At 56.6% G+C, this 41,043-nt stretch carries 26 protein-coding genes and 1 riboswitch; of the genes, 16 read left to right on the forward strand and 10 right to left on the reverse strand.

Going from position 1 to position 41,043, the window contains the following annotated elements:
- The first annotated feature begins 901 nt into the window (after nt 1-901).
- Nucleotides 902-1,693, forward strand: coding sequence for an inositol monophosphatase family protein (locus tag ACR0AL_RS20580; protein ID WP_170352087.1), 792 nt, complete (start codon nt 902-904; stop codon nt 1,691-1,693).
- Between the two features lie 3 nt (nt 1,694-1,696).
- Here ACR0AL_RS20580 and ACR0AL_RS20585 read toward each other — a convergent pair whose 3' ends face one another.
- From ACR0AL_RS20585 to ACR0AL_RS20600, 4 genes are read right to left on the reverse strand one after another with little or no spacing between them, the layout of a single operon-like run.
- Entirely contained in the window at nt 1,697-2,263 is a 567-nt protein-coding gene (locus ACR0AL_RS20585) for a histidine phosphatase family protein (protein WP_480664483.1), read from the reverse strand.
- The gene (locus ACR0AL_RS20590) at nt 2,264-3,334 is read right to left on the reverse strand and encodes an ABC transporter ATP-binding protein (RefSeq protein ID WP_170362835.1); all 1,071 of its coding nucleotides are present in this window, start codon (nt 3,332-3,334) and stop codon (nt 2,264-2,266) included.
- A complete protein-coding gene (locus tag ACR0AL_RS20595; protein WP_480648290.1) occupies nt 3,331-5,547 on the reverse strand; it encodes an ABC transporter permease in 2,217 nt (738 codons plus the stop codon). The genes ACR0AL_RS20590 and ACR0AL_RS20595 overlap by 4 nt, the downstream gene beginning before the upstream one ends.
- Nucleotides 5,548-6,573, reverse strand: a complete 1,026-nt coding sequence (locus ACR0AL_RS20600) for an ABC transporter substrate-binding protein (RefSeq protein WP_170352083.1) — start codon at nt 6,571-6,573, stop codon at nt 5,548-5,550.
- 351 nt (nt 6,574-6,924) lie between these two features.
- On the opposite strand from ACR0AL_RS20600, the gene ACR0AL_RS20605 reads away from it, so the two are divergent.
- Genes ACR0AL_RS20605 through ACR0AL_RS20630 form a run of 6 tightly spaced genes read left to right on the forward strand, consistent with a single transcriptional unit; the run spans nt 6,925 to nt 12,152 of the window.
- Nucleotides 6,925-7,734 (forward strand): DeoR/GlpR family DNA-binding transcription regulator, encoded by an 810-nt coding sequence (locus tag ACR0AL_RS20605; protein ID WP_170415012.1) that lies wholly within the window; start codon nt 6,925-6,927, stop codon nt 7,732-7,734.
- Between the two features lie 59 nt (nt 7,735-7,793).
- Complete coding sequence (gene phnD, locus ACR0AL_RS20610) at nt 7,794-8,768, forward strand: phosphate/phosphite/phosphonate ABC transporter substrate-binding protein (RefSeq protein ID WP_170352081.1); 975 nt, start codon at nt 7,794-7,796, stop codon at nt 8,766-8,768.
- Between the two features lie 60 nt (nt 8,769-8,828).
- Nucleotides 8,829-9,623 carry a phosphonate ABC transporter ATP-binding protein gene (phnC, locus tag ACR0AL_RS20615; RefSeq protein WP_170352080.1) on the forward strand — a complete coding sequence of 265 codons (795 nt, stop codon included), beginning with the start codon at nt 8,829-8,831 and terminating at the stop codon, nt 9,621-9,623.
- On the forward strand, nt 9,620-10,435 hold the full coding sequence (gene phnE / locus ACR0AL_RS20620; protein ID WP_170352079.1) for a phosphonate ABC transporter, permease protein PhnE: 816 nt from the start codon (nt 9,620-9,622) through the stop codon (nt 10,433-10,435). Before phnC ends, phnE (ACR0AL_RS20620) begins: the two co-directional genes overlap by 4 nt.
- The gene (gene phnE, locus ACR0AL_RS20625; RefSeq protein WP_170352078.1) at nt 10,435-11,250 is read left to right on the forward strand and encodes a phosphonate ABC transporter, permease protein PhnE; all 816 of its coding nucleotides are present in this window, start codon (nt 10,435-10,437) and stop codon (nt 11,248-11,250) included. The genes phnE (ACR0AL_RS20620) and phnE (ACR0AL_RS20625) overlap by 1 nt, the downstream gene beginning before the upstream one ends.
- Nucleotides 11,214-12,152, forward strand: a complete 939-nt coding sequence (locus ACR0AL_RS20630) for an HAD-IIA family hydrolase (RefSeq protein ID WP_480664485.1) — start codon at nt 11,214-11,216, stop codon at nt 12,150-12,152. Before phnE (ACR0AL_RS20625) ends, ACR0AL_RS20630 begins: the two co-directional genes overlap by 37 nt.
- A 177-nt stretch (nt 12,153-12,329) precedes the next feature.
- On the opposite strand, the gene ACR0AL_RS20635 is transcribed toward ACR0AL_RS20630, so the two are convergent.
- Nucleotides 12,330-12,965 carry a glutathione S-transferase gene (locus ACR0AL_RS20635; RefSeq protein ID WP_480664487.1) on the reverse strand — a complete coding sequence of 212 codons (636 nt, stop codon included), beginning with the start codon at nt 12,963-12,965 and terminating at the stop codon, nt 12,330-12,332.
- Between the two features lie 413 nt (nt 12,966-13,378).
- On the opposite strand from ACR0AL_RS20635, the gene ACR0AL_RS20640 reads away from it, so the two are divergent.
- From ACR0AL_RS20640 to ACR0AL_RS20675, 8 genes are all read left to right on the forward strand, one after another.
- A complete protein-coding gene (locus tag ACR0AL_RS20640) occupies nt 13,379-14,335 on the forward strand; it encodes an isopenicillin N synthase family dioxygenase (protein WP_170352075.1) in 957 nt (318 codons plus the stop codon).
- Between the two features lie 372 nt (nt 14,336-14,707).
- On the forward strand, nt 14,708-15,829 hold the full coding sequence (locus tag ACR0AL_RS20645) for an aromatic ring-hydroxylating oxygenase subunit alpha (RefSeq protein WP_480664489.1): 1,122 nt from the start codon (nt 14,708-14,710) through the stop codon (nt 15,827-15,829).
- Entirely contained in the window at nt 15,826-17,361 is a 1,536-nt protein-coding gene (gene betC / locus ACR0AL_RS20650) for a choline-sulfatase (protein WP_480664491.1), read from the forward strand. Before ACR0AL_RS20645 ends, betC begins: the two co-directional genes overlap by 4 nt.
- Nucleotides 17,361-18,152: an SDR family NAD(P)-dependent oxidoreductase gene (locus ACR0AL_RS20655; RefSeq protein WP_480664509.1), complete on the forward strand. Its 792-nt coding sequence runs from the start codon at nt 17,361-17,363 to the stop codon at nt 18,150-18,152. Before betC ends, ACR0AL_RS20655 begins: the two co-directional genes overlap by 1 nt.
- Nucleotides 18,152-19,084, forward strand: a complete 933-nt coding sequence (gene kce, locus ACR0AL_RS20660; RefSeq protein ID WP_170393431.1) for a 3,5-dioxohexanoate:acetyl-CoA acetone transferase — start codon at nt 18,152-18,154, stop codon at nt 19,082-19,084. Before ACR0AL_RS20655 ends, kce begins: the two co-directional genes overlap by 1 nt.
- Nucleotides 19,085-19,094: 10 nt before the next feature.
- On the forward strand, nt 19,095-20,513 hold the full coding sequence (locus ACR0AL_RS20665) for an aminobutyraldehyde dehydrogenase (RefSeq protein ID WP_480664493.1): 1,419 nt from the start codon (nt 19,095-19,097) through the stop codon (nt 20,511-20,513).
- Nucleotides 20,513-21,247 (forward strand): SDR family NAD(P)-dependent oxidoreductase, encoded by a 735-nt coding sequence (locus ACR0AL_RS20670; RefSeq protein ID WP_480664495.1) that lies wholly within the window; start codon nt 20,513-20,515, stop codon nt 21,245-21,247. Before ACR0AL_RS20665 ends, ACR0AL_RS20670 begins: the two co-directional genes overlap by 1 nt.
- Nucleotides 21,247-22,179, forward strand: coding sequence for a 3-hydroxyacyl-CoA dehydrogenase NAD-binding domain-containing protein (locus ACR0AL_RS20675; protein WP_480664497.1), 933 nt, complete (start codon nt 21,247-21,249; stop codon nt 22,177-22,179). Before ACR0AL_RS20670 ends, ACR0AL_RS20675 begins: the two co-directional genes overlap by 1 nt.
- Here ACR0AL_RS20675 and ACR0AL_RS20680 read toward each other — a convergent pair.
- The gene (locus ACR0AL_RS20680; protein WP_480664499.1) at nt 22,157-23,005 is read right to left on the reverse strand and encodes a GlxA family transcriptional regulator; all 849 of its coding nucleotides are present in this window, start codon (nt 23,003-23,005) and stop codon (nt 22,157-22,159) included. The genes ACR0AL_RS20675 and ACR0AL_RS20680 overlap by 23 nt on opposite strands.
- Before the next feature lie 947 nt (nt 23,006-23,952).
- Nucleotides 23,953-24,072, forward strand: a riboswitch (TPP riboswitch).
- 108 nt (nt 24,073-24,180) lie between these two features.
- Between ACR0AL_RS20680 and thiC the strand changes: the two genes are divergently transcribed.
- Complete coding sequence (gene thiC, locus ACR0AL_RS20685; protein ID WP_480664501.1) at nt 24,181-25,971, forward strand: phosphomethylpyrimidine synthase ThiC; 1,791 nt, start codon at nt 24,181-24,183, stop codon at nt 25,969-25,971.
- 61 nt (nt 25,972-26,032) lie between these two features.
- Here the strand turns inward: thiC and ACR0AL_RS20690 are convergent, their stop codons facing one another.
- The 4 genes from ACR0AL_RS20690 to ACR0AL_RS20705 form a co-directional block, all read right to left on the reverse strand.
- A complete protein-coding gene (locus tag ACR0AL_RS20690) occupies nt 26,033-26,512 on the reverse strand; it encodes an invasion associated locus B family protein (protein WP_170352065.1) in 480 nt (159 codons plus the stop codon).
- Between the two features lie 18 nt (nt 26,513-26,530).
- Nucleotides 26,531-39,850, reverse strand: coding sequence for a hypothetical protein (locus tag ACR0AL_RS20695; protein WP_480664503.1), 13,320 nt, complete (start codon nt 39,848-39,850; stop codon nt 26,531-26,533).
- Nucleotides 39,851-40,111: 261 nt separating this feature from the next.
- A complete protein-coding gene (gene thpR / locus ACR0AL_RS20700; protein WP_480664505.1) occupies nt 40,112-40,624 on the reverse strand; it encodes an RNA 2',3'-cyclic phosphodiesterase in 513 nt (170 codons plus the stop codon).
- 123 nt (nt 40,625-40,747) lie between these two features.
- Complete coding sequence (locus ACR0AL_RS20705; RefSeq protein WP_480664507.1) at nt 40,748-40,879, reverse strand: helix-turn-helix transcriptional regulator; 132 nt, start codon at nt 40,877-40,879, stop codon at nt 40,748-40,750.
- Nucleotides 40,880-41,043: the final 164 nt, after the last annotated feature.

Raw genomic sequence — 41,043 nt, forward strand, 5'->3', positions numbered from 1 at the left:
CTCAAGTCGACTTGAAGTAGCAGGATAGCTCCTCACTGGCACATGAGACAAGAGAGTTTACGATGACTGATACGGTGCAGGCGCAATCTTCTATTCCCATCCTGATCACTCTCGCTGCAACGACATTGCGCGACAACCATAATGTGCAGATAGCCTGAAATGAGGTTATTTACTTGGAATTGGCACTTGAAAAGAGCTTGTAGGAGCGATCAAGTGCCGAGAACAAAAGCGAATTCCGAGACTTCACCATGGCGTTCGCCAATGTTCTGATGAGATCAATCCGGCTCGGCCGCGCGCCTATAGACCTCTTTTCTAGTGTCGCCTACCCGGCACAACCAAACCCTCGCAGCATCACCTCAATGGAACGGCCTTACCGCGCTTCTTCGATCGCCGTACGCCGAAAAACTCACGGTTTGATCGCAACCATTCTAAAACGCCGAACAAACCTGTTTTCTATCAAAGGCGTATACGAGAAGCGTTGGGGCAGGGCACCTTTGATGCAAGAACTAAGATCCGAGCTCGAGCCGGAGCAGAACAATGAACTTGATCGGCTATTACTGCGGTTCCCGGCAAAGTGGTTTTGAAAACACAGGGCGGAAAACGGACTTTCGCAGCGAGTGCGAACCAATGAGGGTGCTTTAAAGAAAGCCGACATTCAAATGGTGAACATTTCGGAATCTATGCTGCACCATCGTAAGTCGGCACTTAACCCAAATGCGCACTAAAACTAGCGAATAACTGACTTGCTGGTTGTTTGCAGAAGAGATCATCAACACTAAACCTTTTAGGTTTGCAGCATGGAATTGGCTCTCGAAAACAAACGAAATGACTCTTTGATTGCTAGGCATTCGATTAGCTTGCAATGTTGCGTGGCAGCTCTTTAATCGGAAAAGGACCTCTCATGTCTCGACTTTCAAAACGCAGAGATTTTGCCATCGAAGTTTGTGAGGAGGCTGGGGCAATTGCCGAAGAGTATTTCGCGGATCGGGGTAATCTTGTCGTTGATCAAAAAGGCGCTCAGGACTGGGTTAGCGAGGCGGATAAGAATGTTGAAACCTTTATTCGTCAGAGGATTGCAGAGGTGTTGCCCAATGATGGAATTTTCGGTGAAGAGCACGGCGCTACTGTTGGTAAGAGCGGTTTTGACTGGGTGATTGACCCAATTGATGGGACAACGAATTTCGTCAACGGCATACCTGCATGGACTATTGTTCTGGCTGGCGTCACGGAAGGGCATACTGAGATCGGTGTGATACGTGATCCAAATGTGGATGAGACCTTTGTAGCGATTCGCGGAGAAGGTGCGACGCTTAACGGATCACCAATGCGCGTCGCGTCAGGGGTGGCGCTGCGGGACGGAACAGTCGCCGTGGGATATTCGAACCGGATTGAGACCCGGCATATTTTACCTATTGTCGAGAACCTAATCGAGTACGGGGCTATGTTTCACAGAAACGCCAGCGGAGCGCTATCATTGGCCTATGTCGCTGCTGGGCGACTCTTGGGATACATGGAAGAACACATGAATGCCTGGGATTGTCTGGCTGGGCAATTGCTGGTCTCGGAAGCGGGTGGCATTGTTGAGGATCAGAACGCCGATGTGATGATCCGCGAAGGTGGGCGCGTAATCGTGGGTACACCAGATGTGTTCGAGACCTTGGTTGAAATCGCAGAGAACGCTTGGAACGACTAGGGTCTATGCCAACGAAACCCAGCCCGAATAGGGTTTGAGTGTCAATAGATCTGCCTGCCAGAAATGGCCTTGTGAGGGCTGATCGTACTTGCGGTCTATCGAACAATCCGAGAGTGCGCACCACAGCAATGTGCCGACCGCGCCGTGTGTCACGATTGCAATATCTCCGGCGCCATGCATCCGGACAATCTCGGTGACTGTCCGATAAATACGAATCTGCGCCTCGACAGCTGTTTCCCAACCGCGATAGCGCGTTTCCGGTTGAGCAAAGAAAGCATTAGCTGCTGCCTCAAATTCGTCCCGAGGCAAATAACCGGTGCCGCTGCGGTCGTTCTCACCAAGACCCAAGTGGTAATTTACAGGTAGCGTTCGGGATGCGGCAAGAATCTCGCCTGTTTCGCGGGCCTTTCGCTCGCCACTGGTCCAAATTTGCGTGACTTTCGATAAGACTTCATTGGATGCAAATTCAGCAGCGCGTTTGCGGCCCGTCGCACTCAAGCACCACTCTGTTATCGGAATGACCGGATCGATAGAGACCTCGGGGTGTGTGATGATCGTAAGATTCGGCATTTAGTCAGGCAAAAGCACGGGCCCTTTGTCAGCAAAACCCATCATGATTTCAGTGCCGGGTTCTAGCGGTGCATCGACATCATCTTGAACGGCAAAAACCTGGCCGAATGCACCTTTCAATGTGTATTCCATCCGAACGCCAACATAGGTCGCCTTGGCCACTGAGGCTGGAATACCTTGATCTGAACCGATCACCAAACGTGAGGGTCGCACGGCGATGGTTGCCGGTCCTTCGGACAGACCGCGGCGTGGCAGCGTGTGGCGGTAGCCTTCGACTTCGATGGTTGCCATATCGCCATCAATACTTACGATTTGGCAGCTCAGAAGGTTTGCCTCACCTATGAAATCGGCGACAAACCGGTCATTCGGCGCATCGTAAAGCTGGCGCGGAGTGCCTATTTGAGCGATCGCTGCGTTACGCATAACAACTATCTCATCCGAGACTGCCAGTGCCTCTTCCTGATCATGGGTAACGTAAACAACTGTTAAGCCAAGGTCTTGCTGAATTGCCCGAATATCTTCACGAACTTGACGGCGAAGCTTGGCGTCGAGGTTGGATAGCGGCTCGTCGAACAACAGCACTTGCGGCTCAAGAACCAGTGCGCGCGCCACGGCGACACGCTGCTGCTGGCCGCCCGATAACTCTGAGGGAAGGCGGTTGTCGAACCCCTGAAGGCCAACCAGCTCCAAACCATACAAGGCGCGACTGCGGGCCTCGTCCTTCGCAAAGCCCGAGAATGTGAGGCCATACTTCACATTCTCCAATACGCTCATATGAGGGAACAACGCGTATGACTGAAACACCATAGATACATCACGGTCGGTGGCTGGCAGTTTGGTCACGTCCCGATCACCGATCAGGATCTTGCCCGAACTTGCCATCTCCAACCCTGCAATCATGCGCAGTGTCGTTGTTTTTCCGCAGCCTGACGGGCCAAGCAGCGTAACGAGTTTTCCTGCGTCTACGTGAAGGTTGATGTTATCGACGGCGACCACATCCTTGCCGAACACTTTCGACACGTTCTCAAACCGTACCGGGGCGGCCTTGGAACCGATTTTGGTGTCGGTCATGGCGATGTCTCCGTTCCGTGCTGGGTGCGTCGACCAATCTGAACCCGGCCAACGAGAAGTTGCAATAAGCCGACCGTCGCGAGCATCACGAAGATCAGCGTCGTCGAATAGGCGATAGCAAGGCCATAGTCGTTATTCTCGACCCGACCGATGATATAGCTGGTTGCCATGTCATACTCTGCGCTGACCAGAAAGATGACGGCTGAGATTGCCGTCATGGCACGAACAAAACTGTAGACAAGTGCAGCAAGTATCGCAGGGCGCAACAGCGGCAGGATGACATTCCGGAACGTCTGCCACGAGTTTGCGCCAAGGGTCAGCGAGGATTCATCAAGGCTGCGGTCAAGCTGTGACATGCTCGCAATGCCAGCGCGAACACCAACTGGCATATTGCGGAAGATGAAGCTGACAACGAGGATGACACCTGTGCCGGTGATTTCGATTGGCGGAACGTTGAAGGCAAGGATGTAGCTAACGCCAATTACCGTGCCGGGGATGGCGAAGGACAACATTGTTCCAAACTCAAAGGCGTTCTTGCCTGCAAAGCTTTGCCTGGTCAGCAGATAGGCAGTTACTAGCCCAACAGCGGCAGTCAATGGCGCTGCTATGGCCGCGATGGTTATTGTGGTCCAGAAACTGTCCCAAGCGGCTCCGGTCCAGCGTATACCCTCTTCTTCGAAGCGGACTGAGAATGCAGTGATGTAGTGCTTGATCGTCAGCGAATTATCGACTCCCCACAGCTCAACCACACTGCCGTAGATGATCATTGCATAGACAATAATTGTGAATAGTGCCCAGCCCAGGGCGATGAGCAGTACAGGCACCGAAAGGCCGGTTGGCATTAGAGGATGCACCCCCGCATCACCCTTGCCGGTGACGGTAGTGTAGCTCTTCTTTCCCAGCCAGACACGCTGCGCGTAAAAGGCGGAAAGGGTAAAGAACAGCAGCACCATTGCCAGAACCGCAGCACGGCCTTGATCGTATTGAGCGCCGACAATTGCGAAGAAAATCTCAGTCGACAGCACGTCGAAATTTCCACCCAATACAAGCGGGTTCCCAAAGTCGGCCATGCTTTCGATGAAGCCCAGAAGAAATGCATTTGCAAGACCGGGCCGCATCAGGGGCAAGGAAACCGTCTTGAACGTCTGCCATCTGCTGGCCCGGAGGGTCTGGGCCGCTTCCTCCATCGAAGGTGAAACACCTTCCACCACGCCTATTAGTACGAGAAATGCAATGGGAGTGAACGCGAGTGTCTGCGCGATCAGAATGCCTGGCATTCCGTAAAGCCAGCGTGTCGGTTGTGTGCCAAATAGCTCGGCAAAGAACCGGGTTACAGAACCGGACAAGCCAAAAAGTAGGATAAGCGCCAAGCCGATCACGAATGGCGGGGTGATTATTGGAAGAACAGTCAATGCTCGCAGCGCCCGCTTATAGCGAAAGCCTGAGCGCGTCACGACCAACGCGAAGCACAGACCCAGACCCGTGGTGATGACGCCTACAAGGATGGCTAGGAACAGTGAATTCCACGCAGCACCGCATCGCGCACCTTGTAAACACCCCAATCCCCACAACCGGTCGTCGAAGAACTTCGAGAAGAAAACCGCAATGGAATAAGCGCCGTCTTCGGTGATGAAAGCAGCAAAAAGCATCTTGGCGATGGGGAAAAAGACAAAAGCGGTAACGATGGTAATCACACCGCCAATAGCGCTTACGACGAAGACATCACCATTAATAGCACCCCTCGCCGCGATACCTTGAGTGAGCAGGAACAGAAAGCTTGATGCGCAGATCATCGCGCCATAGCCCATTCCGAACTGACGGTCGCCAAGCTCACCAAACAACGCATCCAACCAATCGAAGTTGAAGCCTCTGATACCGATGCTGAACCCCTGAGCGATCAGCCAGCTGAACCCCAACGCGCCGGACAGTATCAGCATACGGGCGTAAAGCGGATCAGATTTGGTACGCTTCAACACCAAAAGCGGCAGGGCGAGGGCGATAAGGAGCGGAGCAAGCCACAGCTTCTCACCTTGTCCAATCAAAAACGCAGCGGGGGCATAATCCTCATCGAACGGGTAGCCGTCCACGAGCCACCCGAACGACCACAGGCCGCCGTCGACCATGTACCAGGGCAGCAGGCAGAATCCGACCCACCCGGCGATGATCCAGAAGATCAGGACCGGATGGGTCGTTTTTGATGTAGTGTCAGCCATTTACTGCGGCAGAACCGAAACCTCTTCATCCCATTTCTGCAACAGACGCTTCCGTTCGTCTGAGGAGCCATATTTTTTGAAGTCATAGTCGATCAGCTTGATCTGACTCATGTCAGGCGCGCTATCCGAAGTTTCCGCGCCCTTGTTCGATGGCACCTGAAACGCGTTAACCTGAAGAGCAAGGTTTTGAGCTTCGGGCGACAGGGCCCAGTCATAGAACTTCTTCGCTTCTTCTTCGTTACGAGCCCCGTCTATAATCGACATTGAGCCAATTTCGTAACCGGTGCCTTCGCATGGCGCGACGACTTTGATCGGGAACCCCGAAACGGCCTGCTTTACGGCGTCATGCATGAAGACGATACCAATCGTGTTCTCGCCACGACCGGCGGCCTTGATCGGCGCCGAGCCGGACTTGGTGTACTGGTTGATATTCGAGTGCAGGCCCTTCATGAACTCAAAGCCTTCATCCTCGCCGAAGATCTGCACCATTGAGGCCAGCGTCGTATAGGCCGTACCCGACGAGTTCGGGTTCGCCATCTGAACGTGTCCTTTGTATTCGGGCTTCAAAAGATCCTTCCAGCAGGCAGGTTCGGGCAGGTTGTTTGCAGCGACAAGGTCGGCATTGTAGCCATACCCAAGCGCGCCTGAATAGATGCCGATCGTCTTGTTGCCAGCACTTTCAGCCTGAGATATCGCCCAATCATGAAGCTGGTCGCGCATTGGGGACATGTACTCCATCGTCAGGCCTTCTTCAGCGGCCTGCAGATGCGGGTCGCCCGTACCACCCCACCAAACGTCACCTTTCGGGTTCGAGCTTTCGGCACGGATTTGCGCAAATGTCTCGCCCGAGGACTTTCGGGTCATGTTAACGTCGATGCCAGTTGCATCTTCGAAGCTACGTGCCATCAGTTGACACCAATCCTCTTGAGCTGAGCAATAGAAAGTCAGCTTATCGGCATGCGCTGCGGACAATGACGCGGTCAAGGCAATCAGTGATCCCACGGCAGTGGATGTCAATTTCTTCATTATTTTTCCTCCCTTAGGGTTTAATTCGTCCGGGTTTCCCGGATCTATTTTGCCCTTCCTCATGCAGCCTTACGAAATTTTTCTTAGAGTGTTTAGGCTTCCTAATTATCTGTCAAAACCTTTGGAAAATGCGTCCGGATACTTTTACAACCACCAACTTCACCAAGAGAAAACCAACGATGCGCCCAGCCTTTCTTTTTGAAATTGATCAGCCTGCGTATATTGCTCTGTCCCTTGAAATCTTTGATGTCATGTGAATTTTCACAACGGAATGAGGATTATGCAACAAAAAATATTGCAAAATGCCCGAAACCCCACAAAATTAAATTCTGAAAATATTCGAGTCGTTGAATGTCCAAAACCAAAACGCGCGGCAAGAAATCTGAAAAGAGTCCGGGTCGGGTAAAAAAATCCGACAGACGCCAGCAAATCCTGCTGGAATTGAAACTGCGCCCGCACGTTCGCATCAACGAGTTGGCACAGCGTTTCAACGTTTCGAATGAGACCGTGCGCCGGGATTTCGAAGCCCTGTCCAATGAAGGCCTGATCGCGCGTGCGCACGGTGGGGCATCAGCCCCAGTGCAAGGGCATTACCCAAGTCTGGAAGAACGGACCGGCGCACAGATCGAAGAGCGCGAGCGGATAGGTATCAGCGCGGCGGGGCTTGTTCAGGACGGCGAAACGGTCATGGTCGATTCCGGCTCGACGACTGTCGAGATGGCACGCGCGCTGGCATTTCTCGATATCCATTGCACAGTGATCACGAATTCAATACCCGTAGCGATGACCCTTGGCCATGGTACTGCCCAGGTCTTGCTGTGCCCCGGAGAATACCTGGCAGCTGAATCTGCAACGATCGGAACCGAGACACTGGAATTCCTGTCTCGTTTCAACGTTGACAGGTGCATGATCGGTTCTTCGGGTTTCTCAGTAGAAGGCCCGTCAGAGACGGTAAGGGGCTTTGCGGCGATCAAGAGGATGATGCTGACGCGTGCTGCAAAACGCCACCTTCTTATCGATTCCGGGAAATTTGGCCGCAAGGGTCTGGCTCAGGTAGGCGATCTTGCCGAGTTGGATTCCATAGTCACCGACACAAAACCAACCGGGGAACTGCTCAATGTAATAGATGGTGCCGAGGTCGATATTCTCGTCGCCGGTTAAGAACGAAAAGGAATGACTAACAGCGGCTGATAAATGCCGCACATAACTGGGAGGAAAACATGAAGATTGACATCAAATTATTGGTTGGGGCTTCCGCAATTGCGCTATTGTCGCTATCGGGGACAGCCTCGGCGCAGGATTGTCCACGCGGTGACCTAGACGAGCGCTTTTGTGACGCCGATGGGGATTTGATCGCGGATATTCCAACAGATGCCTCCGAGCAAATTGATCCAGACACCTTGATTTTTGCATATACACCAGTCGAAGACCCCGCCGTTTACAAAACCGCATGGTCAGACTTTCTTGAGCATTTGAAGGCGGAAACCGGCAAGGACGTCGTCTTTTTTCCGGTTCAGAACAACGCAGCTCAGATCGAAGCGATGCGTTCGGGGCGTCTGCATATTGCGGGCTTCAACACCGGTTCCAACCCACTGGCTGTAAACTGCGCCGGGTTCCGGCCATTCACGATCATGGCTTCGAAAGACGGTAATTTTGGCTATGAGATGGAGATTATTACCTTTCCTGGTTCGGGCATCGAAAAGGTTGAGGACATCAAAGGCAAGCAACTGGCCTTTACGTCCCCCACATCCAACTCGGGCTTCAAAGCGCCATCAGCAATTTTGAAGAGCGACTTTGATCTTCTGCCGGAACGCGATTTCGAACCTGTCTATTCGGGCAAGCATGACAACTCGATCTTGGGCGTGGCCAACAAGGATTACCTAGCGGCTTCGATTGCCAATTCGGTAAAATCACGGATGATCTTGCGTGATGTCATCAACGAAGACGACGTTGTTACGATCTATAAATCGCAGACTTTCCCGACCACAGGATTTGGCACCGTTTACAACCTGAAGCCCGAGCTGCAGGAGAAAATCCGCAATGCTTTCTTCAATTTTGACTGGGAGGGCACGACACTTGAAGCTGAATTCTCGAAGTCGAACGAAGGCCAGTTTCTTGAAATGACCTATCAGGAATTCTGGGATGTCATTCGTAAAATTGACGCAGCAAATGGCGTCTCCTACGCCTGCCAGTGACCCTTGGCCAATACTGCGGGCCCGAAAGGGCCCGTTATTCAACCTAATCTGGGGCATTTTATGCTGCGTCTTCAAAAGCTGACGAAAACATACAAGACCGGAGATCAGGCGCTAAAGGCCATCGATCTTGAGGTGCCCAAAGGACAGGTGCTTGCGTTGATCGGACCCTCGGGTGCAGGCAAGTCGACCATGATCCGCTGTATTAACCGCTTGGTCGAACCCACAAGCGGCGGCGTCCTTCTGGATGATGTGGACCTGACAAAACTCGGCTCGGGCGCTTTGCGGAAAGCGCGCCGCGAAATGGGTATGATCTTTCAGGAATATGCCCTGGTCGAACGCCTCACGGTGATGGAAAATGTTTTGTCCGGCAGGCTGGGATATGTGGGATTCTGGCGCAGTTTCCTACGGCGATATCCGCAGTCGGACGTTGACGAGGCTTTCCGCCTGCTTGATCGGGTGGGGTTGTTACACATGGCTGACAAACGCGCCGACGAGTTGTCAGGGGGGCAACGCCAAAGGGTTGGCATCTGCCGCGCCTTAATTCAAAACCCAAAATTGCTGCTGGTCGACGAGCCAACAGCATCGCTCGACCCGAAAACCAGCCGTCAGATCATGCGACTTATAACCGAGCTGTGTCAGGAGCGCGGATTGGCGGCGATCATCAATATCCATGACGTGGCACTTGCCCAGATGTTCGTTCCTCGCGTCGTGGGCCTCCGCTTTGGCGAAATCGTCTATGATGGTCTTCCAACAGGCCTTACCCCCGAAAAGCTGACCGAGATTTATGGGGAGGAAGACTGGGAAGCGACCATCGAAAAAGTGGACGAAGATGAAGATGTCGAGGCTGCAGAATGAGCCATCGAGAGTTAGACGACATGCTGGGAAAAGGCTGGCGTAAACCGGCCTTTGTAAAACACCCTTTGCTCCGCTGGGTATTGATCCTGGGCTTTTTCGCCTACCTGATCGCGGCTTTCATGACCATCGATGTTGATTGGGGCCGTGTCTATGAAGGGTTGGATCGGGGGTGGGCATTTGTACTTGCGTTTACCAGCCCGGACTTCGTTTCGCGGTGGTCAGACATTTGGAGCGGTCTTCTGGAGAGTATCATTATGACCGTGGCTGCGTCGGTCGTGGGTATCTTGATCTCGATCCCAATAGGGTTGGGCGCAGCACGCAATATCGCCCCTTTACCAGTCTACATGATTTGCCGGGGCATTGTTGCCATCAGTCGAGCCTTGCAAGAAATCATCGTGGCCATTTTGCTGGTGGCTATCTTCGGTTTTGGTCCGCTGGCCGGATTTCTGACCCTTTCCTTCGCCACTATCGGATTTCTCTCAAAACTTTTGGCCGAAGACATCGAAGCGATGGACAAGGTTCAGGCCGAGGCGATCAAGGCCTCTGGTGCGCGTTGGCCGCAATGGATCAACTATGGCGTTCAGCCACAGGTTATGCCGCGACTTGTGGGCCTTTCCATGTACAGGATCGACATCAATTTCCGAGAAAGTGCAATTCTTGGTCTGGTCGGTGCCGGCGGGATTGGCGCGACGTTGAACACTGCGTTCGATCGATATGAGTACGACACAGCGGCGGCCATTCTCATCCTGATCATCGGGATCGTCATGGCACTGGAATACCTTTCGGGAATTATCCGCGCGAGGGTTCAGTAGTGCCGGTTCTTGAACAAAATGATACGCAGATCTGGCGCAGACGGACGACGGGTCAAAGTCTTGTTCGCTGGTTTGGCTGGCTTTTGGGTGTGGCTGTCTTTGTTTATTGCTGGCAGTTCATCTCGGAATCGACGACCTGGTTTTTCGTTTGGGATGCCCCCCGCATTGCCAACGATATCTGGACCCGCGCAACTCCTCCCAAATGGGACTACATCACACAGCTGGGCCGCCCGATTTGGGATACGCTGAACATCGCCACCCTGGGTACAATCATCGCCTTGTGCATGGCCGTGCCGGTTGCCTTCTTGGCCGCGCGCAACACCACACCGTCGACATTGTTCATTCGACCCATAGCTTTGTTGATCATTGTCTCGACCCGCTCTATCAACTCGCTGATCTGGGCGCTTCTATTGATCGCAATTATTGGCCCAGGCGTCTTTGCAGGTGTTATTGCAATTGCCATCCGTTCAATCGGGTTCTGCGCAAAGCTTCTGTATGAAGCCATAGAGGAAATTGATCACACTCAGGTCGAAGCGATCACGGCGACCGGTGCGTCGCGCTGGCAGGTCATGGCTTACGGGATTGTTCCACAGATCCTGCCCGCTTTTGCAGGCATTGCCGTTTTTCGTTGGGACATAAATATCCGCGAGTCCACGGTTCTGGGCCTGGTTGGCGCCGGAGGTATTGGATTGCAACTGTCAGCTTCGCTCAACGTTCTGGCTTGGCCACAGGTCAGCCTGATCCTGATTGTAATTCTCGTCGCGGTTTTGATCAGCGAATGGGTCTCGGCAAAAGTTCGAGGGGCGATCATTTGACCGGGTTCTCTGTGCAGGAGGCTTTCGATGCCTATGAAGGTGTACGACATCGCCTTCCGGAAGCTAGACCTACTGAAGTGACATATCGTCAGGTTGAAACGCTTGGTGACATAGCTCATGAGTTCGATGTATTCCTCCTCGACGCCTTCGGGGTTCTTAATATAGGTGACACGGCAATCCCGGATACACCGGATCGGGTCAGGTCGCTGAAAGCCGCCGGCAAACGTGTTTTGGTCGTTTCAAATGCTGCTGGGTTTCCTCACACAACTCTGTTGGAAAAATATTCTAGGCTTGGTTATGATTTCGCGCCCCGAGACGTGATCACCAGCCGGGCCACGTTGCTATCAGAAATAAACGGTCAAAGTGGGTTGCATTGGGGCTTGATGGCGACCCCCAGCGCCGGTCTTCGCGATTTGGAAGGGCTGAAACTATCCTACCTCGAGGATGACCCGAAGCCCTACGAAACCGTTGACGGGTTTCTAATGATAGGATCAGCGGTTTGGACTGAATCGCGTCAAGCTATGCTAGAGACTGCCTTGCTTGAACGGCCTCGCCCGGTAATGGTCGGCAACCCTGATATCGTCGCGCCCCGCGAGTACGGGTTTTCAAAAGAGCCCGGTCTTTTCGCGCACCGGCTGGCAGACCGGACAGGTGTTGTTCCTCAGTTCTTTGGGAAGCCTTTCGCCAACATCTATGATCTTGCTTTCCAACGTCTCGGGCACATCGACAGGTCCCGGGTTCTGATGGTTGGCGACAGCCTGCACACCGACATTCTGGGCGCATCCAGCGCTGGCATAGATTCGGCACTCATTTCAGGATATGGATTCTTCGCAGGGCATGATGTTGAAGCAGCGATCAAGAAGGCGGGGATAGTGCCAAACTTTATAATAGGCCGGCCTTGAGTTTAGAGCATTCGTTTTCGATAAGTATCCCGTTCAAATCGAATGTCCTGCAAGCCCGCATTTCGAACATGCTGACCATGGAAATACTGCGCTGTGCACCAACGGCAGCTTTGCCCCCTCGCGGAAAAGCGACCCCCGGTCTAAAGTCTGGATTGGGCTGGATGCGACGTGTCGGGCTCAGCCGTTGAACCAAATCGGAGAATCGCCTTCTGACCAAGTTACGTATTTTCGCATCACCAGCAAAAATACTTCACTGTCCAGGAATTGATCCAGCCACGCCACTAAATTCGGCCACTCCTGTGCGTCAAACCACGCCCGGTCTATATGCGCAAACTGGCGAACAAATGGTAGAAGCGCCAAATCGGCGAGAGTGGGGCGATCTCCAAAAAGCCAGGCCCTCCCGACTAACCGCTCGTCGAGGTTGAGCAAGTAGCTCGCCGCTTTCCTGCGCTCCTTTTGGACGTCTAAATCCGGATACCGCACGACGTATTTTGTGTGATCTAATGCATCCTTGAATGGACCATCATTTGCCGCGATTAGGCCCCAACCTTCTTGAGGCATATCCAAAAGTCGCTGCGGATCATTTTGTTGAAGCGCCCAAATCATGATTTCCAGGCTTTCATCTATTACTTTGTCTGGAAGTCGAAGCGCGGGCACTGTTCCGGACGGGGATGTTTGTAAGAAAGCCTCTGGTTTGTCCTGCAAAAGAATCTCGCGCAGCTCGACTGTGACTCGTGAACTCGCCAATGCGAGACGGGCCCTTATGGCGTATGGGCAGCGACGGAACGACCATAAGATAGGGTATTGAGCCATACGAAGATATATCTCCAATCTACCAGCGTGGTTAAACCTCCCGTCGTTTTCCAACTGGTACTTCTGCTTGAACGCTGTCTGATACTATCGGAAGGGCCATTGCTTCACAAACATCGGCCTCAGTAGCCGTCTGGTTTGGAGATTCGGAACGAGAATATGCGGAATTGAGTTCAAGTGACTTGTCTTGTGAAGTTGTAACGCGAAAGTCCCCGAGATCTTAGAAATTGGCCCTGGGCCGGTCGCGGTGGTTATGGATTGATCGAAGAATTAGTCTGTCATAGCTTGCAGCATATGCCCAAGTTTCTCCATCTTGTCGTCTTAGAGCGCCACAGCGCTCATCGCCGAAAACGTTTTGCCGGATAGCTGGTCTTCCATTTGTGACCTAGCCAATAATACAATTTTGGAGACCTCAGATGACTGAATTCACTGAAATCCCGGTGCTTGATCTTGCACCGCTGATCAATGGAGAGGATACGTCCAACCTCGCTTTGGAATTCGCCGAAGCCTATGGAAAAACCGGATTTGGCTATGTTGTTAATCACGGCGTTGATCCTGACTTGCGCGCTGCCGTGTTTGCCGCCTCGACGGAATTTCATGCACTGCCGGAGATCGAAAAACAGGCAATTGCATTAAATAAATGTCATCGTGGCTACATCGCGATCAACACCTCCACGGACGTGAACTCTGACCTGGCCAAGGTGACTAAACCCAATCAGTCCGCATCGTTCATGATGATGCGCGAGGATGCCGAGGTCGACCCTGCCGTCTATCTGTCCGGACCAAATCAATGGCCCGCCCTGGAAGGTTTCCGAGAGGCCTGCGAGGCTTATGCCGACGCGATGACAAAACTGGGTTACAAACTCATGGGTCTTGCCCTTGACGCTGTTGGCGCCGCGGATCGTTCGATCCTCAGTGCATTCCAGACGCCAACGATTTGGCTGCGCCTACTCCACTATCCACCACAACCGCCACAGGCTTTGGGTGATCTTTACGGATCTGCACCCCACAAGGACTTTGGATGTCTTACATTGCTTGCACAGGACAATGTTGGTGGTTTGCAAGTCCAGACGCCTGAGGGTCATTGGGTGGATGCACCGCCTATCGACAATGCCTTCGTGGTCAATGTAGGCGATATGCTGCACAGACTCTCTAACGGAAAGTTGTTGTCCACCCCGCACCGGGTTATCAATGCGACCGGACAACAGCGCTATTCCGTACCGTTCTTCTTCGACCCACATGTCTCCGCTGAAATCGCGCCGCTCCCTGGGACAGGGACTGCGAGATTCGATCCCCTGAAGTTTGGACAGTTTTTGAGAGGAGAACTGGAAGCAAGCTACGACGCACATCAGGTTGGCCATTCGGATACCTAAAAGCACGCTGCGTTGGCAGTGACATTTCACTGACCGATATGAAACGAACGTCCGCATTGCAGTTGGTGCGACGCAGCTATGCGGCTTCAGATCAAAACCCTCAATGGGTCGTTTCGGTACATGTGAGTAACGTCTGCCGTCCGGATGCTGCGTTCGGTCCGATGTCCGTATTGAGCCCATACTCACCGATGCTGCGTTTTGAACAAATGACCGCTCCGTAGTCACCAGTGAAATCTGGATCCGCATGTGCAACCAATGTCTGGACTATGATTTCGGCGGTCCGGCTCAATCCAAAAACATCAAAATTCTGACCAATTATGCATATCTCAGATTCGTAAATGGAATACTCTATGCCAACCTTGGAGGAACCACATGACAGATTATGATACGATTTCTCTTGGCTATGATCCCGATCCATCGCGTTCCAGTTCACTGCGAGCGGAGGCCTACACGGAAGAAAAGTGGTTTGACGCTGATCTCAAGGCCATCATCTCCAAGACCTGGCAGTGGGTCTGTCATGTGGAAAAAACCCGCGAGCCAGGGTCCTACGTTACAATCGAGATTGCAGGGAAGCCTATTGCCGTTGTGCGCGACAAGGAGGGCACGTTGCGCGCTTTCTACAACGTCTGCAAGCACCGCGCCCACGAACTGCTTTCTGGCGAAGGAAACACAACTCGGATCATGTGCCCTTACCATGCTTGGGTTTACAAGTTGGACGGGCAGTTGGCCCGCGCGCCCCACACCGAGAACCTTGAAGATTTTCGCACCGATGAGATTTGCCTCGACGCGGTGCAAGTCGAAGAGTTTTGCGGATTTGTATTCGTCAATCTGGACCCAAAGGCACCCTCTTTGGCGCAGCAGTCAGGCAATCTGGAAACTGAAGTGCGCCACTGGGCACCGGACGTGGATCAACTGACCTTCGGGCACCGATTGACCTATGACATCAAATCAAACTGGAAGAACGTCGTTGATAACTTTCTTGAGTGTTATCACTGCCCGACGGCGCATAAGGATTTCTGTGATCTTGTTGACATGGATACTTACAAGGTCACAACCTATGGCTTTTATTCCAGTCACATGGCCGATGCGGGAAACAGTCCCAATGCCGCATATGACGTGTCGAACGCTACGGTCAAAACCCATGCGGTTTGGTGGCTTTATCCGACAACTTGTCTGATGCGGTATCCGGGTCGGTCCAGCATGATCGTGCTCAACATCATCCCTGTCGGGCCGGACCGGACGTTGGAGACCTATGACTTTTTCCTCGAAACGCCTGAGCCCGACGCGATGGAGCTGGATGCCATTCGCTATTTGGATGAGGTGCTGCAGGTTGAAGACATCAGTCTTGTCGAATCTGTGCAGCGCGGTATGAGCACACCTGCTTTCACCCAAGGCAGGATCGTCAATGACCCGGATGGGTCGGGCAAATCTGAGCATGCGGTGCATCACTTTCATGGGCTGGTTCTGGATGCCTACGCCAAGGGTGCAGCGTGACGCGGGCAAATATCCTTGTGATCATGGCGGATCAGTTGGCCCCACATTTCACGGGGGCTTACGGACATAAGGTTGCCAAGACCCCGCATCTTGATGCGCTCGCTGCGCGTGGGATGCGCTTTGATGCGGCCTATTGCAATTCGCCGCTTTGCGCGCCGTCGCGGTTCGCCTTTATGTCGGGCCAACACATCTCCCGTATCGCGGCCTATGACAATGCATCAGAATTCAAGGCGTCTGTTCCGACCTTCGCGCATTACCTAAAGTCGCTGGGCTATCGCACGTGCCTGTCAGGTAAGATGCACTTTGTCGGCCCTGATCAGATGCACGGGTTCGACGACCGCGTGACCACCGATATTTACCCGTCGGATTTTGCATGGACGCCCGACTGGGAAGCCCCCGATGAGCGGATCGATAAGTGGTATCATAACATGCAGACCGTCAAGGAAAGCGGCCTGGCGCATGCGACGTTCCAGATTGATTACGATGATGAGGTTGGCTTTGCCGCCAAACGGTGGCTTTTCGATGCGGCACGTGACAAAGCGCTAGGGCATGATGCGCCCTTTGCGATGGTTGCCAGCTTCATTCATCCGCATGATCCATATGTCACCCGTCCCGAATGGTGGAACCTCTATTCAGACGACGACATCGACATGCCGGCCTTTACGCCTGCTTTGGATGATCAGGACCCGTTCTCGCGCCGCCTGATGGATGGGATCGAAGCGTCCTATGTGCCGCTGACAGAGGAAGAGGTGCGCCGCGCGCGCCGCGCATATCTGGCGAATGTCAGCTACTTTGACAGCAAGATCGGCGAACTGGTTCAAACGCTCGAAGAGATTGGGGAGCTGGACAACACAATCGTGATCGTCACGGCAGATCACGGCGACATGCTGGGCGAACGTGGGCTGTGGTACAAGATGAATTTCTTTGAACATTCGGCCCGCGTGCCGTTGGTCATGGCGGGACCTGGCGTGGCGGTTGGGACAGCGCGAAACGCTGTGTCGCTCGTGGATATGTTGCCGACGTTTATTGAGATCGCTGGCGGTAGTGAAAGCATGATCGGCGAACCTATAGATGGCCGAAGCCTTATGCCCTTGGCGCGGGGCGAGGACGACCCCGTTGATGAGGCAATCGGCGAGTATTGCGCTGAAATGACGGGCTTTCCCGTCATCATGATCCGGCGTGGTTCATTGAAATACATCCACTGCGATAGCGATCCACCACAGCTGTATGATCTGAGCGTTGATCCGTTGGAGACAAGAAATCTGGCCTCCGACCTCAGTTACAATGAGGCCGCTCAAGCCTTTGCTGATGAAGTTGCCGCGCGGTGGGATGGCAAGGCATTGCGTACAAAGATTATTGCAACCCAAAAATCCCGCCGCGCGCTGCATGCCGCGATGGAAGCAGGCGCAAGTGTGCCTTGGGACTACAACCCACCATCCGACGCGAGCAAGCAATATGTGCGTAACGATATGGATTGGACCATTGCAGCCAAGCGTTACCGTTATCCCCCATTGAAGGACCAATACCAATGATGCTGAATGGAAAAATTGCCCTCGTTACAGGGGCAAGGGGTGGAATCGGACGTGCGATTGTGGCGCGTTTCGTCAAAGAAGGTGCGACAGTTTTCGCCGCAGACCTGACGCTCGAAGGGTCACTGGACAGGCATGACGATGACGGCAGCCACTTTGTAAAGCTCGACGTAACACAGGAGGCGGACGCAATCGCCGCGATGGATCAGGTCCGCAACGCTCATGGCAAGCTTGACGTCTTGGTGAACGCGGCAGGGATCGAGATTGAAAAGACGGTCGAAGACACCACGCTGGAGGAATGGAACCAAAGCTTTGCGGTGAATTCCACGGGTACTTTTCTAACCTCAAAATACGCCATTCCATTGATGCGCGAAGCCGCGAAATCTGGCAACAGCGCTAGCTTGATCAACTTTGGGTCTTACGATGGGTTCATCGCTGACCCCGGCCTTGCCGCTTATTGTGCAACCAAGGGGGCGGTGCATGCGCTAACCCGGGCAATGGCCTGCGACCATGGCCCTGAGGGTATCCGCGTCAATGCGATCTGCCCCGGCTATATTGATACTCCGATGCTGCAGAGTTTCTTCAACGGTGACGGATCTGGCGGCGGGGGGGGCAACATCGAAACACTTCAAAAAGCTGTCCGAGACGTGCACCCGATGCGTACCTACGGAACGCCAACGGACATTGCCAATCTGGTCAATTGGCTGGCCAGCGACGAGGCGCGCTATGCCTCTGGTCAGCTTTGGGTTTTGGACGGGGGGCTGTCTGCGCAAGTGCAACAGATGAAATTGTAATGCCCAAGTCAGTCATCATCACCTGTGCGCCAACGGGCGGCATTCACACGCCGTCAATGTCGCCCCACCTGCCGATCACACCTGCCGAAATTGCAACAGCAAGCATTGAAGCGGCAGAGGCTGGCGCGTCTATCATCCATCTGCACGCGCGACATCCCGAGACCGGCAAGCCAGATCCCAGACCTGAATTGTTTCAGCAATTTCTGCCTGTGATCAAACAATCCACTGACGCGGTGGTGAATGTCTCAACCGGCGGCGGATTGGGCATGTCGATGGACGAACGTCTGTTGGCCGCGACTTCGACGAGCCCGGAAATGGCCTCGCTCAATATGGGCAGCATGAACTTTGGCATCTTCCCGATGCTTCAGAAATACACGGAATTTCAGCACGATTGGGAACGTCCATTCCTTGAGATGACGGAAGACTTCATTTTTCCCAACACGTTCAAGACCATTCGATATGCGATTGAGAAACTGGGGGGTGATCATGGCACCAAGTTTGAGTTTGAATGCTATGATCTGGGCCATCTCTACAACGTCAAATGGTTCGTGGATCAAGGGCTTATCAAACCGCCGTTCTTCATCCAGATGGTCTTTGGCATTTTAGGAGGCGTTGGCGCTGACCCCGATCATCTGACCCATATGCACAATACGGCGGACAAACTTTTTGGCGCTGAAAACTATGAATGGTCTGTACTGGCAGCAGGGCGGCACCAAATGCCTTTCGCTACACAAAGCGCAATGCGCGGTGGCAACCTGCGTGTCGGGCTCGAAGACAGTCTCTTTATCGGCAAGGGAGAGCTTGCCACATCGAATGCCGAGCAAGTGAGCCGCATTCGCACAATCATCGAAAATCTGGGCCTTTCAGTTGCGACACCGGCAGAAGCACGCGAACGCCTCGCACTAAAAGGCGGCGATCGGGTTGGGTTTTAGAGAGGATTACATGCAGACAAAGATGTTAATCAATGGCGAAATGGTTGAAGGGGGCGGAGCGCCGATCTTTGTCGTGAACCCAGCCACGGGCGAAGAGATTTGCAAGATCAATTCCGCGACGTCCGAACAGGCAAGCGCTGCGGCCGCAGGGGCCCACGAAGCCTTTGAGACATTTGGCCAGACCAGCCCTGCAGAACGTTCTGAGCTTTTGACCAATATCGCAACTGTCTTGGAAGAGCATGTCGAGGAACTGGCAGAGCTGGAAAGCTTGGATGCCGGTAAGCCCTGGCCCTCGGCTTTGGATGACGAAATGCCGTTGACGCTGGACACATTCAAGTTCTTTGCCGGTGCGGCGCGCACGATGTCTGCCGTTGCTGCGGGCGAATATGTGGCCGGTCATACCAGCATGATCCGCAAAGATCCGGTTGGCCCCGTAGCCGCGATTGCGCCATGGAACTATCCGCTGATGATGGCGGCCTGGAAACTGGCAGCGCCATTGGCAGCTGGCTGCCCGGTCACGCTGAAGCCCTCGCAGCTGACGCCGCTTTCCACGCTGAAAGCCGCCGAGCTGATCGCAGGTGTTGCGCCCAAAGGGGTGGTAAACGTGCTGCACGGCCCCGGTCGTGAGATTGGCGAGCAGATGATCAACGATCCACGGACCGAGGCGATCTCGATCACGGGTTCCAACGCGACGGGTTCTGCCGCGATGGCTGCAGCCTCTCGTCAAATCCGCCATGTGCATCTGGAACTGGGCGGGAAAGCCCCGGTCATTGTTTTTGACGATGCTGATATCGATGCGGTTGCCGAAACTGTGCGCTATGGTTCGTTCTTCAACGCCGGTCAGGATTGTGCACAGCCCTGCCGTTTGCTTGTCGCTGATGAGGTTTATGACAAGGTCGTTGCCGCCGTTGTTGATCAGGTCAGCCAGATCAAAGTTGGGGCTCAAAAGGCCGAAGGCACCGAAATGGGGCCGATCATCTCGGCCGCGCAACGCAACGCTGTAGCGGGGTTTGTCGACCGAGCGCGCGATAACTGCGACGTTGTATTGGGAGGCAACATGATCGACGGACCAGGTTTCTTTTATGAACCCACCGTGCTGATCAATGTGGCGCATGATGCCGAGGTATTCTGCAAAGAGATCTTCGGTCCTGTCGTGACCATCTCGCGGTTTGGCGACGAAGAAGAGGCGCTCAAGGTGGCAAATGCAGGCCCGTTTGGTTTGGCCTCATCCGTCTGGACCAACAATACCGGTCGCGCGATGCGGATGTCTTCGAAGTTGCGCTATGGCTTTACGTGGGTGAACACGCATGGTGTTGCCACGCCTGAAATGCCTTGGGCCGCGATGAAGAGCTCTGGCACTGGTTGTGATATGTCGGTCTACGCCTTGGACGCTTATACCGCCGTGCGCCATGTGATGGTCGCGCACTGATGCGGTTGGCTGGCAAACTCGCTTTCGTTACAGGCGGCAGGCAGGGCATTGGGCGCGCTATCGTAGAGGCCTTCATGGCCGAGGGTGCGGACGTTATCACCTGTGGTCGGGGACCAAAGCCGGATGGTTTGAGTACTGATTGGATATCTTTGGATGTGTCAGATGCCGCCGCCGTTGGCGAAGCTGCGCAAAAGCTGGGTGTATTGGACGTCATCGTAAACAACGCTGGCGTCCAGGTTGAAAAGACTGTTGTGGACAGCACTGATGCCGATTGGGATTTGGTTATGGGAGCGAATGCAAAGGGCGTTTTCAATGTCTGCCGGGCACTCATTCCGCAAATGCAGGAGGGTGGCTCCATTATCAACATCGGGTCGATCTCGGGCAATGTCGCGGACCCGTCGATGGCACTCTATAATGCGTCAAAGTCTTTTGTGCACGGGCTCACCAGGTCCATCGCGGTGGATCACGGACCGGCAATTCGCTGCAATGCGATCTGTCCGGGCTGGATTGAAACCGGCATGCTAGATGCAGGGTTTGACCTTGCCCAAGACCCTCAGAAAGCGAAGACCGACGCATTGGCACGGCACGCGGTCAAACGCTTTGGCAAACCTGCTGACATAGCAGCAATGGCTTTGTGGTTGGCCTCTGACGATGCATCGTTTGCAACGGGCCAATTGTTTACTGTTGACGGTGGCATGACAGCGGCCTCTCCTCTCAATCCGGGGTTGTTCTGATGTCTCAGATTGAAAGAACCGCCATTCTTGGAGCCGGTGTGATCGGGGCAAGCTGGGCCGCATTGTTCCTCGCCTCGGGCCGGAATGTAACTGTCTTTGATCCTGACGAAAACGCTGAGAACGCCGTGCGATCCTACGTTGAAAACGCATGGCCTGCGCTGGAAGACCTAGGCCTAACTGAGCGAGCGACACCTGACGCCATCACCTTTGTGGCGACCGCTGCCGAGGCCGTCACAGAGGCGCAATTCGTTCAGGAAAACGCGCCTGAGCGGTTGCCCATCAAACATGCAATCTATGCGGAGATTGAGCCCGCGCTGGCTGCTGACGCAATTGTCTCCAGCTCGACATCGGGTCTGACGCTCGAAGCGCTCCAAGAAGGGTGGCGCGATCCCGCGCCGCTTATTCTTGGCCACCCCTTCAACCCGCCGCATCTGATCCCGCTGGTGGAACTGACAGCGAATAAGGCCACCGGATCAGACATTCTGGACCGCACAGAAGCGTTCTACAATGATATCGGGAAAGTCACGATCCGCATCAAGAAAGGCATGCCGGGGCATGTAGCCAACCGGTTGCAGGCCGCAGTTTGGCGAGAGGCCGTTCATATGGCCGTTGAAGGTGTTGCCAGCGTCAAAGACATAGACAAAGCGATGTGGGCCGGACCGGGATTGCGTTGGGCCGCAATGGGGCCAACCACTCTTTTTCACTTGGGCGCGGGCGCAGGCGGTTTGCAGGCTTTTTGTGACCACTTCAAAGACACGTTCAACAGCTGGTGGGACGATCTGGGTGATCCACGCTTAGACGATGATGTGATCAGAAAACTGGTCGATGAAATGACAGCGCATACACACGGGCAAAGCACCGATGAACTCTCAGCGCAGCGTGATGAGATGCTCACAGCTATGCAGAAGGCTACGAGACACCTTCGGACCTAATGTCAGGCTTGAACATTGGCCAGGCGCGAAACTCGAACGGCACACGACCTTCGATGCGATCAGCAGTGGGCGTCAGGCCGAAGCGGTTGCGGTAAGCGCGGCTGAAATGCACTTGACCGTTGAACCCCGACGCCTCTGCAATCTCGCTGAATTTCAGCTCGGTTTGCGTGACGAGGCCACGCGCTCGATCAAGGCGGATATCTCGGTAGTATTCGACGGGTGACTTTTGGACATACTGTCGGAACAATCGGCCCAGTTGCCGCTGCGAAACGCCTAGCTGTTGAGATATAGCGGGAATTGACAACGTGGTCTCCAAATGCGCTTCCATAAGGTCGATCGCATCCCGGACAACGCCAGATGTGACATACCCAAGCGGTTCCACATCCTTGGGGTTTTGTGACCGACCTTCCCCACGCACATCATGGTGAAACAGATACCGCGCTGAGGCGTTCGCGATGCTTTCGCCAGCTACGGAATGGACAAATCTCAAGCCAAGGTCGGTTGCCGCTGATCCTCCACAACATGTGAAGATCTTGCCATCTGTTACAAACATGTTCTCAGATACCGTCGTGTCCGGTGCAATTTCGGCGAAGGCATCGATGTGCTCATAATGGACCGTCGCAGTTTTGCCCTTTAGCAATCCAGCCTGCGCGAGCACAATTGCACCCGTATCCAACCCACCAACTATTGCACCGCCTGCATCCCATTTTTGAAGAGCCGCCTTGAACTGGCGTGTCCCGTGGCGTTCAGGCGTCCAGCTTGTGCTTACGAGAACGAGCCAAGGCTTGCCCCTGACCACGGTTGCCAAAGGGGCAGTATCAACCACCAGGCCGCTGCTGGATTCGATGTGACCACCAACCTCCGAAACATAGGTCCAGGAAAACCGCACCAATCCTGACAGGTAATTCGCAGTTCTAAAAGGATCGATGAAAGATGTCGTTGCCGAAACGTTGAAATGCGGGCTCACCAAAACTACGATGCCTAACGTTTGATCAATTGATTTCGCCATGGCTGATTTTGTAAAGTATGGTCCAAAAATATCAAATCGATTTCTTTTCTTTCATTTGTTTGGTGTCTTTTGGAGCTCCAAAACCAACAGCTTGCCGGGGACAGAAAGCAGTCCTGCGGTAGTTTAGAAGCACCACAAGCAGACCTTGGCGCAAATTTGACGAAGGCCCGCTTCGTCCGCAAACTGTAAATTCACCCATCTTTTGATTGCGCACTTGCAGCGAATGTCCGTAATGTCGAGCCGCACTGCAGAATGCTGAACGACCGACTAAAGTCCGGTAAGGGCCGGAAGTGATCAGGGCAGGGCACTTAGTCGCTCAACATTGTTCAGCACAAAACCTTACGCTGTGAAGCTTTCGGTCTGCGAGTTGTGTCCGCTCTCGGAAGTTCCCAATGCGCGTCGCAGTCGACGATCGTATTGCTGCAGTCTGAGACAAGCTTGATAAGTCCAAGTCAGCGAAATCCACCAAAATGCATGAAAATCTTAAGTCGTTGAATTATGGGGAAGACAAGTCTCATTAATTACGTACTCCGACAATTCTCCCTCAACGGAGGCAATATTTCTATAATACGTCTTATGTTAAATAACAGCGTTTAACTTACCGTCGATGTGCGGAGTATCTGTCGAATAGGTCGGCCCGCACATCAGATAGCGACCGTATTTCTGGTGACGTGCTGCACCGAACGGAAGGTCCCGGCCGTTCGAGAAAATCTGAAACAAATGAATTTTGGTGCTTGTTTAAGCCGTGAACCTCAAGCTAAACCACCTGTACGCAGGGGAGTCCCACCAAGGGGACTGAGAGGCTGACGGGGCAATGCCCGGCGACGCGACCCTTTGAACCTGACCCAGTTGATACTGGCGTAGGAAGCTAGGGCGCGCAGGCCACAATACCGGGCAAGCGCACTCCGAACAGGGGCTGTCTGCCTTCTCGTTTCCCCAAGCCAAAACTCATCTGGTGTCTTTTTAAGTTGAACTGCTTGAGGAGCACCAACATGAACGTCCCTAACCTCAAAATCACCGCCGGTGAACTGCCCGCATCGCGCAAGATCTATGTAAACGGCACAGTGCACCCGGATGTGCGCGTGCCAATGCGTGAAATTTCGGTCCACCCCACGGCGGGGGAGCCACCCTTGCCCGTGTATGACAGTTCAGGGCCGTATACCGATCCGCAGGTGATGACGGACATTCGGCAAGGTCTGGCGCCGCTGCGTCGCAAGTGGATTGAGGCTCGAGCAGATGTCGAAGAATATGATGGACGTGAGATCAAACCGGAAGACAACGGTTTTGTCGAAGGTGATCGGCTAACGCCCGAGTTCCCTGTGCGCCCGCGCCCTCTGCGCGCCAAGGATGGAAAGGCTGTGACGCAACTGGCCTATGCTCGCGCCGGCATCGTCACCCCGGAAATGGAATTCATCGCCATCCGTGAAAACCAACTGCGCGAGGCTGTCGTTGAACAGCGCGACGGCAATGATTGGGGTGCAAACATCCCTGATTATGTGACCCCGGAATTCGTGCGGGACGAGGTCGCCGCTGGTCGCGCCATTATCCCTGCGAATATCAACCACCCTGAAAGCGAACCGATGATCATCGGGCGTAATTTCCTGGTCAAGATCAACGCCAATATGGGTACCTCGGCTGTGACCTCTTCGATGGAAGAAGAGGTCGATAAAATGGTCTGGTCGATCCGTTGGGGTGCTGATACCGTCATGGACCTGTCGACCGGCCGCAACATCCACAACACCCGTGAATGGATCATCCGCAACAGCCCGGTGCCGATTGGCACCGTGCCGTTGTATCAAGCGCTGGAAAAGGTCAACGGCATTGCCGAGGACCTGACATGGGAAGTGTTCCGTGACACGCTGATCGAACAGGCCGAACAAGGCGTCGACTATTTCACCATCCATGCAGGCGTGCGCCTGCATATGGTACCGATGACGGTAAAACGGGTTACCGGTATTGTGTCGCGCGGTGGGTCGATCATGGCCAAGTGGTGCTTGCATCACCACAAGGAAAGCTTCCTCTATGAGCATTTCGACGAAATCTGCGACATCTGCCGGGCCTATGATGTGTCGTTCAGCCTAGGCGACGGTCTGCGTCCCGGCTCTATCGCCGACGCTAATGACGAGGCACAATTTGCCGAGCTTGAGACGCTGGGTGAGCTGACCAAAATCGCGTGGGCCAAGGATTGTCAGGTGATGATCGAAGGCCCCGGACACGTAGCCATGCACAAGATCAAAGAAAACATGGACAAGCAATTGGAGTGTTGCCACGAGGCGCCCTTTTACACGCTTGGCCCCCTGACCACCGATATCGCGCCGGGCTATGACCACATCACCAGCGGCATTGGTGCTGCGATGATTGGCTGGTTTGGTTGTGCGATGCTCTGCTATGTCACGCCTAAAGAACATCTGGGGCTGCCGGACCGGGATGATGTGAAAACTGGGGTTATTACTTATAAGATCGCCGCTCACGCCGCTGATTTGGCCAAAGGTCTGCCGGGCGCGCAACGTCGTGACGATGCGCTGTCCCGCGCCAGGTTCGAGTTCCGCTGGGAAGATCAGTTCAACCTGTCGCTGGACCCGGAAACGGCGCGGGAATTCCACGACCAAACCTTGCCCAAACAAGCGCATAAGGTGGCGCATTTCTGTTCCATGTGCGGGCCGAAATTCTGCTCGATGCGGATCAGCCACGACATTCGAACTGAAGCGCAGAAAGAGGGGATGGAGGCGATGGCCGCCAAATTCCGTGAAGGCGGCGACCTTTACATGCCCGTGAAAGACTAAACACCGCGGCGGAGCCGATCCTTTCGGCTCCGCACGCTCTTGCATTGAAGGGAAACTACTCTCAGGGCAATAGATCGGATACTTTGCTGAACCCAGTCAAATCGAAGCCAAATGAAATTGGCTCTCCGACCCTGTTTTTAGCGTCGATCTGCAATTGATTACCTGCCCGCATCGCAGACATCCATTCCTGGGAAACTGGCGAACGGGCAAAACAACCTTGTGCCTCGCATGTCAGGAACTCCAGACGGGCGACCTCGGCATCATCCACCTTTGCAACCAGCCCTTCCGAGAACAAAAGACCGAATGGCAGGGTCAGCACGGTCTCAGTCTCGTCCTTACCTGCAGCCTTTATAAATGCGATGGACGTAAGCCTTTGGTTGTTTTCGGTCAAAACGATGCTTTGGGTCATTTCGCAGATCAACTCGGACCCAACGGCCCGATTGCTGCAATTGACCGACCATGGCGGCGCTGCGCCTTCCTGCGCAGCAAGGGGAGTTGCCAATCCCAATGTGACCCCCAAAGCGCTTATCCAAGTTTTCATCCTGCTGTCCCTCATCGATTAGAATTGTAGTCCAAGGCCAAGACCTACCTGCAGAGCCCTGGTTGAGTCTCCGAACAAATGATCGAGGCTCAGATTGACAAAGCTGCTGTCATCCAGCGCAAACAGCCCCAACCGGGCCGAGACCAAGCCATGCGCGTCGCCGACAAAGCTGGTGTTGGAAAACCCACCGTCAGCGGTGCTCGCACCGTTGAACCCGGCGGTGACCGATACGGTATCATCTGACGAGAGAATGGCACCAACCTGAAAACTTGCGCGGAGCTTCTGCGAGGCACTCAGGGTTTGCTCGGTTCCGATCTCCAGCGAAGGCGTGAACGAATAGATCATCTCGCTATCGTCTTGCAGAACGACCCCCGCCAGGGTTGCATCGCCATTGCTTTCGGTTGCCAGACGTGTGGCATCAACGGCTACCTCAGGGCGCAGATAGGAACTGCCGCCCGCGAACCTGTGGTCATAAGCAAGGCTGAAACGCAGGTTCTGATGGTTCATCTTGTGCTTGATCTCGCTGACACCAACGGTGCTTACAATTTGACCGTTGGGCAACACACCACTGATCCCGCCCGCGCTGAGCGTATCATAGTCTGACCAACCGGCCGACAGCTGGGCTGCAAATTCCCACGCGCCGGTGTATTTGGTCAGCGAGGCACCCAGATTGAACCGATCACCCGTTGCATTGTAATTCGACCCGTTCCGTAGGCTCATTTCGTCATAGCCTATCGCGAACCCGGCGAATAGCTCATCCCCAACCGGCAGACGGACACCAGCCGACAGGTTGGTGTCGTTGATGTCCAGCTCTTCGTACATGCCGGTCTGATCAAGGTCATAGAAAGACCGCCCGCCTGAGAACCAGACACAATTGCGCGGGTCATCCCCGAACTGGTAATCGGTAAACCGTTCGCAATTGTGCAGCGTGTCCGCAAATACCCGGGTGCCATAAAGCGCATCAACGGCATCGGCGGCATAGTCGGCAGTCGACAGGCTTTCGATTGCGGCGATGACATCGGCCTCGGACTGCATGTTGCCGATCAAGGCGAACAGTTGGCCTTGGGCAGCCGATCCCTGCCCGTTCAGAACTTGGTTGATGTAATCCCCGATGGCCGCCTGATTGGCGTTCATGCCGGGGGTCGAATAATCCGGCGTGATCACCAGGTCGACCGAACTGCCGTCAGAGGTGGAGCCGTTCAGGCCGATGGAATAATCCAGCACCACAGTGTCCTCGATCAGCGTGCCCGCGTCTGCGGCGGTTCCATCAGGATTGATGATGACAAGCGGCAAGGCCCTTTCCAGAGTATTCAGCATTGGCACCAGCGTACCGCCCATGGTGGCATTACCGGTGGCATTAACCAGGTCGCTGTTGCCACCCGATGCCCCAGAGGTCAGGAAATACACGTCGAAGGTTGACGTTGCCGTTGCACCAAAGGCCAGGCTTCCGGTCAGGTTCAATGTCTGGCTGACATTGCCGCTGAAGGTAAAGTCACTGGCCGCAACCGTCGCCGTCAAATCTCCGTCCAGACCCAGATTGGCCCCCAGTACAAAATCACCGTTCACCTGCATGAAGCCGTCAGCACCCAGATTGACCGTATCCAACGCATAGAAGTCCGCGCCATCTTCGACGGTAAAGCCGTTGGTGCCTGCGCCAAGATCCATGTTGCCAAGGGCCGTACCCGCAAGCGAGATTTGTTCGTTGCCGTCGCCTCCATTCACCAATTGATCGTTGCCGGCGATCAACAGGGTATCTTTAGACAGGGTCAGCACATTGTCGGTGCCGCCGTCCACAACGATTGATGCGACTGACCCCGCGTCGCCAGTGCCGCCCATGACGACGCCGTCAAAGCCAAGTGTGATCGCGTCTGCGCCATCGCGCCCCTCGGATTGTGCCAAGACGCCGATGCCGCCCTCGCCCACCGACAGGATGTTACCATCAAGCGTCATGTCGATGGCGCCACCAGAGCCCGCACCACCGGCAGCCCCGCGATAAACCGAGTCCACCATGCCACCGCCGCCGCCAAGCGACTGCGCCACAACACCAATCGCATTTTCGCCCGTCGTGACGATGTTGCCGGATTGCGAGAATCCGATATCGCCGCCATCACCACCATTTGCAGCAGACAGGTTTACCGTGATCCGGCTGGCCTCCATATCGGTTGAAACGAGACCGCCGCCGCCACCGATACTTTGGATGACGAACCCGTGCGATCCAGTTCCACTGGTAGTCATGTCCCCGATATTTGCAAAGCCGACATTACCACCGTCACCGGTTGAATCGTCTTGCGCGCCCAGCGTTACATCCGCACGCCCCAGACCCGAGATGACAACTTCGCCCCCACCGGCACCGATACTCTGAACGCTTTGGCCAAAGGATCGGTCACCACTTGTGAACACGTTGCCGTCCAGCAAAAGGTCGATATCGCCGCCATCGTTGTTGAAGCTGGGATCAGAACCCAGGATCACAGACGCGGCCTTTTGGGTCCCGGCTTCGCCATCCGTATTGCTGTTCAGCACAAGCTTACCGCCGCCGCCGCCGATGGATTGCGCCGCTCCGGCGGACGAGAACGCGCCATCGGTGCCAACATCACCAGTCCGGCTTCCGTCCACGTCTCCGCCACCAGCGTCGTCCGTGTTAATCGCGCCCAGACGTGCGGTGATGTCGATAGCGTCACCGTCTTGGACATCCACCGTAGTCGCGGATGTACCGCCGCCGCCGCCAACACTCTGCAGCATCAGGCCGGTCGAGCGATCGCTTGTGGTGGCAATGTTACCGTTATGGGCCTGCGTGATCTGGTTGCCCGCCATACCCGACACGTCGTCGCCACCAAGGGCGATATCGCTGCTGACGACCGAGCCGGTCGCGCCAGCGGTGGTGGTGGTGAAATCTACAGAGGCATCAGTATTGCCGCCGCCGCCATTCACCGATTGGACAAAGACCGCTTCGCTGCCCACGCCATTGACCAGAATATCTCCGGTCGAATTGACAGTTACAGTGCCCACCGAACCGGTGGATCCCTCCCGAGCCCCCAGCGCCTGCGAGATTGTGTAATCCAGCACCGAGACCAGCGGGGATGACACCGAATAACCCGCGTTGCCGCCTCCGCCGCCAACGGATTGGGCATAGATGCCAAACCCGTTTTCGGCATTCACAACAATTGTGCCAGTGTGGTTGACCGTGACGTCTCCTCCATCAGAACCCGATCCGCCTGATCCGCCAATGGCGATCTTCGAATAGGATTTGCCCGTCATTGTGTTTTTAAGGTCGTTCACGTCCATCGCAACGGCCAGACCGCCATTGCCGCCGCCGCCACCGACAGATTGTGCAAAGATGCCGTAGGCGCCTGTGCCATCCACTTGAACGTCTCCGGTGTTGGTGACGACCACGTTGCCGGCAACATTGCCGCTGCCGCCCGATCCGCCGATATTCAGCTGCGCGGTCGGAGAGCTGCTGTCCCCGGTCTTTAACCGCAATGTCCCCGTGATTGAGCTGCCGCCATTGCCACCGCCGCCGCCGACGGATTGGGCAAAGATACCATGCGCACCCGCACCCGTTGTCACGATCGTACCGGCATTGGTCACCGCGACATTGCCGCCCGTGCCACCCGTACCGCCTGATCCGCCCAGACCAAATTGCAGCGCCCGCCGCGTAGTGGCCTCGGCCCCGCCATAGCGCCCGTCAACCGAGATGGTCGAGCCGCCATTACCGCCACCTCCACCGATGGACTGGGCAAAGATCCCGTGACTTTCCGTACCATCGGTCAGGATCGTGGCATCGGTTTCGTTTACTACGGTTACCGTGCTGCCCGCGCCGCCAGTGCCACCAGTTCCGCCGATCAGAATGGCGTTTGTCGTTGATCCTTCCGAGGATCGGCCCAAGATGATGTTGCGCACCTGTTGCGCGTCGCCTCCGCCACCGCCAACGGATTGCGCATAAATACCGATCGACTTGTCACCTGTTGTTGCGATGACATCGCGGTTAGTAACCGACACTGCCGCAGACATCGCACCGGTGCCGCCATTGCCGCCAATCGAAATGGTCGCCGTGTTGCCGATCTCTTTGCGCAGGTTGATGATGCGGTTTTCCACCAGGCCACCCATACCGCCACCGCCGCCGACGGATTGCGCATAGATGCCGTGCGCCATCGTGCCCGCCGTGGTGATCATGCCGTCATTCACAACGGTCACAATGTCCGACGTCATGCCGTCCCCGCCAGTGCCTCCGATGTTGATCGAGGCTGCCGTCCCCACGGTTGATGGGTTAACGAAGGATTTGATCGTATCAAGGTTTCCCTGACCTGCCTGCACCATGCCGCCGGTGCCACCTGCACCGCCGACCGATTGCGCCAGCAACCCGATTGAGCGTTCCCCCAACGTTGCGATCCGTGCGGTACTGGTGACATCGACCGTGCCACCTACGCCGCCAGAGCCACCGGTGCCACCGATGGACAGTGATGCCGAAATGCCGCCGCCGGCCGAGTTGCTGGCCTTGCCGCCATTACCGCCACCGCCGCCCACGGATTGCGCGAAAACCGCATGGGCATCGTCGCCCTGGGTGACCACGATACCCGCGACCACAGAGGTCACGTTACCTGCCGCACCACCAGTGCCGCCCGCCAAACCGACCGACACGCTGGCCTTGTTACCCTTGCTGTCGCCGGTCTTTGGCGTGCCAATGCTGACCGAGGTTGACGAAGAATTGCCGCCGCCGTTGCCAATAGATTGGGCAAAGAACCCGTAAGATCGGTCGCCCGAAGTGCTGATGATACCGTCCGAGCTGGCATAAACATCACCGCCACTGCCGCCGGTACCGCCGGTCCGGCCGATCTGAATGTTGACGTTGCCGCCATCCACCGAGGTCGAGGCCGAGTTATAGCCCGCGTTGCCGCCACCGCCACCAACGGATTGAGCGAACAGCCCATGGGAATCCTCACCGAGCGTTGTGATGTCGCCGGTATTGCGCACGTCGACTGTCCCCCCGGTGCCGCCCTGACCTGTCCCGCCGCCAACGGCCAGGCCAAAACCCTTGTTGGTTTGGTCCGAGGCAAGTTCATAGGCAAAGGCCAGGTTCAGGGCTGCGTTACCGCCGCCGCCGCCAATCGATTGGCCGAATACCCCATGGCTACTGTCTTGTTTCGTGAGAATATCGCCGTAATGGTCAATATCGACCGTCCCACCATCCCCAGCGGTTCCGGCATCACCGCCAATGGCAACCACAGCTGACATGCCGGTTTTGTTGCCAGAAGAATCCGCTGGATTAACTTTGCCTTCAAGCTCATCCAGCACGTTGTTGTAATTGGCAATTACCGAGTCATCCACACCCGTGTTGGTTGGTGTCTTGCGGTCGGTTGAATCGCCCGTGCCGCCGTTGCTCTGACTGCCGTTGGTCTTGCTGATACCCACAACCGCGTTGACCCCGGCGTCACCGCCACCGCCGCCAATGCTGGACGCCTCGATCCCGTGCGCGCCGACACCGTCTGTCGTGATGGTGCCTGCTGCCGCTAGGGCGGTTCCACTCATGACGGTCACGTCCCCAGCGTCACCACCGCCGCCACCAAAGCCGCCGATGCCCATGGCAATGGGTGAACTGTCCTTGGTGCCGACAAAGGTCGCGTTGATCCCGCCAGTACCGCCACCGCCGCCGATGCTTTGGGCAAAGATGCCACGCGCGTGATAGCCATTGGTCGATATACTGCCGGTTTGCGTAACAACGACGTTGCCCGCATCTGCGCCGGTGCCGCCATGACCGCCCAGACCACCAACGATGCTCAGGTCGGTTTTGCCGTCGGAATTGTTGGAATCGCCATAGTTCAGCTGCCCGGTCACATTCAGCGCGCCGTTACCGCCGCCGCCCGCGATGGACTGGGCCAGAACGCCGTGCTTCCAATTGCCCGCAACGGCAACCGATCCGGCATGATCCACGGTCACATCGCCCGAGACATTGCCATTGCCGCCGAAACCACCGACACCAAATGTGACCGAGGGGATCTTGCCATCCTTGCTCAGCGCAATCCCGCCCGACACGTTCAGGCCGCCATTTCCACCGCCGCCGCCGATGGATTGCGCCATCAAACCGGCCGAGCCATCGGTATCCGGCTTTTCTTCGTTGAAGACCCCCATGTCGATGAACAGACGCTCCAACCCATAGGTCGAGGCCAGCTCTTCGGTCTGATCCACGATGGTATCGCCCAGGAAATCGCGCAACTTGTCTTCAAAAGTTGTGGTGTCAGGGATCGAAATATCGTCCGGGTCCGTCGTGACCGTGATATCCGCCTGCGACGTGACTGTGACATCGCCCGCCTGACCACCGTTTCCTGCGAACCCCCCAACACCCACGATCAGCGAGCTGTCGGACACGATCCCGCCCGACACGTTCAAACCGCCATTGCCACCGCCACCGCCAACGGATTGCGCCAGCAGACCGGATTGGCCGGTGCCATGCGCCATGATCGTGCTGCCGGAGCCAATGTTTACGTCGACGTTCCCGGCATTGCCGCCACCCCCGCCAAAGCCGCCGACCCCGACAACGACTGCATAGGATTTGCTGCTATCCGTTTGCCCCGCCCCTGGTTTGCCGCTGATCGCGATTCCGCCAGAGACATTGGTGCCGCCATGACCACCGCCGCCGCCCAGCGATTGCGCGATAATTCCGCTGGCGCCTTTGCTTTCATCTACGGCGAAAGTGCCGTCGGATTGCAGCACCATCGGCACCGCCTGCACGTTGCCGGTGTAATCCAGGTCGACATCACTTGCGTCGCCGCCTGATCCACCAAATCCACCCACGCCCGCTGCAACGGAAAAGATCGTGTCAGACCCCGACGGTTTGGTCAGCGCCAATGAGCCCGAGATATTCACACCGCCGGTGCCGCCACCGCCGCCAAGGCTTTGGGCGAAGATACCATGCGCCCCGTCGCCTGCGGTCACTACGTCGCTTTGAACGTCCAGCGTTACCGTACCGGCATCACCGCCACCGCCACCAAAGCCACCAAGGCCCAATGCGACCGCTGCACCGGATTTGCCCGTCAGGTTCACCACGCCCGAAACATTCAGACCGCCATTACCGCCGCCGCCACCAACGGATTGCGCCATCACACCGATGCTGTCGACGCCCGTCGTGACCACCGAAGTTGTGCCACTACTGTCCGTACTGGAACGCAGGGTGCTGATAACGTCGCCAGCATTGCCAGCCCCGCCGCCAAAGCCGCCCACGCCCAGGCTGACGGAACCGCCGTTTTGCTGGGTGATACCCAGCGTGGCCGAGATGTTCGTGCCGCCATTGCCACCACCGCCGCCAAGGCTTTGTGTCAGAATGGCCGTGCTGCGATCGCCAGCGGTCAGAACCCCGCCTGTAACAGTCGATTGAACCAGCGCACCGGCATCCGCGCCGCCACCGCCGAACCCGCCGACGCCAATGCCTACGGCCGCATTGGTCGAGCGGGACAAGGACAAGGCCGCCGAGATGTTGGTGCCGCCGTTACCACCGCCCCCGCCAAGGCTTTGTGTCAGAATACCGACTGAGTCATCGCCAGCCGTGGTGACATTGCCGGTGACTTGCTGGGTGACGTTGTCCGCTGTGCCGCCGTCTCCGCCGAAACCGCCAACGCCGATCCCAAGACCGCCCGAGAAATTGCTGGCTAGAGAAATCGCGCCGGAAATATTCGTGGCCCCATTACCACCGCCACCGCCCAAACTTTGCGCCATGACGCCAGCCGAGCGCGCGCCCGAGGTGCTGACATTGCCAACAAAGGTGTTGTCGACCACGCCGCTGGTGCCTCCGCTGCCGCCGAAACCACCAACACCGATCCCCGCCGCGCCGGAACCTGTCCGCGCAATGCTAAGCGCGCCCGAGATGTTGACACCGCCATTGCCACCGCCGCCACCGACGGATTGCACCAGAACACCAGTTGCGTTTTCGCCGCCCGTGGTGACATCACCGGTGACCGAGCCGGTGGCTGAACTTGCATTGCCGCCATCCCCGCCAGATCCGCCAATGCCAACGCCAACAGCACCGCCGCCAGTACCCGAAAGGTTCACGGCAGCCGAAACATTCAGTCCTCCGTTACCGCCGCCGCCTGCTGCGGATTGCACCAGAACGCCGCCTGAATTGTCACCAGCCGTGGTGACGTTTCCAACAACCGTCCCGCTCGCCGTGTTGGCGTTGCCACCATCGCCACCGCTGCCGCCAAGCCCGACCGAGGCACCACCGCTGCCGGTTCCGGCAACCGTGACTGTGGCGGAGACATTCATACCGCCATTGCCACCGCCACCGCCAAGGCTTTGGACGATGACGCCGCCGGACTCGCTCCCTTGGGTCGATACATCGCCGGTTAGCGAGGCTTCGGCGGTGCCGCCGTCACCGCCCGTACCGGACGCGCCGCCGAGACCCACCGAGGCACCGCCCGATCCCGTGCCTGCCGCAGCAACCGCAACCGAGACGTTCAGGCCCCCATTACCGCCGCCGCCGCCGACGGACTGCGCTAGCAATCCTGTCGAAGTGTCACCCAACGTAACCAGATTGCCCGTGACATTTGCCGTAACAGCCGAGGCATCGCCGCCACCTGTCCCGCGGCCACCCAGACCTACAGCCGCCGCGCCGGAGCCTGTACCTGCACCGCCCACGGATGCCGAGACATTGAACCCGCCATTGCCGCCGCCGCCGCCAATGGATTGCGCAACAACTGCGCTGGACTGCGCGCCTTCGGTCTGAACATTATTTGCGACGATCAGACCCACGATGCCACCCGTGCCACCGCTGCCACCCGAGCCGCCCAGACCAACGCTGATCGCTCCTGACCCGGTGCCTGCGCCCGCCAAAGCTGGCGATACGTTAAAACCACCATTGCCACCGCCGCCGCCGACAGATTGTGCCAGAATACCAACCGAGGCGTCGCCCTTGGTGACCACATTTGCCGTTGTGCTGGCGGTAACCTGGCTACCGTCACCCCCACCCGCACCCGAACCGCCCAGCCCAACCGAGACTGAGCCCGCGCCCGTACCTGCACCCGAGACTGTGGGGGACACATTGAACCCACCATTGCCGCCGCCACCACCGATGGACTGCGCGACGAATCCGCTTGAGGCAAACCCGTCTGTCAGAATGGTTCCGTTCGAGGTCAAGGTGACGTTGCCACCCTGCCCGCCGGTATCACCCGACCCGCCAAGCCCGACGCTGACCGCGCCGCTGGCCGTGCCCGCGCCCGACAGGACCGGAGCAACATTGAACCCGCCATTGCCGCCGCCACCGCCAATCGATTGCGCCACAACGCCCGAGGACTGGTCACCGCGTGTTTCAACTGCATTGTTGGATGTGGCGATGACGGTGTTGCCATCTCCGCCACCTGCGCCGTCGCCGCCCAGGCCAACGGATACTCCGCCCCCCGCTGTGCCCGATCCCTGAACCGCCGCACTGACGTTAAAGCCGCCGTTGCCGCCGCCGCCGCCAATCGATTGCGCCAGAAAGGCTGTGGCTGAATCGCCCTGCGTCAGGATCGTTCCGTTTGAGGTCAACGTGACTGCTCCACCATCACCGCCACCATCGCCCGAGCCACCCAGCCCAACGCTAACCGCGCCAGAGCCGACACCCGCGCCCGCGCCAGTACCAGAGATATTGAAGCCCCCATTGCCGCCACCGCCGCCGATGGATTGTGCAACAACGCCAGACGACCGGTCTCCGGCGGTCACAATAGAATTCGTCGTGGTCAGGTTGACCGTTCCACCCACTGCACCACTGCCGCCATCGCCGCCCAGGCCGACGCTGACAGCGCCGCTGCCAACCCCTGCACCTGCGAGCGAAGCGCTGACGTTGAACCCGCCGTTGCCACCGCCGCCGCCGACGGACTGTGCCAGAACAGCAGTCGAATCCGCTCCGCCTGTGCTGACGGTGCCGGAGACTGTGCCAGCGACCGATTTTCCAATCCCGCCGCCCGAGCCACCGCCGCCAAGGCCAACTGTGACAGCACCGCCACCCGCGCCAGCCCCCGCGACCCCGGCCGTTACGTTGAACCCGCCATTACCACCGCCGCCGCCAATGGATTGGAACACAACACCACTTGAATTGTCGGACAGAGTTGTGACGTTCCCAGCAACCTGAGCCTCGACCACGCCGCCGTCGCCGCCGGTCGCTCCGTTTCCGCCCAGCCCGACGCCGATTGACCCGGCACCAGCACCCGCAGCGGCGACTCCTGCGGTGACGTTAAAGCCACCATTGCCACCGCCACCACCAATGGATTGAACCACTACACCTGTGGACCGCAAGCCTTCGGTTCTAACATCCCCATTGACGCGAACGCCCGTGACAGTTCCGCCAACGCCACCACTGCCGCCGTCACCGCCAAGGCCCACACCGATGGTTCCGGCACCAGCACCCCCGGCGGCAAGACCCGCCGCAACACTGAAACCACCATTGCCACCGCCGCCACCGATGGATTGCACGACCACAGCACCGGAATCGTCTCCGCGTGTGGTGACATTGGCGTCGACAGTGGCCGTTACGGTTCCCCCTGCCCCGCCACCGCCGGATTTACCGCCAAGACCAACGCTGACCGACCCCGCCGCAGCACCGCCGATATCGGCACTGGCACCGATGGCATAACCGCCATTGCCGCCACCGCCACCGACGGATTGCGCCACAACGCCGCTGGAAAACGCGCCGCTGGTCTCAATCGACGTGCCGCCCGCAACCAGAGTCACATCGCCTCCGGTTCCGGCACCGCCACCGTTACCGCCGACGCCGACATTGATGCCAATCGCAGCAACACCACTGGCACTGACCCCGGCGGCGATGCTGCCGCCGCCATTGCCACCGCCGCCGCCGACGGATTGCGCGATGATCGCGCTGGAGTTCGTGCCCGTCGTGGTAACGTCCGCATTGGTATAGACTTGAACGGTCCCACCATTGCCGGCGCTGCCCGCCTGCCCGCCGATCCCGACGGAAACATTGCCGGAAAACAGTGCCGAAGCACCGCCGGTTGCTGCAACCGCCAGACCGCCATTGCCGCCACCGCCACCAACGGATTGGAAAAGCATCCCTGTTGAGCGATTTCCAGTGGTGACAACAGTGCCCTCGAACCCTGCGACCGTCGCAACCCCGCTGCCATTGAACTGGCCGACCGTTACGTCTCCGCCTTTGCCACCCGTGCCGCCATCACCGCCGACACCAACTGCCAAAGATCCAGAAACCGGGCCGCCGGACACCGCAACCGAGACAGCATAGCCACCGTTGCCGCCGCCACCGCCAACCGATTGCAGCATGACACCGACGGAATCCTCTCCTCCGGTTTGCACCGAAGCTGAGCCGCTGCCGCTTAGCGTGACGTCGCCACCGTCACCACCATTACCTGCCGATCCGCCGACCGAAACTGATGCCGCACCAAAGGCCCCGACGGCCACCGAAACAGCACCGCCGCCATTACCGCCACCGCCACCTACGGATTGGGCAAACACACCTGCCGAGCGGTCGCCAGAGGTTTGGATCGCCGAAGGCTGGCTACCGTCGGTGTTGGACAGGGTCACATCAACGTCTCCGCCGGTGCCACCTGCCCCGCCATCACCACCGATGGCCACGCCGACAAATGCACCAACAGACCCGGACGAGCCACCGTTGCCGCCACCGCCGCCGATGGATTGGGCCAGAACGCCCATCGCGTCGTCTCCGGTCGTGGTAATGATGCCGTCGTTCACGATCGTCACGGTCGAACCGCTGCCACCGCCATTACCATTGCCGCCGACCGAAACCATGCCGCCAGACGATCCGCCGTCCCCGCCGCCACCGCCGATGGATTGCGCGATGATGCCGCGCGCGCCGTCGCCGCCCGTTACGATGCTCCCGTAATTGCTGACGCTGACTGCTGCGCCCGTGCCACCCCGCGACCCGGTGCCACCAATGGCTACCAAACCATAGGAATTCGCGCCCGTGCCACCGCTGCCACCGATGGACTGAGCCATAACCCCGTCAGAGCCTTCGCCTGACGTCAGAATGCTGCCGCTGCCCTGGACTGTGACGGTCACAGTGTCTCCGCTACCGCCGTTTGATCCGACCCCGCCCAGAGACAATGCAACCAGCCCCCCTGCAGTGCCCCCCGAACCGCCACCGCCGCCAATGGATTGGGCGACGATTCCGCGCGCGAAATCCCCTTGCGTCTCAATCGCCCCGCCATGCGAGACCGAAACCGCGCCGCCATTGCCGCCATTATCTGCGCCACCGATCAATGAAACCAGCAAGTTGCCACTGGTACCGGCCGAGCCACCGGACCCGCCGATGGACTGGGCATAAATCCCGTTGGCGTAATCTCCTGTCGTCAAAATGCTGCCGCTTGATGTTGTGTTGACTGTGACCGTACCACCACTGCCACCATAGCCGCCGTCACCTGATGCGCCGACCAACCCCCATTGCGAGCCACCATTGCCACCATTGTTCGATACACTCAGAGCATAGATGCCATCGGCCGAGTCTCCGGTCGTTGAAATCGACCCGCTCTGGTTGACTGTGACATTGCCCCCATCGGCTGAATGCCCACCGGTACCACCGCCCGGTGCCGCGAAACCGCTGCCGCCATTACCCGCTTCACCGCTACGGCTAAATGCAAATATGCCGTCGTTATCGGAGCCTGATGTTTGGATTGTGCTGCTGGAGTTTTGCGTTGCGGTGACTGTGCCACCTTTGCCACCATCACCGCCGTCGCGCCCATCCCAGAAACTCAGATACGAGTCGCCCCCGTTGCCGCCGTCGCCCCCGACGCTGCCGATCTCCCAGCCGACGTTGCTGGTGGCGTTGACATCGCTGGACAGAGATTTTGTCTGCGTTGGGCCATCATCACCATCACCGCCCGATCTTGGCGGAACGACCAAGGCGCCGTCCCGTCCGTTGCTGCCATTCTGTCCGTATACAACTTGATTTACTCCGTTGGGCCCAGAGACATTCACTGGCGGTGTGACGGTACCCGGAGTGTCCGAGCTGTTGAAGTTGCTGTTGTACTGGGACAGCGTCAATTGCGTCGACAGGCTGGATGTACCGGTCGCCCCGGAATTGCTGATCTGCGCCGTTGTTCCGCTAATGGAGACAATATCAAATGCAAGCGGTGGATTGTCCGAATTATAGATTGTGTCGCCCGCACTTTTAACGAGAAAAACATATCCGTCAGCCGTTTCCACAAAAGCGGTTGTACCCGCTGTTGGCGTCGAGGCCGGATCCACAATTAGCGCGCTTACGGTCGTATCCAGACCAGTCACAGGGTTGGTGACTGTGTCGCCAACTTTGGAAGCGGCTGTTGGCGCAGCAAGCAATGGGTTTGAAATCAAAACAAAAAATGAAATCGCGAGCAGCAGATTTGATTTCATTGTCACCCTCGAACCTCGCAACCGACATAGTCAGAACACATGGCAATCGGGTAAAGTCCCGAAAAACAGTTACCTGCAATTCGGCATTTCCCCATCACCATTTCGGGCAGAATACGCGCAAGCTAAAGGAGATTAATTTCCTAAAATTCACCTATTAACAGTTTCGTGAACCGTATTGCCTAAATGCAACATTTTTAATGCGCCAATAGGCTGTCACACGGTTTGAACAGGTAAACCACCTAAGGTGAGACAGCAGCCCTATTAAAACGTGAAATGTGCCAAGGCGACATGACGGGCGCCTTCCGGACGAAGAGTGGATTCGTATAGGGTAAAGCCGGTCACAAGCATCTCTGGCAACGTATTCACCGTCCAATCGTGGGGAATGTGAGCCGCCTGATGACGTTCGTGCTTAAGCCGCGCGATCGTTACATGTGGGCGAAAACGTCGGCGGGGCAACACAATTCCGGCACGCCGTGTTGCGATCTGTATCTTGCGATGCAGCGCAACAAGTGGCGCGCTGTCCTTAACCCCAATTGCCAATGCACGCCCGAAACACTCGATGCCAAAAAACGTGATGTGAAAAGGTGCAGAGGAAAGCGCCAAAAGCTCGTCATGCAAAGCCTCCAATACCTGTTCGGGCTGATCATCCAGAAATGCCAGCGTCAGATGCAGGTTCTCAGGTGGCACCGGCCTGCCCGCGGGTAACGCGCGTTGTAGCGGCGCAAGAGCCACCTTCGCCTCATGGTTGAGTGATATGGCGACGAAGGAACGCAATTGACCCTCTTGCTGTGTCTATTGTTGAACGCACGTAAAGTTAACCGTTCATGCCCGCGATGTCAGGTCTTTGCGCGATCTGCATGAAAGCCCGAAATTGATGAATGACTGGCCCGAGCCGACTTATTCTCGGGCGATCCGGGATAAATAGAACTGGGTAATGGCTTGTGTTCTGTTTTTCACCCCAAGTTTTTCATAGATATTCGACAGGTGAAACTTGATGGTGTTGGTCGAAATCTGCAGCTCTTTTGGCAAATCCTACTGCGACATTCCTTGTGCCAACGCTTCAAGGATGACGCGCTCTTTACGAGACAGGCTTTGAATCGGGTCCTGCTGCATTTTTCGTACGTCGATAAACGGAAATACCATCTTGCCTCGGGCAACATCCGAACAAGTTTCCAGCAAAACATCGACCTCAC

This window comes from Ruegeria sp. BB1, from assembly GCF_056539465.1.

Excerpts from the sequence above, each read along its gene's own strand:
- phnD (WP_170352081.1), top strand. The coding sequence starts at position 7,794 with ATGAAGATTGACATCAAATTATTGGTTGGGGCTTCCGCAATTGCGCTA.
- ACR0AL_RS20635 (WP_480664487.1), bottom strand. The coding sequence starts at position 12,965 with ATGGCTCAATACCCTATCTTATGGTCGTTCCGTCGCTGCCCATACGCC.
- ACR0AL_RS20590 (WP_170362835.1), bottom strand. The coding sequence starts at position 3,334 with ATGACCGACACCAAAATCGGTTCCAAGGCCGCCCCGGTACGGTTTGAG.
- ACR0AL_RS20670 (WP_480664495.1), top strand. The coding sequence starts at position 20,513 with ATGCGGTTGGCTGGCAAACTCGCTTTCGTTACAGGCGGCAGGCAGGGC.
- thiC (WP_480664501.1), top strand. The coding sequence starts at position 24,181 with ATGAACGTCCCTAACCTCAAAATCACCGCCGGTGAACTGCCCGCATCG.
- ACR0AL_RS20605 (WP_170415012.1), top strand. The coding sequence starts at position 6,925 with ATGTCCAAAACCAAAACGCGCGGCAAGAAATCTGAAAAGAGTCCGGGT.
- ACR0AL_RS20585 (WP_480664483.1), bottom strand. The coding sequence starts at position 2,263 with ATGCCGAATCTTACGATCATCACACACCCCGAGGTCTCTATCGATCCG.
- ACR0AL_RS20665 (WP_480664493.1), top strand. The coding sequence starts at position 19,095 with ATGCAGACAAAGATGTTAATCAATGGCGAAATGGTTGAAGGGGGCGGA.
- kce (WP_170393431.1), top strand. The coding sequence starts at position 18,152 with ATGCCCAAGTCAGTCATCATCACCTGTGCGCCAACGGGCGGCATTCAC.
- ACR0AL_RS20580 (WP_170352087.1), top strand. The coding sequence starts at position 902 with ATGTCTCGACTTTCAAAACGCAGAGATTTTGCCATCGAAGTTTGTGAG.
- ACR0AL_RS20655 (WP_480664509.1), top strand. The coding sequence starts at position 17,361 with ATGCTGAATGGAAAAATTGCCCTCGTTACAGGGGCAAGGGGTGGAATC.
- phnC (WP_170352080.1), top strand. The coding sequence starts at position 8,829 with ATGCTGCGTCTTCAAAAGCTGACGAAAACATACAAGACCGGAGATCAG.
- phnE (WP_170352079.1), top strand. The coding sequence starts at position 9,620 with ATGAGCCATCGAGAGTTAGACGACATGCTGGGAAAAGGCTGGCGTAAA.
- ACR0AL_RS20640 (WP_170352075.1), top strand. The coding sequence starts at position 13,379 with ATGACTGAATTCACTGAAATCCCGGTGCTTGATCTTGCACCGCTGATC.
- ACR0AL_RS20675 (WP_480664497.1), top strand. The coding sequence starts at position 21,247 with ATGTCTCAGATTGAAAGAACCGCCATTCTTGGAGCCGGTGTGATCGGG.
- ACR0AL_RS20645 (WP_480664489.1), top strand. The coding sequence starts at position 14,708 with ATGACAGATTATGATACGATTTCTCTTGGCTATGATCCCGATCCATCG.
- ACR0AL_RS20630 (WP_480664485.1), top strand. The coding sequence starts at position 11,214 with ATGGGTCTCGGCAAAAGTTCGAGGGGCGATCATTTGACCGGGTTCTCT.
- ACR0AL_RS20600 (WP_170352083.1), bottom strand. The coding sequence starts at position 6,573 with ATGAAGAAATTGACATCCACTGCCGTGGGATCACTGATTGCCTTGACC.
- ACR0AL_RS20690 (WP_170352065.1), bottom strand. The coding sequence starts at position 26,512 with ATGAAAACTTGGATAAGCGCTTTGGGGGTCACATTGGGATTGGCAACT.
- ACR0AL_RS20595 (WP_480648290.1), bottom strand. The coding sequence starts at position 5,547 with ATGGCTGACACTACATCAAAAACGACCCATCCGGTCCTGATCTTCTGG.
- ACR0AL_RS20695 (WP_480664503.1), bottom strand. The coding sequence starts at position 39,850 with ATGAAATCAAATCTGCTGCTCGCGATTTCATTTTTTGTTTTGATTTCA.